Below are 55525 nucleotides of genomic sequence, written 5' to 3'. Positions count from 1 at the left end.
GAGCACTTCGGTCGAGATCATTAACCATCAGGGCTCGCGTGCCGAACTGCGAGGCTGGTCGGTCGGCATCATGATCCGAATGTAGTGTCGGGGTCCAGATCGCCCCTAGCCTCCTCGATGAAGCCCTTCATCGTCTTCGTGACCGGCGCGCCGGCTGCCGGCAAGTCGACGGTCTGCAAGGCCATTCTCGAACGCCTCGATCGAGGGGTCCATATCCCGGTTGACGACCTGAGGACTTGGGTTGCCGCCGGCCTTGCCGATTCGGTTCCATGGACCGAGGAAACGGAGCGCCAATTCCAGATCGCCGAAGCCGCCGCCAGCGACGTCGCGAAGCGCTATTGGTCGGCTGGGTTCACCGTGGCCGTCGACCATTGCCGCAACTTGCCGCGCCTCGACGCGGTGATCGCCGAGCATCTTGACGAGCTTCCCGTGTTGAAAGTGTGCCTCACGTGCGACCTCGAGTCCAACCTTCGGCGAAACCGGGAACGGACCCATAAGGACTTCCACCATAGCCTGCTCACCGAAACGATCGAGTACCTGAACCCGCGCATGGCCGAGGACCCGCCCGCGGGCTGGATGGTCGTCGACAACCGGGACGTCCTTCCGGAAGAGGTTGCAGCGCGGGTGTTGGCGCTGGCGGGAGAGTTCGGAACTAGTTGACGCTGGTGACCGGAATGCTGAACCTCTTCAGCCCCTTCCCTTCTTTGAACTGAACACGAACAACCTTGCCGTTCTGCGCCGCCCACCAACCGGGACCGAGCTTTCTGCTCAGCGTGTAACCCTCAGGAACGTATACGTAAAGGCTCCATTCCTTTCCAGGTTCGAGCCGCATCGCGCCGCTCAACTTCCCATCTCTCCAGCCAACCTGCTCCAGTTCGACATAGCCCTGAGCGAGGTGGCGATCCGTCCCCAGGACCTGAGGAAAGCCCGTCCTTTTTCTGAACCCAACAACCGTACATTGCCCCTGTTCCAGTGCGGGGAACTTAAGCACTCCGCGCGCTTCACCCAGAAACTTCGAGTTCCAGAAATCGAATGCCAAGTAAGTCTCAACGGGGCTCAAGCCGAGCTTCGCAAGGCTCACCTTGGAAGTCGGCAGCGCCTTCCAGGCGAAACGCCCCACCACATCCCAACTCTCGCCGCCTTTCAAGACCTGGAGGCTCCAGAGTTCTTTACCTTCCTTTTGCGGACTCAGCACCTTGGGCCGTGAAACCATGGGTGGCCCAACACGCCGCAAGATGTCCAGGCGCTCGGCGTCATAGGTCTCGATCGGGTCGCTCACCATGAGCTGCACCCCCGCGAGCGAGAGCAGCGACGCCCAAAACCGGCAATGATCGAGCGACGCCCGGAAGCACATGTAATCCGGGTCGTTTCTCCAGACCACGTTGTTCAAATATTGGAACTGGGAGACGTACCTTCCCACCAGTTCAATGGACCGCCAGTTCGGTCCAACGTCCTCGCCGATGCGGCACCCGTCGGGAATCCCAGCGAGTTCGGGAATCGTTCCCCAGCAGGCCAAGAAATAGGTGTTGGCGCCGACCGCCTTTTTGAAATCCCCAATGAGCTGCCGAAACACCTCGTTCGCGTCCCGCCCCCTCGAGCCAAAATGGTCGGGGCAAATCCGGTAGTTGTCGTAAAGGATGTGGCGCAGGGTGTCGAGCTTGAAGTAGTCCCAACCTAGCTTCTTGAGGTCCTTGATGGAATCCAGATAAGCGGACTTCACGCCAAGGCCGTGGGGGAACTTCTCGGGGATCGCTTTGGACCAAAGGTCCGCGATCCGCTCGTCGGTGCGCGGGCCTTGATCTCCCATCTGGGGGACCCGTTGAAAGCCGTCGTCCATCTGGATGACCGAATAGCCATAGTCCCTCAGGTTGGCGCCGAAAAACCGCGCGGCGTGGACCATCTGGTCTTCAGTGATCCCTTGCCCGTAGGCCGCCCAGGAGCACCATCCCGCGACCGGCTTAGGCCATAGACGGCTCTTCGGAGAGTATTGAAAATAGCCCAAGTGGTCGCGATAGTAGTGGTGCAGAACGGTGGCTCGGACCTTGGCGCCGGTGGCGGAGATCCTCCATCCGCTCGCGACTCGTTCGATCTGGATCGAGTCTGCCTGGCCGATTCTCAGGAGACGATCGGAAGCGCGGTCATAGACCGCGCGATCCAGGGGGTTGGGCGCATCGCTGAGCGAGGCCCGCATGACGGCGGACTCGCCCGTATCGCACGCGAACGCGTCGTCAGAGGTCTGGAAGTCGAATGAGATCGTCTTTGCGCCGTCCGATTCGATTAGGCAGAACTCCCCCAGAGCCCGCCGGTCCTTGGGCACGTATTCGGCCATCTTGGGGCCGTGGGGATAGCCGAGGAACACCGGCTCGCCGGGGCGGTCGATAGCTTCTCGGACGACCTTCACGGATCGAGCGTCCGAGGTCTTGGCCTTCACCACGGCCAGCCCGTCGGCCATCACCATCCAGATGAGATCCGGCTGCTCCATCATTGCCACCGAAGTCAAGGCCGCAGAGATCGCAAAGCACCACATAAGCCTGTTCTCATCTTGACGGAAGTCGCGGCAAGCGCGCAGGCAGCCAAGCACATGGAATAGGTTCTTTGTATCTGCGAGTGGGAATTCATGGACGGCTTCTGGGGAGCATTGGTGGATTTGGTGGCAACCGTGGGCGTCCTTGCGCTGCTTCGGTGGGCCAAGAATTTGAGGGATTGAGCTAACGCCGCTTCGAGTGTCCATAGAGCGACGTTTCAGGCCTTGAGGTATCCCAGGCAACGGGTTCCAGGGCTTCGAACACCCCAAGCACCACAAAAGGCCCTCGGCGTTCTCTGCCCTTCCCTGCGTGCTCTGGCAGAAGGTCTCAGGCATGAATCCTCTCTGCGTTCTCAGTGTGAAAGCACGAAGCTCCCCAAAGAACCCAGAGTGCAGATGCCCGATCGGCCACGCCACCAAGACCCGCAACAGCCACGAGCATTCCGGCTTTCGCGTGGTGTAGTCTCGCACCCACCCCGTGAAACGCAGGCTCAAGAAAGCACTCTATGTCGGATTGTCGCGATTCGCGACGCGTGTCAAGGCCGGCCCCCTGGAAGGCTGTCGCTGGACATTGTTCAGCGGCATTCGGTTCGTGCGGGGCGATTTTGAGCCCAGGAAGACGGCCGCGGTTGTCGGCAACCTCCATCCCGGCGACGTGTTTTGGGACATCGGAGGCAACGTGGGCTATTTCACGGTGATCGCCTCCAAAGCCGTCGGGGACAAGGGCAAAGTGGTAACGCTCGAGCCAAGCCCGGTTAACCTGGCCTTCCTTCGAAGAAACCTCAAGCTCAATCGCTGCAGGAATGTGGACCTTCTTCCGATGGCGGCAGGCCCAAAGCAAGACCGCCTGCGCTTGGACACCAGCACCGGCCGCGGGACCCATCACATCACGGAGGAGGGCGACACGGTGGTGGCCGTGGACTCCGTGGACGGCCTGATCGCCAAGGGCAAGCCCGCGCCCAGCTTCATCAAGATTGACGTCGAGGGATTTGAAGAGAGCGTATTGGACGGCATGACGGACACGCTATCGAAGCGCAAGCCCCTGCTGTTGCTCGCCGTCCATAGCCCCGAAATAGAGGCCCGGACGCGAGAGAAGCTCGCCACCTTCGGATACTCGCTCTCGGAGAGGCTCTCTGAATCCAAAGGGGATGAAGAGCTGCTCTACGCCCCACACACAAGCGCCTGAGGACGGCCAGGGCCCAAAGTCCCTGGCCCGAAACCAAGTCACGCCACGCCCCATAGAACCGCTTTAGGAGGCGTATGATGTTCAACGTCGTTTTTGGAGCCGCAGGGCTCCTCCTCTGCACTCAATCGCAACTCCCGGCGACCCGATTCGAGCAAGACACGGGTGGCTGGATGTCCATCGCGGGCGCCGGCAAGGTCAGCGTCACCCACGACGTCGTGTTCGGCAAGAGCGTCGGCTCCATGCTCTACGAATACTCTGTGGCCAAAGGCGCCATGGACGCCCTGATCTTGCCGCTCGCCGAGGGCAGCCTGGAAAAGATGAAGTCCGTGAGCTTCTCCTTGAGGTCTGACTACAACACAACGATCGGCGTGGTGCTCGAAGAGAAGGAAGGAGGCCGCTATATCGCGCTGGTTGCCGCCAAGAAAGACACTTGGCAGATGGCAACGCTGACACCCCAGGACTTCATCCTTACCGAGGGTCCAAACGATCCGAAAGATTCCAACGGCAAACTCGACCTGCAGAAGGTCGCCGGTATCGGCATTTCCGACTTCAAGCAGTTCATCGCCCAAGCCGACGAGGGGCTCATCGCGCTCTTCGGGGTCCAGACGGGGCCACACAAACTCTATGTCGGACCCTTTGTGGCGGCGGAAACAGCCATCGAAATGCCCAAGCCTCCGGCAGGCGCCAAGCTTCTGGATGCGTTTGGCAGGGGCTATGTCTCTTGGCTGTGCGTGGGCAACGGCTCGGTCCAGGTGAGCGCATCGAATCCGGTTCGCTCCAACGCGCTGCAGATGGACTACTCGGTCTCGCCGAAGACCCTCGCCGGCATCTTTCGAGCAATCCCGGCGGGGCTGCTAGCTTCCTCCAAGGGGCTGTCGTTCCAGTGCGCCACCACCATTCCCACGAAGATCGTGTTCCAGCTTGAGGAACGGGGAGGCGGCAAGTACAACACCGTCATCGAGCTTGCAGGCGGATCGGCGGCCAAAGAGGTCGCTCTGGACTACTCCACGTTCCAGGAAGCCCAGGACTCGCGCGACGACAACGGCAAGCTCGACCTCGCCGACGTTAAGCAGGTGATCCTGCTCGACATCAGCGGCCTTCTCGAAGCGAAGGAGCAGACCAACACCCTTTGGGTGGGCCCCATTACCGTGCGGTAAGGCGCATACTAAAGGCGATGGCGAGTCTCCTTCTGGCTGTACTTGCATTGGCCTCGATGCCCGTCGGCTCCAGAACGGAAGTCACGTTCAAGGGCGCCGACGGGCTTGTCCTGCAAGGCACGCTACTTCGGCCTGAAAACAAGAAGGGCTCGACCCCTGCTGTGCTTCTCCTCCCTGGATCGGGCCCGACCGATCGCGACGGCAATCAGTTGCCGACGGTGGCGACGAACCTGCTCAAGGAGTTCGCCGAAACCCTTGCGTCGAACGGCTTTGCCACTATTCGGTTTGACAAGCGAGCCACCAAAGCCTATGCGGCATTCTTCCCGAAGGACGTCAAGGCACAGAACGACTTCTTTGCCTGGGACAAGTTCGTTGGTGATGCGAAAGGCGCGCTGAGGTTCCTTTCGGCTCAGAAGGGCGTCGATCCCAAAAGGCTGTTCATCATCGGCCACAGCGAGGGCAGCATGATCGCGGGGCAGATCGGCCACGATTTGAACGGCAAATCCGGCTGCCCCGCAGGGCTTGTCCTGATGGGCGCTCCGGGCAGGCCGCTGGGGCCCGTCATTCGCGAGCAGGTTCTGGCGAGTTTGAACCGGGCCAAGATGTCAGCCGAGGCTCAAAAACCCTATGTGAGCTTCCTGGATGAGGCGATCACACTCGTCAGCCAGGGAAAGAACCCGCCGCCGAACCCGCCGCTCGGCATGGCCGCGCTCTTTCCTCCCAGCGCGATCAAGCTCATGCAGTCGTACTTCACCAACGATCCCGCCATGATCGCGTCGGCTTTCAGCGGACCCGTATTGATCGTGCAGGGGCAGAAAGACATCCAGGTGCTTGCGAAAAAGGACACGCCGAGATTGCTGGCGGCGCTCAAGGCTCGAAAGAAGGGCCATGTCGAGGCGTTCGTTGTGCCGAGCGCAAGCCACAACCTGAAGCAAGTCAACAACGAAAACGTGGAGCCTGGGTTCACCGGGCCCGTCGCGCCGTTGGCCATCGAGAAGGTCGTGAGCTGGCTGAAGGCGCGCTCCAAGTAGCCTCCTTACCGCCTTGCGCCCCGCGGTTCAGGCGAACGGCAATGGGCATGGGCTCGCAAAGTGCGAGTTGTCGAAGTAGCGCACCCCCAACGCCTGCGCGTACCTCTGGCCCTTCTGCAGCAGCGGACCAGCGCTCGCGTTGATCGGCGCACCGGCGGGCAGCGTGTGCGCCTCCCGCTCCACGATGAGCAGCGGGTGCTGGTTCCCTTTCCAGTGCAGCACCAGACGGTACCGGACCGTTCTGCCCATGCTGAGCGGCAGAGAGTAGTCCTCAGTTACCAACACCAGGGCGTCCAGCTCTTCCAGTCTGCCCTGCACCAGGCGCTTTCTCAGGCCCTGGCCCTCCAGCCGGGTGTAGGTTCGAGTTGTTAGGTTGCAGGTCATCCGTTCGTTCGAGAGCGCCCCCCACAGGCCCGCGAAACCGAGCATTCCGCCCAAGAACATCCCGTACATCGGGTTTGGCGCGTACAGCACCGAAAGGAAACTGAGCGCGACGAGCAAGATGCCGCCAAAGAAGAGGGCGAACACGAGAACGTCGTACCAAAGCGGCGGCGCGAAGACCAGACGCTTCCCTTCTTTGCCGAAGCGTCCCTCCAGCGGCGTTTCGAGGCCCGCCTTGAACCTTGGCGCCAAGGCCGCTCGCGAACCCTCTTGCGCTCCAGACTCGATCATTGCCTGATGCTACCGGCTTTGATGAGTCCCGGCTCAAGAGGGTCCCGGAGGACTTCCCTCCAAGCACTCAACCTGATCACCCGTGGTACCGTAGACCTCTATATGGCGACGTTGACGTGGCTGCGGCTCTCGCGCAAAGTGCCGGGGATGCAGAAGGGGCAGGAGCTTCCCAATCTTGAAGCTCTAATCGAGGCAGAGGGACAGAAACCGGGCGACGACCTCCAGCTCGCCAGTTGGCTGACGCCCCTAATCTTGGCTGGGATAGGAGTCTGCGTATTCGTCCCGCTCGGGCTGTTCGTGCTTCCTGCGTTCTATTACGGAACCCTTGGACTTGCGAGCGTGGGCCTCGTTGTCGGACTCGTGCTTCGCAAAATCGTGAAGTCGATTTCGCCCTCCCAAGTGCTGCTTCGGCGGAGATCGCGCAAGCTCCTTGAGCGGATGTCCGGGCTCAAGTCCATTTTGGGCGTCGAACCGGCGCTCTCCAAACCGGTCGGTTCGGTATTGGAGGAGGCGGCGCGCATCTATATGAAGGCCTCAGCGGGGCGTGAAAAGGTGGTCCAATCGGGCCTTTGGGCAGAGGCGCAGGGCCGTGCCGTGCACGCCATGGAGGACGCGATGGCCCAAATGCTCGAACTCAGCGAGCCCGAAACGCCTCAAGGTCAGGAGCTGCTCCTATCAAAGGCGTGGGTTCGAAAGCTCCTTCAAGAGATGGTTGAGCTGGATCGGGCGCTGGAGCAGCATGCCGAGAACGCGCGGCTCGCCGCGCTGACGGGCTCGGAGCACGACGCCCTGTCCGGCCTGAGAAACGCCCGTGAGGAGCTTGAGCGTATCGAAACCGCGACTGAAGAGCTGGAACTGAATGACCGATGATACGGTGGGGCGCCCGTACTTGCAGGATGGGAATGCCGTGGTGCTTCGAACAACGGCAATCCCCCGTAGAAATCCCTGGAGCCACGGGCTAGAATGGACAACTTGAGCACAAAGCGCATCGCCATTCCGGAGTGGTTTCCTTACGTGTTGCCCATGGGGCTTTTCTTGGGCATCACGTTTCTCGAAGGCTCGTTTGAGAAGGACTACGTCACGGTCTATTTCATCAAGATGGCCCTTGTGGTCCTGGCATTGATCTACGCCAAGGCCACCTGGAAGGACATCCGCTGGGATCCCAAAGTGCTGCCCGTGGCCATCGTTACCGGCCTGGTGATGTTCGGTATGTGGGTTGGCATCGAGAACACGGTCAACTACTCCCATATGGGCGAGCGCACCGGTTACAACCCCTGGGAGAAGATCGAGGATGACGGGCTCCGGTCGGCGTTCTTTGCGGTTCGCTTCTTCGGCCTGGTTCTGCTGGTCCCCTTTATGGAGGAGCTCTTCTGGCGGTCGTTCGGCCTTCGCTATGCCAGCGTTCCCGATTGGCAGAACCAGCCTGTCGGATTTTTCAACCAGACCGGCGCCGTGATGACCTGCGGCATCTTTGCCCTCGCACACCCCGAATGGCTCGTGGCGCTCATCTTCTCGATCGCCATGACGGTGCTGATCCATAGGACCAAGAGCGTATTCGCCTGTTTCGTCGCGCATCTTGTGACGAACTTGGCGCTGGGAATCTATGTGGTCACCCAGCACGCCTGGCACTTTTGGTAGGCCGGAGGAGCCGCTCACAACCTCGCTCGGCTGAAGGGCATTCGTCCCCTTGTTCCATGGTGCCTTTGTTCCTTCGGTCCTCTGTCGCTCCGTCCCCATTGTGGTATAGTTTCGTCTACCATAAGGAGGATTCCCAGATGTCAAACCCTTTTACCGCGTTCATGGCCCGCGCGACATCCAAAGCCGCAGATGATCTCATCGCCGCGTTCGAGCGCATTCCAGAAGAAAAGCGAACTTGGAGCCCGATGGGCGATGCTCGCACGGCGCTTGATCAAGTGGCTGAGTGCGCCATGCTCAACGGTTCGACGGCCGACCTGATGCGATCGAGGACTTGGCCCGAGGATTTCGACATGAGCGAGTATTTCGAGGCCAAAGCCAACGTGGTTGCCATAGGTTGGCCCGGAATCTGCGAAATGCTGAAGGAGAACACGGCCAAAGCCATCGCCGCCGTAAACGAGCTTCATGCCGAGGACCTCGGCCAAGCCGTCAACATGCCCTGGGGGCCGATGACCGTGGAGCAGATCGCTTCCTATCCCTACTGGAACATGTGCTACCACGAGGGGCAGATCAACTACATCGCCTCGATGCTGGGCTGCCTCGAGTAAGGCGCCTTTGCGGGCCCGAACCCGTTTATGGTTCGGGCCCGCGAATTGTGAGGACCTAGAATCCCTTGTTCTGCTTTAGGTCCCAACCGGCACGGTGGACTTCCGTCTGGCCGTCCGGCTTCTGATAGAAGTACTTCATCTCGATCTTCGCGAAGTTCATCGAGATGGACTCTGTGGGGATGCTATGCGCATCGCCGCCCTCTTGGAAACCGGTGATCATGACGTCTTCCATCGTGATGCGCAGGTACTCCACGGGCCTTTCGCCGGCCTTCCTGCACGACAACACGGCATTCTTGATGTGCTTTCCCGAACAGCAGTGCAGGAACAGCTTCGGCGAGGCCTTGCTGACTGTGGACATGATGCTCAGGTCGGAGAAGCTCGCTTTGCCTGCGCCGCCACCGCCTCCTCCGCCGCTAGATCCTGCGTTGCTCACACCCCAGCTAAAGGACATGACGTCGATCGCCCCTGGCATCACGGGATCCATGACTTCGCCGTCAATTCCGTCGTATTTCATATAAATCGGCATCGTTGCACTTAACTCCTATTCGTCCAGTTGCGCGCCGAGCATGAAGGTCTCGACACCGGACATCATCCCTTGGGCGCTTCCGCCCATCACAAAGATCGAGTAGCCGTCGGTTTCGGCCATGTGGTCGTATCGCGGGAGCGCCATCTCGCCGCCGCCTGTCCAGGTTCCGGCCGCAGGATCGAAGACCTCGACCGACGCCGTGGGGCGCGTGTGGACGCCGCCAAGAACAGCAACTCTGCCATCCGCAAGAGTCACTGCCGCATGGCGCGCCCTAGGGACCTTCATTGGCTCCACAGAGCTCCATGTGCCGCTTCCTGGATCGTAGATCACTGCAGAGGCCAAGGGCGTCGGCGAAGCTTCAGCGGTCCAAGGGCGATCATAGCCCCCGATCACCATGATCCTCCCGTCACCCAACACGGCGGAGGCCGCCATGTAGCGAACGATGGGAGTCGAAGTTGGCATGGACCTCGTCGACCGTTGACGAGGCACAACGGACGAAGATGCGACCGCACTCGGTATTCGGCTTGCTATCACCGCTACCGCTGCCCCAGCGAGCATCTGTCTGCGAGAAAGGGAGCCGCCTGGAGCTTTGCCCAGTGGCCCGTCCTTGTTCTTTTGCATAGAGTGTTCCTCCGCTATTGGTATATCACGCCTTTTCCGATTTCCCAAGCCATTTCGCTAGGGGGCGTTGGGGGTAAGACGCCCGGGTGTGGACATTTGATCCCGACGAGGCCCGATGGCTCCGGGTCGTCGCCGATTGCGATGGCCACGCCCGCATCTTGACCCCCAAAGGCTGGGCCGAGGCCGAGAGAGAGCTGAGACGCGCCTATATGCGGTCCCCCAATGAACCCCTGCAGGCAAACTCGGACCCCTCAGGCATGTGAACGGGAGGATAGGGCGGCGCTAGAGGAGTTTAGGAGGTTCGCTTAAGAGGTCACGGGGTTCACAACGATGCAGTAAGATCAATACATGCCAGCAGCCGATGATCCAAGGCGAGGATTGATCGCGAATATTCAATCTCTGATAGAGTCGTCAAGGAAGTTTGATAGAGATCACGTAGCTAGAAAAGACCTCGGAATCCACTTGGATTTCGAGCCTATAATGCCAGTCTTTGAACGTGTACATACCCTGGTTCTTCGGGTCGATAAGCTATCGCTTGAGAATACACCCGATCGGGATCTCAGGGAGATTGAACAAGGGATAAGTGACTTGGCGAATTGTCATCAGGAAATAGCTGCGTTTGATATCAATCAGCAAAACCCCGCGCAAGATCGACAGAACCGAATCAACACCCTGACTACTCGACTTCAGACGATCGAATCGAGCCTCGCCCGGCTCATTGCAACAACTCTTGCGCTAGAGTCACCATTCGCTGAAGATACGTCCAATCCAGAGTCAGAGGCACGAACGCAAATGGAGATTGCGACGGCCGTCGAGAAGGTGAGAGCCGAGATTGATGCGGATTATCGGGCCTCTCTCGAAGAGATTCAGAGGATCGCAACCGGGCATGTGAATGCGGCATCTGAAGCGGCTGGAAAGGCGGACGCTGCATCGAAAGCTGCTGCTGACGCGGCAAAGAAGGCAGGCGTCATTAGCGAGGCCAAGCATTTCAAGGATCTGGCTGATTCGAACGCTCGTCGAAGCTATGTTCTCTTAGGTTGTGCCATCGTCGCGGCTATTGTGTTTACGTCTCTGCTTAGCAATAGCCACTTCGAGAACCCAAAAGAGGACGCGACGTTTCTCTCTTATCTGCCGAGCTTGCTGCCAAGTCTTGCTTGGCCGGTCTTCGCTCTATTCCTGATGATCATAAGTATTCGGCTCTTTTCTTCAGAGAGACATAACTACGTCGTAAATCGGCATCGGCAGGCGGCGCTCTCCACGTTCAACACACTGCTGGAAGGCGCAACTCAAGAGACTGCCAAGAACGCCCTCCTCGTGCAGGCTGGGACCGCTATCTTCACGCCACAACCTTCCGGCTACAGCAAGGCCCCCATCGAAGTTCACCAATTAGCCACAGGTTTGCTCGGCAATGCAAGCAAGGTTGACGGCGCTTCGTAGGGACTGGAGTTTCCGTTGCACTTGCCCCTTCCGGGCGATGTATGGTCCTTATCGTCGTCTCCAGAGACGCTTTCGTCGCATAGAGAGCTTCTTCAGCCCCTCGGTGAGTTTCTTTAGACCGCTGGAGAGCTTCTTTGTGCAGTTGGAGAGGTGCTCTGAGGGATGGGAGCGTGCCTTCAAGGTCTGGCTTGGGTAACCTCGGCTCGATGGGGAGAAAACTCATGCCAGCTTCAAGAGTCAGCAGTAATCCGGCGGCGTATGCCTCCGAAGCCACCTGGAAGGTGAACAACCAGACCCGGAACTCGGGGCGCAATGAGGGCGAGCCGCTGATGAATAAGGTGAGCGAGGCTGTGGACCTGCTCTATGGCGTCGGCGCGGCGCCGGCGGCGGCTTTCGGACTGGCCCCAAAGGGCGCGGACAGCGCCGCGATCCACAAGCTGATCGAGATCGTACTGCGCGACGGGTCCGTGCCCGGCTCGCTGTTTTTCGATTGGGAGAGCGTCGAGGGGGCTTCGCATGAGGTGCAGTGGTCCGCGACCTCCAATTCTGCGACGGTGCTGGGCTCGATGACGACCGCCGGGGTGTCGGAATTCATCATCGGGGGCCTAACGCCCAGGACGCAGTATGGGGCAAGAGTTCGCCCTTACCGCGGCAGCCAAACGGCGGAATGGTCCGACCCTGCGACGCGCGTAGCTCCGGTGTAGCCCTTAAATGGTATGCGTATTGCGACGGTAATCACGATCTTTGGCTTCATCGGGTGCATAGCCCTTGTCCTCGCCGGGTTTGTCCTTCTAGGAACTCTGATCTTTGTTGGTTGTGGCATCTTGTCGGTTGTGATTGACGAGCGGCGAAGCTTCGACCTGAAGCCGATGTGGATGTCCAGCCGATCAATTGCTCGATGGATTCCCATGTTTGTGCTTTGGCCCCTGTGCGCGCTGATAAGGCTCAAGATTGAATGGGAGATTTTCAATGATGCGAAGAGGTTCACCGTAGGAATCGGGCCTAGCGAAGAAGCGTACTCGACACTAGAACTGGCCGTCTCACGAGCCACAGAAATCGCCAAGGGCAAGACAGACGCAATAGAGATCTGGGACAGAGCGACGAAGAGGGAGTATTTAGTTGATGCTGAGGGCGAGGTCACGGACATTTCGGTAGCAACCTGGGATAAAGAAAAACGTGATCTCTTGCCAGATGAAGTTCGCCGAGGGCTGGGTTTGTAGGTTCTCGGCCGTGGAGTCGAATCTTGAGTCGGTCGTACGTTATCGCGAGTCTATTGCAATCATGGATAAAGTTCGCATCAAGCTAAAACGCCTTGTTGCCTCGCCCAATGTAGAGACTCGCGCCGTCAATCCCCGAGTTTTCGACCCACCCCTACCCTGTGCTTTCAGCTGGTTGGTCCTTCCGGGACATGTAACGACAGCCCGGGAAGTGGAGGGAGGATACGAGTTCACTAGAGACGGGCGAGTATTCCACGCGAAGTATCAAGACGCTGAGCTCCTTTCTCCGAACCCTTCAGTTTGAGAAATGGCTGGGCGGTATCCCCCTGCTACCCCAGGCTCTCCAGAGCGCTTCTGAACTGCTCCTCGTAGATATCCCGGCACGAGCCCGGCGTGGGGGACAAATGGATGCGCTCTAGTCTGAGCCGTAAGCCGCCGCGTAGGCCGCATTTGGGTCGAACAACTCTTCGATCGGACCCAGTTCGGCCTCAAACCTCCCCGAAGGCTCGAACCGATCCAGGTCCTCCCCGTCGGCAAAGCCCCGAAGCAGTTCCGCCATGTAGAGGAAGTTCCTGATCGGCACGTCTGGCGGAACGCCGTGGTCCACCATCGGCACGTAGTTGGAATACCGCCTGGCGAGCCGGTACCGGCGCACCACCTCTTCCCTCACGCGCCTCTTGTCGTGCATCAGTTCCCGCTTGTCGATGCCGCCGAAAAGGGTGAGCTTGGGGGTCTTGGACAGATAGGCGCCTGGGTCGTTATAAGCGGCGATCTCCAGCGGCGCCGTGCCGTCGAACCCCGTCGGAAAGAACACGTCGATCACCTGCCCGCAATGGCCGTCGGTGTCCATCATCACGCTCCGAACGCCCAGCTCCCGGAACCGCGCCATCAACCGTTCGTAGTTGGGCAGCATGTAGGCGCGCATCATGTCGGGCGAGAGCATGGCAGCGGTCTTGTACGCCATATCCTCGTTCATCATGATGTGGTCCACCCGGATCGCCTTCAGCGGCTCATCGACCATCCTCAGAATGAAATCGGTCCAGAAGTCCATCATGTCGCGCACCAGTGCCGGCTCTTCGGCGCACATCATGCACAGCCCTTCGAAGCCGCACCAGTCTCTCAACGTCCACCAGAGCCCTGGAATCGTCAAGCTGACAGGTACTTCGCCCTGGTTGCAGGTTGCCACGCGATCCTTCCACGCGACTGTGGAGTGGAACACGCGATAGCCGTCGGGATTGGCGGTATCGCGCTCGTTCTCGCCCGGCATCGGGGTCGTGCGTTCGGGCGAAGCTGGATTGTAGCGCTCCGCATAGGCCTCAAAGCTGGCCCGATCTTTGACCGGAAACTCCAGATATCTTCGCGTCGCGAAACCGGCGGTCGGCTGGTGGATGGCATCGACCCGCTTGACCCCGTAATGGTCGATCCAGGTTCGCTCGTTCCCATGCTCCTCCAGGATCACCTCTTCGAACCTGGGCCACGGCTCAAAGCTCAGCTTGCCGATGCCCGTGAAGCCCTCTTCGCCGAGCCAGCGGGACCACGCATTCTGCTGATCCTCGGAGAGCCCTTGTCGTCGCCACGCCGCGAAGGTGGAGGTGCGCGGGCCCCCAAACCAGTACGGCATTCGATCCGGCGACTTGCCCTGGATCAGGGTGAGAAACCGCTCGCGCTGGGTCATTCTCTGATTCTATCAATTGGGCCGCTGAGATTGCGCTTCAGGAGCCGATTCGCTTGTTCTCCGCGCGATACGTTGCGGTTAATCCCGGCGCCAAAGGGACGTCTGTGAACACCATACTCATCTCCATCGGCAGGCCGTCCTTCAGGTTCACCCAAACCTCCATAGTCCCTGTGGCCGGCTTCAGGCCGGACCTCTCCTTGCCGGTCAGCCGGATCCGAGCGCAGCCGGCTCCGCCTCTCGTTTCAAAAGCCACGCACTCCACTTTGCCATCGTAGCCGATGTTCCCGTTTACCGTCGAAGGCTCTTGGGACCAAGTCCAAATGTCGCCGACTTTCACGGGCTTGTCGCTAACGATGATCTGCATCAGGCGGCTGAACCGTGCCTGCTCAGGGCTGGCATAGGGAGGATCGACGGAGACAATCTCGCCGTTTGGCTTGAGGATCGAGGTCGTCGCAGACTCAGGGAGCTTCCGAACTTGTCCGCCCTGGCTGATCTCGCCGCCGACCTGCTTGTTCTTGAAGGTCAGCTCCCCATTGCGCGCGATGGCCCCGATCGCCATCTCAAACGATGCCGTATAGATGGACTCCTTGTCTGCGACCGCGTAGGTTCCCTTGAATTGGTACTTGAACACGTCGCCGACCCTCAGGTGGGGCAACAGGGAGTGGCGCTGCGCCACCGATGTGGCCGAGCCCATCGAGACGAGCGCAAGCACGGCGAAGACCAAGGAATTGGGTTTCATGTCGACACTTTGCCGCCAGAAGAGGGCCCCACGCAACAGGTCCTAGGATGTGCCGACGTGGTAGCTTGGACGCATGTCGGCCATTCAGCGCTATCGCGATTGGTTTGAGCAGGAGCGCGACTCGAACCAGAAGATGCTGTCGATGATCCGGTCGGTGCCGGTATCGGCGCGGTCCGACGCGAGGTTCTCCCAAGCGTTGCAGCTCGCGGGGCACCTTGCCGCATGTAGGGAGAACTGGCTGGACCGAATGTTAGGGGACGGCACGAACCAAGGAGATTGGTGGCCGGAGAGCGTGGACATTGAGAGCTTGCCCGGCCGTTTTGAGGTCCTTGAGGAAGCTTGGTCCATCTATTTGAAGGACCTGGCCGACGACCGATTGGACATGGACTTCGAATTTCCGGTGCAAGGCGGGGCGTACCGCTGGAATATCGAGGGCCAGATCATGCAGATGGTTGGGCACGGCTTCTACCACCGTGGCCAGATCGCGCTTCTTGTCCAGCAGCTCGGCGGCGAACCGGTAGACACAGACTATCTGTACTGGGCGTTCCAGCAGCAGCCAGACCGCTGGAAGCGGCTGCCCTAACCCCTATAGCCCCAAGACCTTGTAGCCCAGGCGTCTCACCCAAGCGGCCCCACCGACCTGAAGCATAATAGCCAAATGCTCACGAGGACCATCTCCTGGACCGCGCTGGCCGTCGCAAGCCTCTCTTTCACCACGATCAGCCAACCCCAGCAGGCTCAAAACCCGACAGCCGATCAAGTTTTCAAAGATATCGAGTCCTTTAAGGGCGTGCCCGCCAAGGACTTGATCCCGGCGATGCAGTTCATGGCGGCCTCGCTCAAGGTCAAGTGTACGTTCTGTCACGACCCCAAGGATTACGCTGCCCCGCACAAGAACAAAACCGTCACGCGGAAGATGATCACGATTCAGCGCGACATCAACGCCAAGTACTTCAACAACCGCCTCGAGGTGACGTGCAACAGCTGTCACGGCGGCGCGGAGCACCCGGCCGGCACCCCGATTCCGGCCCAGGTGAACATGCGACACCCCAGGCTGGAGAACCCTCCCGCACCGCAAGATGTCTTGCAGAAATACCTCAAAGCCGTCGGCAAAGCGCCACCCCTCTTGACCTTCACGGGCACTCAGACGGCGCCCTCAGAAGGCGAAAAGCCGACGACGGAGACCGTCGAGTACATCATGGCGGCGGACGGACGGTTCCGCGTGGCCTCGCCGAGCGCCAAATTCGGGTTCGACGGCAAACAGGTCTGGCGCGACGCCTACCCCCTGATGGACGAGCCCGCTGCCATCTACGCCCGGATTGGCCGCTCCTGGCGAGGAGACAACGCCTTCGCGGGGCTCGACCGCATCAGCGTCGCCGGCAAGGAGAAGCTCGGCAAGGCCGACACCATCGTGTTGCGCGGCCTGAGGACGGCAACGGGCTCGAACGAAGAGCTTTATTTCGACGCGAAGTCGGGCCTTCTATCCCGGTTCGTCAGCGTCACCAGAAGCACGATCGGGATGGTGATTTCGGTTTACGACTATTCGAACTACAAGACGGTCGGCGGCGCCAAGGTCCCCATGAACCTGAGCGTGACCTTTGCCGGGGGCGAGGTCTGGGAGATGAAATTCAAGTCGGGTAAGGCGTCCGAGACCGTGAACGACTCGGTTTTTGTGCTGCCAAGAGGTGAGTAGCGGCTGATTCGCTGTGCCTCCATCCTTGCCGACAGGCAGGGACGGAGGCGCAGTTCCATAATCGTCGTGTGGAACTCTCTGCGCTGCTCGCCGGCCACCGCTCGATCCGAAAGTACAAACCGACCCCCGTTCCGCCAGACTTGATCGAAAAGGTCTGCCATGAGGCGATCATCGGGGCATCGTCCTCGGGCAACCTGAACTCCGTCTCGATGGTTCTCACCACAGACGGGACGCGCAAGCAAAGGCTGTACGAACTTCATTCCGAGCAAGAGATGATCCGGCAGGCTCCGCTGCTAATCACCTTCTGCGCGGACTGGTGGCGGACCCGAGAGTGGCTGCGGTTGCGCGGCGCGAAGGACAACTTCAACAACTTCCTGGGCTACCACGTCGCAGCCTATGACGCCATGATCCTCGCGCAGAATGTGTGTCTGGGCTTTGAAAACGCTGGACTGGGAATCTGCTATATGGGCACGACCCTGTTCCATCTCAAGGACATTGGCGAGCTTCTGGAACTCCCCGAGACCGTCATCCCGGTAACGACAATTGTCGTGGGCCACCCGGACGAGGACCCGCCCAAACGTGACCGCCTACCCTTGCGCGCGTTCGTTCATCACGAAACCTACCGAAAGCCCGACACCGCCGAGATCGACGACGTCTACGCCGAGCGCGAGGTCAAAGGTTGGGAGCGCTATATGGCCTATCCTGAACTCGAGCGGATGGCGAAGGAGCTCGGCATCACGACGCTGGCCCAGTTCTACACCAGCGAGATCAAATACGACCCTGTCTACTTCCAGGAGTGCTCTGAGAGGATCCGCACGGAGCTGGAAGCGAAAGGGTTCCTACCCTGAGCCACTCTCCCCTCCTGCTTCACCGATGGAGGAGGGGGTGGAGATTCCGGAAGAAGCCGCAAGCACTCAAGAGAGCCGAAATCGGCCAGGCGTTGCAGATGCGCCTACCCCCCAACCCCCTCCAGCGCGCTCCGGAACTGCTCTTCGTAGATATCGCGATAGAGTCCGGGGCGGCTTACCAGCTCGGCATGAGTCCCGATATCCGCGATTCGCCCCTCGTCGAACACCACGATCCGATCGGCTTCCACCACGGACGAGAGCCGGTGCGAAATGATGAACGTGGTCCGCCCGCTCATCACCTGCTTGAGCGATTCCTGGACCCGCGCCTCGGTCTCACCATCGAGCGCGCTGGTCACGTCGTCGAGGATCAGCACCCGTGGGTTCGTCACCAGGGCGCGCGCAAGCGCCAGCCGCTGCTTCTGGCCGCCCGAAAGCTTGATTCCGTCCTCGCCGATCATCGTCTCGTAGCCGTCGGGCAGCTCCATCACAAATTCGTCGAGATCGGCGGCTTTGCAGGCGGCAATGGCCTCCGCGTCCCCGGCGTCCTTCTTGCCGTACTTGACGTTCTCCAGGATGCTGACCGAGAAGATCACCGACTCCTGGGCCACCATGCTCACCTGACGCCTGAGCGATTCCAACCGGATGTCCCTAAGGTCGTGGCCGTCCAACGTGATCCGGCCTCGCGTTGGGTCATAAAAGCGCATCAGCAGGTTCATGAGCGTGGTCTTTCCCGCTCCGCTGTGACCCACGAGGGCGATCGTCTCGCCGGCTCTCACTCGCAGCGTGAAGCCCTCCACGATGGGCTTCTCCTCCACATAGGCGAAGGAAACGTTTTCGAACACGACCTCGCGCTCGAAGGGCGGCAGGTCCGGCGCGCCGGGCTTGTCCTCAATCTCCGGCCTCGTGTCGAGCGTCTCGAAGACCCGGTCCATCGCGGCCACGGCCCACTGAAGCCCGTTGTTGAAGTCCACCACTCGAACCGCCGGGTTGAAGATATAGCCGATGTAGAAGGTGATCGCGACCAGCATGCCGGTGGTCAACTCGCCCACCTGCACCAGATGCCCGCCATAGGCATAGACCGCGCCTGTGCCGAGCGCGCTGATCGTGCCCGAGACGAGGCCCAAACGGCGGTTCAGATGGACCTGGCGCATGTCCACGTTGAACTTGGCGCGAACGCTGACCATGAAGTTCTCGGTTTCGGCCCGCTCTCGCACGAACGCCTTGACAACACCGATTCCGGCGATCTTCTCAGCGAGCTTGCCGAGCATTTCGTCCCAGAGCCGCCTCTGTTCCTGGCTCACCTCGCGGATGTGTTTGAGGAACATCAGGTAGGCAACGACATAGAACGGCACAAGACCGATGATGATCGCCGCCAGCCGCCATTCGATCGTGAACAACATGCCAAGAACGGCGGTGAGCGTGACCAAATCGCTCAAGAAGGTCACCAACTGGCCCTGGATCAGGTTCTGGATCATCTCGATGTCGCCCGTGACGCGCGACATGATCTTGCCGACCTGGGTTTGGTTGTGATAGGCCAGGGAGAGTCGATGGAGGTGCCGCCAAGTGGCGAACCGAAGGTCGAAACAGAAGCGATGGCCGATCCAGGTGAGCGATGTATGAAGGAAGAAGCTCAGTACGTTCCGCAGCACGATCACGACGGCGAGCCCGGCAGCAATCAGCAGAAGGATTCGGGGTGCGTCTTGATCGCGCGTCTTCTTGAGCGCCGGCTGCTGAGCTTCGCGCTGGACGGGGGTGATCTTCTCGGCCAGGACCTTCTTGTCGAGGTCGGCGAGCGCACGGTTGGCCCTGACGGCAGGAGCGATTGCCTGGTCGATCGCAAGCTGGAAGATTCGGGGAGGTAGGATCTGGAGTACGGTGACGCCAAGCGTCAGCAGCACCGCTACGATGACTCGAAGGCGGTACGGCTTCAGGAAATGGAGGGTGCGCTTGAACGAGCGCATCCCTCCATTTTGATCCCTACTCGGCCGTCTTCGCCGTCGCGTCTCTGAAGAGCCAAAAGGCTCCAAGAGCCGATGCGGCGCACAGCGCTATCGCAACGTACTGAAACATTAGAAGCAACTCCCCCTCATCGGGGCACGCTTGGCGTTCGCCCTGCTTGCCCGCTGATCTCTTGCCATGCTTTCCCCCATAGGAAACGGTCTGCGTTGCGGTTTTTGACGAAAACCGTCAGGGTTGCCGTTAGTAGGCTTGCTGATGGGGGAATTGCGGGGGAAAGGTCCGAGGTCCGAGGTCTGAGGTCTCAGGTCCGAGGCCTGAAGTAGGCCGATACGTCGCCCTTCGCACTTCGCCCTTCGCGGGTGGGTGCTGAGAAAACCACCTCGCCCCAACGGGGAGAGGTCGGTAAGCGTAGCGAACCGGGTGAGGGGGCGAATGGGGGGGCGGAAGTGTGGACCGTTCACCATCTGTCATCCCGGCCCTACCAGCGGCCCCTTCCCTTGCATAATCAACCAATGTCTCCCGAACAAGCGCTCCAGGAACTGCTCGACGGCAACCTGCGTTTCCGCACGGGCCAGAGCCATGCCTGGGAGTACCGTCCGGAAGACCTGCTCGAGCTCTCCAAAGCCCAGAAGCCCTTGGCTGCCGTCATCGCCTGTTCTGATAGTCGGTGCGCTCCTGAGATCGTATTCGACCAACCGCTTGGCACCATTTTTGCCTGTCGGGTGCCCGGCAACGTGGCCTCAGAAAGCTCGACTTGGGTGGTCGATATGGCGGTCTCAGAATTCAAAGTGCCCCTGGTGGTCGTGATGGGGCATACCGGCTGTCTTGCCGTCAGCCGCGTGCTTCAAGGTGGCGGCTGGGGGTTGTCAGGGATGCTCCGGATGGAGCTCCAGGCGGGACTCTCCGAGTTTCGCTCGACTGACCTAATGGCGAATCCGGTCCTTGCGATCGAAGCCAACTCCAAGCACGCTTGCGGCCAATTGAAGCGCGCCACCCCGTCGCTCGAGCAAGCGGTCAACTCCGGCAAGACGCACTTGATGGCCGCGGTCTATGAGATGGAGACAGGGAACGTGCGGGTGTTGGAATAAAGGGGCTCAGGTCCCTTTGTCCCTTTGTCCCCTTGTTCCCTCGTCCCTCAGTCCCCTGTTCCGGAGGCCAATCATCGCCTCATCTCGACTCGATGCGGGCTCCCTGTCGGGCCAGGCAAGGATGCTTGCGCTCCGTCCCTTGGTCCCTCTCCCTAGTGTTTCAGCCAGCCGTCCGGGATCGGCTTTAGCTTTTCGCCGAGGCGAGCCACACCCACGCTCAACTCCGCGCCACCTGTCTTGTTGAACCAACCGACCACGATTTGATGGTGGCCCGCCGCCAAGGGGACCGCTCCGGACTTAGCGAAGGAGGAGTGGAGCCCATCGTTGTCCACAACCACCTTGCCGTCGATCCAGAGCTTCGAGCCGTCGTCTGAGGTCACCCCGAACAGGTACATGTCGTCCGCCGGGACATTTATCCAGCCCATGAAGAACCTGGCGCAATTCTCTTTCTTGGGGTCATCGGCGATCGAGAAGTTCGGCATGACCTTGAGCTGGCCGCCAACGCCTGCCGGAATCGGCGGCAGCTTGTCCATGCTCCCCTCCAAGAACATCACCTCGACTCCCGCCTTGGGCGCAACCACACCCGTGTTCTTGGCGGGCCAAGGCTTGACCTTCTCGAAACGCCGCTCCACGACACCGCTCACGGGCTTGCCGTTGTGGAAGGTCCGGGCGCGGATCCTAGTGGTTTCAGAGAGAACCAAATCGGACTTGTAGGTCCTATTGGACTTATTGGCGGGAAGGGGCTCCGAACCATCCGTCGTGTACACCACTGCTTGCCCCTCACCAGCCTTCAGCGTCACCTTGATCGAGGAAACGAACTCCCCTGCATCGGCGAGGATCTCCGGCGCCTCATAGACGATCGGTGCGCCGCGAACCGTCAGCGCGACCACGGTGTCGATATCGTTGGTGGGTTTGGCGGGGAGCCCGATCACGAGGTCGCTGCCCACTCGCTCGACCTTCAGCGCCGCAGCCTTGCCCTTCATCCCGACCGCTTCCGCGCCCAGCGGGAAGTTGCCCAAGCCCGGCACCACCAGCTTGCCGCCCGAGGGCCAATCGAACACGTGAAGGTAGATTCGGGTGTTGTTCCCAAGTTTCTTGGTGGTGGCACGTCCCCAGGGAAGCTTTTTGAACGGGCTCGCCGAGGAGCCATAAATCGATTCGCCGTTCTGCCGCATCCAGACTCCGATCTCTTTCAGCCGCTGAATGGACTCATCTGGGAAGGTGCCGTCCGCTTTGGGGCCGATGTTCATCAGGTAGTTGCCGCCCTTGCTGGCGATGTCCACCAGCATCTGAACCATCGACTTTGTGCTTTTGAAGTTCTTGTCTGCGGCGTTGTAGCCCCAGTTGCCGTTCATCGTCATGCACGTTTCCCAGTCCACGCCTGGCATACCGGTAGCTGGAATTGTCTGCTCGGGAGTGCCGAAGTCGCCCGCCGACTTGTTGTCCTGGCTCATGCCCTCCATTCCGCCTCGGCTCACGTCCACCCGATTGTTGACGATGATGCTCGGCTTGGCCGCCAGGCAGAGGTCATAGAGCGGCTGGCCATAGCCGTGGTTCCAGGTGCTCTCCCACTCGCCGTCAAACCAGAGGACCCCGGGATCATAGGCCTGGATGATGTGGCGTACCTCGTTTTGCAGGTACTTGTTGAAGCGGTCGAAGTCCGGCTTGAAGCCCGTCGGAATCTTTTCGATGGTCGAGTTCCGCCAAGTCTCGCCCTCCCAACTCCGCTTGGGCAGGTAGTCCGGGTGATGCCAATCCATAATGGAGTGGTACATGCAGAACACGATGCCCTGGCGCTTGCAGGCGGCCGAGAGCTCCTTCATGATGTCGCGCTTGAAGGGGGTGTTCATCACGTCCCAATCGGTGTAGGGCGAATCGAAAAGGTTGAAGCCGTCGTGGTGCTTGCTGGTGATGACCAGGTACTTCATCCCCGCGTCTTTGGCCATCTTCGCCCAAGCGTCGGCGTCAAACTTGACCGGGTTGAACTGCCCGAGCAGCTTTTCATATTCGTTGATCGGGATGTGCGCGGTCTCGCGGATCCACTCCGCGTGGCCCTTGGAGCCGTTCCACTCGCCAGCAAGCACCGAATAGAGGCCCCAATGGATGAACATCCCGAATCTTGCCTCGCGCCACCAATCCATCCGGCCCGGTTTTCGGCTCTGCCCCCTGGAAGTCGGGCTTGTGGTGGCCGGTCTGAGATTTGAGTTTTCAGATTTGAGATTGGGCTGCGGCATGTTCGGGTGGTTGGGATGAAGGGTCGATGTGAGTGCGATCGCAGCAAGGAATGTGACCATGTGCTCTTCCGATTCGATTCCCAAACGCTCTTTCCCTTCCCAATGTCAAGTGCAATTCCCGAGCTTGCCCCTTGCGGCGAGCGCAACTCATGGGTGTTTCCCTCTGCAAGATCATGTGGATAACCGCAGCGGGCGAAAATGGTCCCAGCGAAACGCCTTGGTTGCGCCTGCCGGAGTAATCTCGGCGCATGTCAGATCAAGCGAATCATTTCGCACTCGCCGCCGGCAGGGCCTTTCCTTGGCACGAGCTCTATGTGCCCGATGTCGACGCCGCGCTCGCCTTCTACACAGGGACACTTGGCTTCGGCACGGACTCTATGCCCATGGGCGACGGAGGCACCTACCATATGCTGACCCGGGATGGAACGCCCGTCGCAGGCCTCATGTCCACCAGTTCGGAGCAGATGCAGGGAGTACCCACGCACTGGGCCTGCTACACATCCGTCCCGAACCTCGACGAGAGTCTGGCCGCGGTTCAGGCCAAAGGCGCCACCATGGTCGTCGGGATCATCACCGTGCCCAACGTTGGCCGCATGGCGCTGATCTCCGACCCCCAGGGCGCCCATATCTGGCTCTTCGAACCTCAAAAGTAGGGAGGCCCGTTTCAATCCGGCTCGCGGCGCCGTGGGCCTGAAGGGATGATGACCTCAGGCCCTCGGTAGCCGCTTGAACACCAGAATCGGGCAAGTGTCGGCCCAGGGTTCGTCGGCCCTATGAACCGAATCGAGCGTGAAGGCCGCGGACATAGCGTCGACCACTCGGTCGATGGACGGGAAGTAGTACCGATTCTGAGCGCCCTTGTAGGTGTTGATCGCCGCAAGGTGAGAGGGCTCCCACCCGATCCTTAGGGCAAGGTCGTCCAGATCGGGAAACGCCTCGTTGAGCGCATCCCAAACGTCGGCGACGCAGACGCCCTCGTCCTCGCGGCGATGAAGCGCCGTCCAGAGCCGAAGCTTGAGGTGGCTCAAGTCGCGGATGCGCCCATCGAGCAGTTCATCCCAAACTTCCTCGGGGCTCAGGGGGTCCCTGGGCAGCACGTAAAGCCGTAGAATCGCGAGGCCGCCATCTTTCAAGACGTCGCCGATCGAGGCAGCGAAGCGGCCCACTTCGCCCGGATACTCGAGGGTGCTGATACCGCCGTCGGTCATCGCCACATCGAAGCTGTTCGGCTGAAGCGGGGCGCTCAGCCAGTTGCCTTTGATCTGCGATCCGGGCGGCCCGGGCCAAAGCGCGACAAGCATCGCCTCGTTCATGTCGAGCGCGAACACCTGTGACGCCGCCGGCCAGGCAAGCCGATAGAACTCCTGGGTTGAGCCTAGAACGATCCCGCGAAGCGCGCAACCACACTCCACGGCATAACCGCGAATCAAGTCTTCATGGATGTCGAGTTCCTCGCGGGAGGGCCGCAGCGGTGGAGAAATCTCGCTCCACAGCCTTGCGATCTCGTACCAATGATCCTGTGCCCTGTTCATCCCCGACCTTTGGGCAAGAAGCTCCAGATTCCCTCGGCGTACTTGCGAACCCGGGGTAGGAACTGCTCCGGCGTGAACGCGCCGACACTTGGAGTGCGGTTTACGTCAAAGAGCACCACTTCCCCATTGTGAAGTACGTAATCGAATTTCCCGAAGTCGAACCCGAGTTCCTCCCGCTTCGCACGCAGTTCTTCGGGAATCTCGTTGTCGATCGGCACCCTTCTGAGCACGTTGGCCGACTTGATGATGGGCTCTACGGCAAAGGAGAGGGAGTTCGTTTCCCCGTCGCCCAAGAAGACCCAGGTGCGTAGGCAGTATTGGCCGTCACTCATCTCTGGAAGGAACTCCTCGACCACCCAGTCCGGGCTGGTCCAGCCTATCGCGGGTACCTCGCTTACGGAAGGATAGATCATGTATTGGCCGTTGGGTGGTACTGCCGTTTTCGCTCTGAGGGCCCTTTCCTCGTGTTCCTTCAGCCCACCGCAATTCAGGTTCGACTTGACGATGACTGGGCCTTTATAGGATCCCGTTCTGGAGACCAGGTGCCGGCTGATGACGCGCTTGGAGATGTCTGCGGTGTAGAGGTTCAGGCAGCGGGGGAACTGGCGGCCCCAGGCCAAATACTCGGATGGCACCACCGTGCGATCCACATGGAGAATGGCAAGATCGGCGGCGATCGGGGTGCACGGCGCTTTAGGCACAAGGACCTCGATCCCCATTTCCAGCCAGACCTTCCCAATCTCGCGGAGGAAATACGGGATTTGTTCGAAGGCGTCGGTTCTGTGGGTCAGGATGGCGATGCGTGCCACGAACGGGGTCCTCTTTCTTCTCATTCTGAGCGATAGGGACTCGAATTGCTTTCTAGATACGCGGCCAAGACCCGTTTCCCGCTTTAGCCCGGCTACATCACAACGCAAGTCCCTTGCATACGCTAACGCATCTCCCCCAAAGGACAAGCAGCCCCAGCCGGATCAACCGCCAGGGGCTGCGACTTTACGCCAATGGGGACTATTCGAGGCGAGTCACCACGGTCTTGGAGTTCGCAAACATCCCCGGCTGAAACTCCACGTCCACCGCGGTGTATTCGGCTTTGACTAGCTCACCAGTGCCCACTTCAACCCAGACGTAGCCCGAGTTCGCCATGGGTCGCTGGCCGACAAGCTCCCTGAACGCCACGCGGATCTTGTGGCAGTCCCACTTGCCGACCTTCTCGGCGCCCTCATAGGTGAAGGTGGTCGTGGAGTCGACCGTCCCCTTCTTCTCGTCGCCCTTGCCGCTCCGCTTCCAAGTGTCGCCGACGTTCAACTCGGCCGTTGGGAAGATGAATTTGTTCGACTCGTCGATTCGAGGCATCGGCTGGGTCTCGGGACCCTTCTTCACCTCGCCGTTTGCGGCATACACGATCACCTGTTTGCCCTGGCTACCCAGCTCGGCTGGCGGGTCCATCTCCTGCCCGTTGAACGACATCTTGGTGCTGAGGATCGACTCCTCCATCGTGATCTCGCCGTTTTCCACCTTGAGGCACTTGCCCGAGACCTCGATGGCGATCTTGATCTCCATGCCCGGAACGTCCGGCGCGATGTCGACGCGATGCTTGGTGACACCACCAACCTTCGGAGCCCAAGCGATCTTGACGCTGTCGACCGAGGCCGAAGCCAGTGTGCACAGGGCGATCGCGCTCAAAAGAAGGAACTTCTTGCTCTTCATGTCCGCGTTTTACCAGGCAGCAAGGCACCTATGCCCACAAGTGGGACATTCGGCGCATCGGCGGAGGGTTCAAGGGCAAAGGACTACCGCTTCTTCCCGCCTTTCTTTCGCTTCACGACCTCGACGGACGCATCTATCCATTCGCCAAGCGTCTCGGAAGACTCCCAGACATTGTTTGGCACTTCGCGGTAGGGCATCGTGGCGCCCTTCGAGGGGTCGTAGACGAACAGGTCCATTCCCGCCTCGACATACCTTCCTTCGTTAACGTCGTCCACCTTGAAGTAGACACGATCGTCATCGAGCACGGCAAACATGAAGCCGTCGAGATACACCCCCGCGCCACCAAACATCTTGCGGTAGGTCACCGGTCGGGCGGCGCCGAGCTTGGCCAACGTCGCTTCGAGAAACGCCTGGGTAATGGGCATTCAGCCAGTGTAGCGCACTATTCAGGGAGGCCGATCCCGCGCTAGAATCCACCGTGCGCTTCTCCATTCGTCCAGCCACCAATGCAGACGGGCCCGGGATCGTCTGCGTGATCCGGGCGGTGTTCGAGGAGTACGGATTCACCTGGGAGGAGGACGGCTATCACGCGGACCTTTACGACGTCGAGGGGCACTACTCCGCCCACGGGCACACTTTCTATGTCGCCGAATCGGAGGATGGAGCGATCGTGGGAACTGTGGCCCTTAAGGTCTTTTCACATGTGCAAGGGGCGGGGCGGGCCGCCGAAGACTCACGAGGCAAGCTGCGGCTCGTCGGCTGTGATTGCTCGCTCGACCGGCTCTATGTGTTGCCGTCCGCGCGGAGGAACGGCATTGGCCGCGCGCTCGCTGGCCGCGTGCTGATGGATGCGCGGGGGCAGGGCCGCACGCGAATGGAGATTTGGAGCGACAAGCGCTTTGAAGATGCGCACCGGCTCTATGGCAAGCTTGGCGCCAGAGCCGTTGCCGACCGTATTCTCGACGATCCGGACCAAAGCCCCGAATGGGGGCTCGTGATCGATCTCTGAGCGGAACGGGTCTCTCGCGGCGACGTTGAGGATCAACCTCCGGCAAGCCGTTGCATGGGTGTTGCGCGATTGCATCTTCTCGGATTCGGACACTCCTCTCTGGCTCCGCGTGAACCAACGCACGGCGAGGGTGGCCACGTTGCCCATCGGCTGGAAGCCGTGCTAAGTCATCGTGCAACGCTCGCCAGTGGCGTCGCTAAAGACAGAAAAGGGCCGGGAGAGTGGGGGTCCCGGCCCTGCTGAGGACCTGGAGGTACAGGTTGCAGCGTCAAACGAGCGATAGGTTGTCGGACTGCCTTGGTGGGGCCTGGCGCGTCCGACACCAGCCCAAACGCCATACGGAGCAGGTGGTTCATCGATGTGGGACTTTAGGCCCTGCGCGGGGCGAACACGCGCCCGCTCCGCGCCCGCTGCGGGAGAGCCCCCGGCGCAGGAAAACAGACTGGCCGCCACGGACCACAACCCACGCAACTTCGCTAGAGGCTCTCTGCGCGCGACTTGGACACCAACTCCGCTACCGCCGGGTAGTCCGAAGCCTTGAACGCGCTCGGCGGCCCGTCGAACCGGATCTTCCCGCCCTCCAAAAACACCACCCGATCGGCGACCCGCATCACCGACGTGACGTCGTGGCTGACCACCAAGCTTGTGACCTCAAAGCGCCGGTTCACCTCAGCGATCAGGCTGTCGATGGTGTAAGCGGTAACCGGGTCAAGGCCCGTGGTCGGCTCATCGTAGAGCATGACCTCTGGCTTCAGCGCGATGGCACGCGCGATGCCCACGCGCTTCTTCATGCCTCCGCTAAGCTCGCTCGGCATGAGCTCGGCGCTGTCCGCCATGCCGACCGCGTCGAGCGTCTCCGTCAGCAGCTCCTCCTCTTGCCCTCGCGTCAGCTTCATCCAGCGGCGCGGACCGAAGAGCACGTTGTCGCGCACGTTCATGAAGTCAAAGAGCGCCGCCGACTGAAACACGAGGCCCATCTTGTGGCGCGCCGCCTCGCCGCTATCGAGTACCGAGACCCCCGCCACTTCGATGGTCCCCGAGGAGGGCGGAATGAGCCCGGTGATGCACTTGAGCAACGTGGTCTTGCCGCCGCCGCTCGACCCCATCAGCGCGACGATCTCGCCCTTCTCAACGTGGAGGTCGATGTCTTCCAGAACCACCTTCTCCCCGAACCTCTTGGTGAGCTGGCGGACGACGATCATGGGCCCAGTATAGCGTCCCGCTAACCGATCAGCGGCTCAATCGCAACGCGCTTGCCCTCTCGGCTGCTCTCAATGGCCCCAAACACCATCGCCAGGCTCATGATGTTGTCGTGGCACTCACCCATGGGTGTGCGGCCGGTCTGGACCGCATCGAGGAACTCGCGGAGGGCGCCCTCGATCCCGTGAGGTCCTTCACCCGGTGCTGCCGAAGCCGGCTCAACCTCGCTAAAGAAGCCGCCGGCGCTCTTCACGGTCTCAGCTCGGATCGACCGGTGCCCATCCCAGAGCGCGGTCCCCTTCGGCCCGACAGCCCGCCATTCGGATTCCCAAGAAGTCGGCAGCCCCTCGCTGCACCAGCTCCCCCGGTAGGTGAATCGGAGCCCGTCCGACATGTGGAATAGGGCTGTGGCCGATACGTCGCCCTTGTACCAGCTCCAGCCGGGGTTGAACTCCTCGCAATAGACGCTCACCGGATTGGCACCCGAGAGAAACCGGGCCTGGTCGAACGTGTGGATCGCCATGTCAAGCACCAAGGGGCTCGGCATCTCGTCCCGGAAGCCGCCGAAATGGGGGCCAATGAAGAAGTCCGCATTCAGGATCCCGAGCGGGCCCAATTCCTCGATCAGGCCGCGATAAGCGGCAAGACGCGAATCGTACCTTCGGCTCTGGCTGACCATGTAAAGCTTGCCGGACTCCTCGCTGGCCCGAACCATCTTGCGCGCCTGCTCCATGCTCGCCGCCATCGGCTTCTCCCCAAGCACGGGGAGTCCCGCCTTCAAGGAGGCAAGCGTGACCTCGCAGTGAGCTTCCGGCACGGTCACGTCGATGACGAAATCGGCCCCACTCACTGCGATGGCCTTGGCAAGGTCATCGCCAACATGGACCGGCCGAACACCAAGTTCGATCTGTGCCTGCTCCAACCTGGCAAGGTCCAGGTCCACCCACGCCGCGTGCTCCGCGAGCCCGGTATCTCGCAGGAGCTTGGCCCAGGTCTGCCCCATGCCGCCCGCCCCAACGAGGATTGCGCGCGGAGGATCGGAACCCATGAGACTCACTCTTCTCCTTGCCTGGCTCGGCGCAAGCTGGAGGGGTTCACCGAGAAGCGCTGCGAAAACGCCCTGCTGAAGTGCGGCAGCCCCGAGAAGCCCACGGCGTCGGCGACCTCGGAGACGGGCAGATCCTCGTTGACGAGCATCTGTCGCGCGCGCTCAAGCCTCAGGCCGATCACGTACTTGTGAAAGGGCAGGCCCGTGGCTTTTCGGAACAGGAACCGAAAGTGCGAGGTGCTCAGGCCCAATTGCTCCGCGACCGTCGTATCGGTTAGGTTCTGCGCAAAGTGCCGGTCCACCAGCGTCAGCGCGCGGTCGATAATCGGGTCGTTTGGCCCCTCTTCCGTCGGGAGCAAGGAACTTGCCGTGTCTTCGACGATTAGGAGCGCCTCCTTCGCGATGGCCTCCCGGTCGGTCAGGGAATCCAGTTTGCGTGCCGCTTCGAGCTGAACGCGGTGCATGCGTCGCGATCCGCCCATCTCAAGCGTAGCGGCGGTCACAATGGCGATGAAGGTGAGCGCTTCGCCGCGCGCCTCGTCGAGGTCCTCCGTGGCGGCAATGGCCTTCTCAAGCTGTGAAATCGCCGCGTGAAGCCGGACCCGGTCCCCCACGCGCACGATCGAGGCCAGTTCGCTGAGCGGAACGCCGCCACCGCTCGCATGAAACGGGCAGCCCTTGGCAAGCTCATAGACCCAGTTCACGTCGAACACCACAAACGAGGCCGGGGTGTTCAGGTCATGAAAGAGCAGCTTCTTGGGCCGTGTTGCCGAGCCCACACCTATGGATAGACTGTCCACTCGGAACACGGATCCGCCCTGCCTGGCGACACCCATGGACTTGAGCAGCGTGCCGTCGCCGTTAGGAGTGAGCTTGGCGTCCATCAGGGCGGCATCCATGTAGTGACGGCCGTTGTGAAGGTCCACTTTGGTGTCGAACCGATGACTGTCTCCCAGAAACACGCTCGCACCGTGAACGCCAACCGGCTCATGCTCGGCGTGCATCGCGAAGATCCCGATCAGCTCCACCTCCTTCAGCCGCCCGGGCGCCTCGGGCACGTCGAGATGAAGGGTGTACGGGCACGACCTTAGCGGGTGCCCGTCGTAATCCCCGCCGTTGCTCTGCCAAGCACCAGACTCAACCGGACGCTCCCCAGCGCCGTAGGAAACGCTCCACGGTCTGGCACCCTGCACCTTCGGAAGCTCGCCCGGGACCCTAAGGACGCCCTGCCGCTTCACGCCAAACCCCCTTGTTTGCCAATCACGGCACACACGCCGAAACCCGCGGGCTTCAGAGTCCGCCCTCCAGATACACGGTCGTGTGAGGCAAGTGTCCAAATAGCGATTCCCGAAGCCCTTTGACCCTGGGCCGAATCAGCTCCGCGTCTCGCTGGAAGTAGATGGGAATGAAGGGCGCATCCTTCAGGACGATGTCCTCGGCCTGGGCATAGAGCTGCCTTCGCTTGGCTTCGTCCATCTCCGAGTCCGCTTGCGAGCAGAGGGCGTCGTATTGCGGGTTGCGATAATTGACGTGGTTCTCAGGCCCGTATCCCGCCAGCAGGAAGCTGAGGAAGTTCTCCGGGTCCAGATAGTCTGCGGCCCAGCGCATGTGGAAGAACGGCACGCCGTCGGCGTTGTGCTTTTCCAGGTAAGCCCTCCACTCCATCGTTTGGAGCTTGACGTGGATGCCGAGGTTTTGGGCCAGTTGCCCTGCCACCTCTTCCGCGACGATCTGAATGTCCGGACGCGCCTCCCTGAACCTCATCGTCAGCTCCGGAAAGCCCTTTCCGTCGGGATAGCCCGCCTCGGCAAGCAGCTTCTTGGCGCCGGCGAGGTCGAAGGGAAGGAATCTCGCTTCAGGCCGGTACCCCAACACCCCCGGCGGCACGATGCTCTCCGCAATCGGGTTGATGTCGTCGAGCACCTGCTTGCAGATCTTCTGTCGGTCGATCGCCATGGCAATGGCCTGCCGGACTCGAACGTCCTTGAACTGGCTGTAGCCCTTCGGGGGGTCGGTCACATTGAGGCCGATGTACCAGAGTGACGGCCGGTCGAAGAACTTCAGGTGGTCCTTAAGCGTGGGCTCCTTTTGAAGCGACAGCACGTCCTGCCGCTCGAGCATCACGAGGTCTAGCTCTCCGGCTTTGTACTTGTTCAGCCGGGTCACGGCGTCCTTGATCACGGGCCGCTCGATTGTCTCGATTTTGGGCGCCCCGCCGTGATACTCCTTGTTCGCCTTCAGGATGGCGATCTGGTCCGGTTCATAGCGGTCGCATTTGAACGGGCCCGTGCCCACCATCTGGTCTGCCGACTTGATCTCCGGCCAATCCCAGGTGCCATCCTTGCGCTTAGCCTTTTGGGGAACCTTATCCATGTCCACCACGGCGCCCACGATGTAGGTCAGCTTGCCAAGAAAATAGGGCCTCGGCTTGTCGACGGTGATCTGGACAGTGTAATCGTCTATCGCCTGGTAGCCGGTGACCTCCTTGGCTGCACCGGTAACCTTTTCGTTCACCCCGACAATCTCGCCCAGATAGGTCTTGGCGGTCGGAGACTTGAAAGCCGGATCGGTGTTGCGCTCGATCGTCCATTTGAAGTCCTGGGCCTTGACTTCCCTGCCGCTGTGGAACTTCACGCCGTGCTTGAGGTGGAAGGTATAAACCTTGCCGTCGGGGCTGATCTCCCACTTCTCCGCTATCAGGCCGACAGGGCGGTTTTCAGGGCTCCAGGTCACCAGGCCCTCATAGACCTGCTGCAAGAGGTCGATCGTGTCGCCGTCCTGAACGATGCCAGGATCTAGGCTGGTCGGAGAGGTCACGATCGGGTAGCGGAAGACCGACTCCTTGCCTGCTTTCACGCGCTCGGAGAAGCCGCCTTTTCCACAGCCTGCGGCCATCAATGCTGCAAAGACGGCGAGGACGCCGAAGGTGAGCGAGGTCCTGGGGTTCATCATTCCTGGCAAGTTACCCCATGGAGGATTCTCGCGTGCGCGGGCGCGAGGGAGTCTTTCCAACTGTCTCCGATTTTGAGGCTAGTGCGTGGCGGCTTGCCTTGCCGGAAGGGCCCGCTCGACCACATGCAGCCAGAACGGCAGCAGCGCCCGATAGGCCTCGCCTCCGAAGCGAAAGTGCTCGGGCGGGGCGTCGAGCTCGCCAATCCTCTCCAGCCCGATCGCGGCCTCGGCCCGGACACGAAACGTGTCGTGGTGCCCTTCCTCGTGCTCTGGGCAGACCAGGCCGCCCGCTTTCGGGCTCAGCACTCCCTCGACCCCAGACAGTTGCCGTCCACAAGCGACGCAACTTACGAACTGGGGCCCGAACCCGGCGAGTTCGAGCATCCGTACTTCCGCCCACACCGCCGCAGCCAGCGGCTCCGGGTGGACCTCAAGGTATTTCACCGACTCGACAAAGAACCGGAAGGCCTCTGGCGCGGGCTGCTCGTGCGGAAAGATCCAGGAAGCGATCTCGCAGAGCGCAAGGGCGAAGCTGAGCCGTTCATAGTCCAGCCTCAGGCCCGGATAAGAGGTGATGGCCTGGGCCTGGGTCACGTACCATTGCCTCTTGCCGATGGCCAGGTGCAGGGCGCTCACGGAAAGGGGTTCGGAAGCTCCGGCCAGCCTCGACCCGCCCTTTCGGGCGCCCTTGGCGATGGCATCAAAGACGCCAAGCTCCTCGGTCAGGAGCGTCAGCCTGCGGTCCGACTCGCCAAGGTCATGGCGGCGAAGCACGACGGCATGGACGGTGATGGCCCGGGTGGACACGGATTAAGGGTAGCACGGGGGAAGAGGTGTTACGGTCTTCGGGTTGTCAGGTGTTCAGGTGATCAGGTGTTCAGGTGATCAGGTGTTCAGGATCTCTGGGAAATGCGCTGAAACACAGCAGGTCCAACCTCGACTTAGCCGCCCTTCGCTTTGGCAAAGGAAACCCGAACACCTGAACACCTGAGAACCGGAAAACCCGTCTCTCCTGCCCTCCCCTCACATATGCAGAATCTGCCCCTTGAACCACTCAATCCAAACGAAGTACATGCGGTCGATGAGGAGCGCGAAGCGAGTCATTACCGTTGAGCCGAAAATCGCGCCAAAGCCGATCATCAGTGCCCATCTTCCTGTGGTGGCCATGCCCTTCACGAACCGGCTCTTGAAGTCCACGCTGAAGATGAAGTAGGTCAGCACGCAGAGCAGCACAGACACGAAGATGATGTTGTTCACAGCCTGCGAGATGTACACGCTCCGGCCCAATTCGAGCTTGGCTTCATCCGACATTCCGCCCGTTCCGGGCACAAACGGCGACCAATGCGTTGGGAGAATGGGGCGAATCGAGTCCTTGATCGGGTCTCCATACCGGTTCCACCAAACCTGGACCTGTTGGCCGCCCCAAAGGCCGAGCATCGCGCCGATCGGGACGCGTGCCATCCAGCCGTGCTTCTCGTGGTACACCAGGTAGGCCATTGCCGAAAGTGGGAAAAGGATGACCCATACCCAGTAGCCAGGCTGCGCGGGATCGGTGCCCTTGGCCTGAGCGCCCATCATTGGGGTCCACCACTGCGGATGCAAGGTTTCCGTCCACATGACGGCCATGCCATAGCCGGCTGCGAGGCCCAGGAAGAGGTGCTCAAAGAGCCGATAGAACCGGGTTTCGCGGTAGAGCATGCTATAGAGGCCAAAGGTGCAGAGTACACCGATGGTCAGCTTCCAGAACGTGTAGCTCATTGAGTCTTCTTCCTCCGGCCCATGAACATGCCGATGTTTCCAAGCGCGACGGCAAGCACAAGGAGCACAAGGCCCGCGTGGAGCGCCATGTAGTAGTTCATCCCGCGCGCGAGGTTCTTCTGGCCCTTGAAGCCTTCAATCGCTTTGAAGCCGGGCGCCGGCACCTTGCCCTCGTCGATGGCCTTGAACTCATCGGGTTCGATCCCGTTCTCCATCATCGTTTCAAAACCCACGACCCCGTCCAGGCCGACGCAGACTCCTTTGAGCTGCCCTGCGGCGAAGTAGTTGAGGGTTTCGGGCCCCATAACGCCGGTACACATCGATGCCAGCGGGACCTTGCCGTTCAGCCGCTCGATCATCTTGTAAGCCACGTCGGAGGCATGAACGTCGATTACCAGCGCCGCGTTTTCGATTTTCTTGACGTTCCTCAGAACCGGCGACTCGAAGATGTTCGTGGGTCCGCTTCCCGGCTTTATGTCGGTCTTGCCGGCCCAGGCCGTTTGCAGGTTCGACGACATCGCGTTGAGCGTGCCTTCGACGTTGGCGAAGAACCCTGCCTCTACATAGTCCTCCCATTTCCGGTAGGGCTGCTCGCCGTTCTTCTGCCTCTCTTCGTTGATGCGCCGGATCGTGTCCTTGGCCACCTGCGGGGCACGCGCGTCACCGATCGAGGCGACGGCGAACTTGATTTTCCTTCGCATCAGGAGCCGCAGCAGAGCCTCCATTTGGCCCGCGTTCTCTCCCCGCGTGGAGTTCGTCCAATCGGAGTGGATCAGGACTGTGCTGCCCTCAGGGATGGACATCAGCGTCGTGAAAAGCGCGATGTTGGGCTTCTTTGGGGCGTTCTTGAGCTTGGCCGTTGGAAGCAGCGCAAGGCTCAAAGTCGCCATCAGGATCAGATACAACCAGAAGCTGGGCAGCTTGTTCAGCTTTTCCCAGAAGTCCGGCTTCACGGTGGGTTCATTGGTAGCCATTAGCTGTTTCCGACCCCCTTCTCAAGACTGAGCCACAGGCGAAGACCCATCGCAAGGACGCCGACTCCCAGACCCAGGTCAACCGCCCGGATGCCTGGGGTCTGCAGGTTCGACGTGAGCCAGTCGGTCCACGACTTTGGCTTCAAGTTGGAGACAAAACCCGTTGGATCGAGGCCGTGGTCGCGGGCATAGAGCATCACCTGATCGCCGCCAAAGGCCCACAGGTGGCCCATCAGGCTGAAGATCATGATGACTGCCGCTGTCAGCAGGATCGTTGCTTCGATCGAGCGCAGCCGGAAGGCTCTGTACGCCGCGCTCAAGATGAAGAACGCGATCATGGAGAACATCGCCGCCTCCATGACTTGGTTCATCCCGTCGAAGAGCAAGTCCTTGGCGTATTGCCAGAACCCCCAGTTCGCCACGTCGCCGAGCAGGTTCTGCTCATCCTCGAACTTGCGGATCTTCCAATCCCAGGTGTGGACGATGAACATCGCGAGCGCCGAAACAAGCAACACCACGCTGAACACCCGGTCCTTGTGCCCGCCGCCAATCCGCTTGAGGTGGATGCGGACCAAAGAGTAGGTTCCCAGACCCAGCAGGAAGCCAGAAATGATGTTCGCGAAGTTGCTGAACTTCGGGATGGCGTCCTGAATCCAGAACCCCACCCCTTCGACGAGCCCACTAGGAACGTCGTTGGGGCCGCGAAAGGCCGGTTCGGGCCAGTACGCGCGCAAAACCCAGAAGGCCCCACCGACAAACGTCACGCTGGCAATAATCCACTTTCGCGAGCGGACCGGCGCCTGCATGCAGAAGAAGAGAAACGCGATGCCGAGAATGAATCCAACGGCAATCCAGATCTTTAGCTCCAGGGAGCCGACCGGTTTGGACCAAAACGGGGAAGCTTGAGCCAAGAACATTAGTTTCCACCTCCCGCGGCGGGTTTCTCTTCAGGCTTCTGGGTTCGCGAGCGATAGGTACGTGTCAGCTTGGTCTCTTGTTCGCCCGAAACCACGAAGTCCTCGATGAAGTAGTCCTTCTGATCTTTCGTGAGGTCCCACTTGTACCATTGGCCGTCTTCCCCGCCAATGGTGGCGTTCTCACCGGGGGTCGGGTCCTGGCTCGATCCAAGCTCAGCTTTGCGCGCCGAAGTGTAAGCCTCGATGTTCGCAAACGTCCCTTGAGCCGGTTCCCCTTTCACCAGGGTGGTTGGGTTCAACAACAGCCCGATCGTGGTTTCCTCGAACGCTCGCGGAACCGTTTGTGTGGCCTCACCAACCTTGATGTCCATCCAGGTGCCGTCTGCAAGCCGCTCCTTGGTGGTCTTGTTGAAGCTCATCTGGAAAGAGGAGAGCAGCAGGCCGACGAATATCGTAAACCCGATGAGCATCTTGCCCCAGTCCTGAGCAACCAAGCTCCCTACGTGAACTGGCTGACGGCTGAGATAGGCGCTCGCGGCATAGAACTCGTCGCCGATCAGAACGTAGTCGCAGGCCGCGATGAAGAAGGGGGTCTGCGTGTTCTGGGTCGAGCCCGCGATCTGGATAGCGCCGACCGAGTTGGCCGTTTCGGCGAAGATCAGCGACTCCGCGTAGAAGGGTCCCATGAGGAAGCAGGCGGCCGTTCGGTCGCGGTGGATGATGCCCGCCACGCCCGCCGCAAACGGAAACTGCTGGTCCGTAAGGAACTGGACAGAGTCCGGATCGAAGCGGTCGAGCACCCCTTCGGCCTGGTAGCTGTCCCGAATGATCTCCTGGGCCAGCGTGTAGGTGGCGGGTTGCGCCACGCAGAGCCGCATGGGGCTGGCGAACTTCGCGACCGTGCGCGAAATATAGCCAAAAATGGTGAGGGCCTGCGCCTGCACGCCGACGGTCTCAACGTCACCAATGCCGGGCACCATCAAAACGGGTTTTCCCATTTCGGTGGCACGCCCGATCGCTTCATCGATCGCGTTCAGGCCTGGAATTCTCCTTAGGAAGAGCTCCTTGGCGCCTTTCGCGCGAGCGATGTTCAGGATGACGAAGGTCGCCAACAACAGGACAAAGACCAGGGGGAACCAACCGGTGTCATGCCACTGCATCTAATTGTCCGCCTTCGAGCCAGGCTCGATTTCCAAACTGTTCTGCGCTGCCGAGTCCTGTTCCTTCTTTTCACCGTCAGAACCTGCCTGAACGGACTCAGGACCTTCGTCAGGCTGCGCGTCTTGCTCTAAGAGACGGATGAACCGCTCGAAGTTTTCACGCTTTGAGAACAGTCGGCTGTAATCGTCCACGTTCTCGAATCCGAAAAACGGGACCAAAATCGGGGAGAGCATCACCGCCGCCTGGCTGCCGATGCCCGCCAGCGGCTTGTGCATCTCCGCCATCAAGATGGCCGGGCTCTCCAGCTTTCGCCTCTTGATCTCCGACGCCGCCTTCTTCAGGAGCCTGTCGGTCTCCTCTTCAGTCAGCTCGGAACTCCACAACTCTCGCATCTTCAGGCAGGTGCTCCTTCACATAGGCCAAGACCTCTTCCGCGTTCCCGGCATACCTTAGCGTGACCCCGCGAAACGCGCTCAGTCTGCCGGTTTCCTTCAGAGGTGAGAGCTTGACGGCTTCTGGGGCGCAAATCGCTCGCTTGATCTCCGACCATTCGATAGCTGTTACGCTGAATCCCGCCTTCACCGACGCCCGCTTTTCGTTCATTTGGTATTTCAGGGGCATCCAGAACTCCGCCGTCGAGGCCAGGATCGCGATGAACCCGAAGACCGCGAAGAACGGGTGAGGGACCATGGCATAGCCAAGGGCTCCGGCGGCCACCGCGAATAAGAGGATGACGTATCGCTTCCATGGCGCCGATTCGTAAAGGCGGACGGTCCAATTCATCGTTCGGCGTCAGCGCCAGGAGTTGAACAGGCTGCTGACCGAGCGGTTGGTGTGGATGCGACGGATCGCCTCGGCGACCAGTGGCGCAATTGGCAGCACCGTGAGTTTCGGGAACATCTTCTCGCTGGGGATCGGCAGCGTGTCCATGGTGATGACGCGCGAAATCACGCTGTCTTGCAGCCTCTGGCTCGCATTGCCCGAGAGGACCGGGTGGGTGCAGCTCACGATGACGTCGGTCGCTCCGCGCTTGAGCAAGGCCTCCGCGCCCTGGATGACCGAGCCGCCGGTGTCAATCATGTCGTCAATCATGATGCACTTCTTGCCCGCCACGTCGCCGACGATTTCCATGATGTCGACCTTGTTCGGCTCGGGGCGGCGTTTGGCGACGATCGCCAGGGGCGCTTTGAGCATTTCGGCAAGGGCCCGCGCTCGGGTCACGCCGGCAACGTCCGGGCTGACGACGGCCACGTCGTCCTCGCCCATGCCGTGATCCAGCATGTAGCGCCCGATGATCGGCCCGGCATAGAGGTGGTCGACCGGAATGTCGAAGAAGCCCATGATCTGCTCGGCGTGCAGGTCCACACACACCACGCGATGGGCGCCGGCAACCTGGATCAAGTCCGCCACGAGCCGTGCGGTGATAGGTTCGCGCGGCTTGGTCTTCTTGTCCTGACGGGCATAGCCGAAGTAGGGGATGACCACGGTGATGCGCCGCGCGGAGGCTCGACGAAAGGCGTCCAAAAGAATCAGGAGCTCCATCAGAGAGTCGTTCACCGGGTTGCAGGTGGGCTGCAGGAGAAACACGTCGTTGCCGCGCGCGCTCTCATCGACCAGCACGCGGATCTCGCCGTCGCTGAACCGTGTGGCGGTCATCGCGCCGACGTCGATGCCGAGATACTCGGCCACTCGGACGCCCAATTCGCGATGCGCGTTGCCTGCGAAGAGCTTCATGTCATGAAGCTCGCTCACACCTTCCATCAAGTTGACTCCACCTGTTTCCGCTGACGCCATTTCTTGGCCCACCCCTCTTTCGTTTCTTGTCTAGAACGCCCAAACGCTCCGGCATCGGCCGGGACGTCGTGGGTCACCACACTTCCAGCCGCAACCAGCGCGCCATCGCCGATGGTCACCGGTGCGATCAATGTCGAATTGGAGCCAACGAATGCGTTGTCCCCGATTTCCGTTCGGTTCTTGTGAACCCCGTCGTAGTTGCAGAAGATCACGCCCGCGCCGATGTTGGTCTCGTCGCCGACGGTTCCATCGCCTATATAGGCCAGGTGCGAAACGCTGGCCTTTTTGCCAAGGGAAGCGTTCTTCACCTCGACAAAGTTTCCGACCTTCGCGCCCTCGCCGATGACGGCTCCGGGCCGAAGGTTGGCAAACGGGCCGACCCTGGCCCCCTTCTTAACCGTCGCGCCGCTCACCTGGCTCATGAACACGGATGCGCCGTCCTCGATTACCGATTGTGAGACGAACGACTGCGGGCCGACGTGGCAGCTTGCGCCCACTTTTGTGCCGGCCAGGATCGAGGTCATGGGCTCGATGCGCGTTCCAGAGCCGATTTCGACGTCGTGGCAGATGAAGGTTGTGTCCAAGTCTGTAATGAGCACGCCCTGGCCGCAATGCTTCTTCAAGATGCGCTGGCGGAGCACACCGGTGAGAACCGCAAGGTCCCAGAGGCCCTTTGCACGCTGGAACGTCCCGGAATCGTCGAAGACGTGCGTCTCGATCGTCCCCCCGGCCTCATAAATGAGTTCGAAAATATCGGCCAGAGGCGTAGGTGCGGCGCCGCGCTCGGCAATCAGCCGTGGGAGCATGGCGAACAGCACCTGCGCATCGAAACAGTAGACCTCAGCGCAGATCTCTTGGATGGCGCGCACTCGAGGGTTGGCGTCCTGCTCCTGAACGACCCGCGCAACCTTGCCATGAGGGTCTCGGACGACGCGCCCATGCCCTGAGGGTTCCTGAAGCCGCATGGTCGCAATCGTGGCGGCGGCGCGGGCGTCGGCGTGCTGAACCAGAAGGGCCCGCAACTCTGCGGAGGTCAGCAAGCCGGTGGTCGCGCACGCGACGAGGACAGGTCCGCGCGCCTCCTCAAACAGGCTGCTTGCAGCATTGAGGGCGGCGGCATCGGCAAGGGGCCTGTCCGCCCAAGCTATCTGGACGCCCGTTCCCAACGCCTCACGTATCGCCTGTCCCGATGGCTCCTCGACCACGACGGTCGGCGTCGCAACGCCGACGCCCCGAAAGGCCGAAACCACCAGTTCGACCAACGGCGTGCCGCAGGCATTCAGCAACGGTGGGGCGATGCCACCGGTGGCGGCTTCGGCTTGACCCGTTGCCAAAATGATCCCGTGGGCGTTCGCGGTTAACATGGCTGCAGACCTCCAAGCAGGCGGACGGGCCGTCCCAAAGGCTCACCCTATTTGTAGCACGTTCACCCTATCTTAAGGAAGGGGTCTGTGGAAAAGCCTTGGCGCATTTGCGATTGTGTGCCGGCAAAGGCAAAGAGCCTGCAAACAGGGCACAATCAATCCATGTCGCTCCTCGTGCTCGACCACCCTCTGGCGAACCATTTGCTCGCCGGTCTTCGCGACAAGAAAACGCCACCGGAGAAGTTCAGGACCCTCTGCGCCAACCTCACGCGGCTTCTGGTGATCGAGGCGACTCGTGCGATGCCAAGGACTGCAGGATCGGTCGAAACGCCGCTCGAAACGGCCGAGGCGTCCACATTGGGAGCCGGGTTGGCGGTAGTTCCAGTCCTTCGCGCGGGGCTAGGGATGCTCGACCCAATCGTCGAGATGTTCCCCGACGTTTCGATTGGCTACATCGGGCTTGAGCGCCACGAAGACACGGCGATCGCGCATAGCTACTACTGCAAGCTTCCGAAGTTGGCGGGACGCTACACGCTCTGCGTGGACCCAATGCTTGCCACCGGGGGCTCAGCCTCCCAGGCGATTTCCCTGCTGAAGGCCAATGGGGCCGCGTCCGTGACCATGGTCAGCGTGGTTTCAGCGCCCGAAGGCGTCGCCAAGCTCAATGCCGACCACCCAGATGTGGATATCGTTACGGCGGCGCTCGACCGTGGCCTCAACGACCGGAAGTACATCCTCCCCGGCCTCGGGGATTTCGGCGACCGGCTCTATGGGACGATGTAGGGTGAATCGGATTTGGGGTCTGGGGTCCGGGGCTTAGGGTCGAGGGTCTGGCGCCGTAGCGAAAACAACACCTTGCCCCCATGGGGAGAGGGACCGTGAGCGAAGCGAACAGGGGTGAGAGGCAGAAGTCCAGGGCTACCCGCCCACAGCAATCCTCAGCCCGAACTTGTCGTCGCAGCGCTCCGTGTTTTCGTGAGCGACGAACGTACAGAGAACGGTGCTCTTGTCCATGCACCACGGCCCGCCGCGCAAGTGGCCTTCCGCAGACCACTCCCAGATGTTTCCAGCCATATCGAGCACGCCTTCGGGCGTCGCGCCCCTGGGAAAGCTGCCGACCGGCGCGGACTCCATGTAGCCATCCACTTTGCCCTCATCGCCCCAGTTGCAGCGCTTGGGATCCCAAGCGTTGCCCCAGGGGTAGGTTCTGCCCTGCACGCCCGAGGCTGCCAGCGTCCATTGGGCATCCGTCGGGAGGTGAACGTTCAGGCCCGACTTCATCGAAAGCCAAACGCAGAAGGCTTTGGCGTGGTGCCAGTTCACATAGCACACCGGGTAGCGGTCCTTTCCGACAGGAGGTTTCCCGGCACTCCATCCCAACAGGAACGGCTCGGAGGACTTGCTGCTCGGATGCGCCCTACCGTCGTAACCTGCGTCCCTCACGAAGGCCTCGAACTGCTTCATCGTGACCTCGAATCTGCCGATCTTGAAGTCTTTGACAGCCCCGTGCCCTTTGATCGACACCAGGTCAATCGACGGCGAAACCGCCGAGATGCGGTCTTGCGCGCCAACCAGAAATGCCAGCGAAAGGAGAAAGCCCATCTTCGTGATGGTTGATACGCCCATGGCCCGCCGGGAGGTTTCCGACTGGGTTGTGCAAGGCTCGATGGGATAGACTCCCACCCATGCCCGCGACCGTTCGCTCGCTTTCTGAGCTCCCCGAGGACAATCCGATCGTCAACCTTTTCCGTCGCAAGATCCAAGGAGAGAACATGCTCTGGGCCTGCGTGGAGCTAAAAGAGGGGTGCGTGGTTGAGCCGCACCGGCACGAGAGCGAGCAAATCGCCTTCGTGATCTCGGGACGAGTGCTTTGGCAGCTCGGCGAGCTGGGAAGCGGGGACTATGAAGAGCGGGAAGTGGGGGGCCACACGGTGATCGTATTGCCCCCCAACTTTCAGCATGGGGTCCGAGCGATTGAGGACACGCTCATCCTGGACGTTCTGTCACCGGTTGGGATGATGGGCGTCGACAGGCAGGGTTGACTGTTTCAAGAAGACACGCAGGCACGGAACCTGCGGCTACGGTTCATCTGGTAGAAGACACGCAGGCTCGGAACCTGCGGCTACGGTTCATCTGGTAGAAGAGACGCAGGCACAGAACCTGCGGCTACGGTTCATCTGGTAGAAGAGACGCAGGCACGGAACCTGCGGCTACGGTTCATCTGGTAGAAGGTACGCAGGCGCGGAACCTGCGGCTACGGTTCATCTGTCCCTTTGTCCTATTCCTTCTTCGCCCCTGCTTTGATCCAGGCCTCGACCTTGGCGATCTTCTCTTCAGGGAGCGGCTCCGCCATCATCGGCATCTGCTTGGCGCCTTTGCCCCGAAGCGCCATCGAAAGCTTGCTCTTCTCGACGTCGCCCGCCGTCACGATGGCCCCGTCCTCTCCGCCCTTCATTACCCCGTCGTAGGTCGAGAGGTCGATGGCGCCCTTTGCGCCCGGCCCGGAGTGGCACTTAACGCAGGACTCATTGAAGATGGCTGCCACCTCAGCGAAGGAGGATTCACCGCCTCCTGCTGCTGCCTCAGCCCCTCCGCTCGTCCCTTCATCGGGCTTCGGCGTCGCACCCTCTCCCGATTGGGAGACGGGCTTTTCGTCTTGGGCTTCAGACGTGGCACCGCCCGAGCAGCCGACACAAAGAACCGCCAGGCAGGCGGCAAACAAGAAGAATCTAGTCATCTGAACAAGTCTCCGATCTCGGGTTCACGCCCCGCGGGCGATGAACCCAGAGCCGATACTTTAGCCCATTTCGCCGCCCGAAACAAACCCACGGGCTTCTGGAACCACGGCACCGTCGGAGGACTCTCAGTTCAGATGGACGGCCCACTTTTGGCTATTCCAAGTCCCATACACGAACTTCTTGAACTTCGCGTCTGCGGGGACCTCGAATAACACGCGGAAAGTGTATTGGTCGCCCTTTCTGAACTCATGCTCAGGTTCCTCATCCGCCTTGGCCTTACGGTAGCCGAGCGGCTTGTATCGCTCGCCGTCGGCGTCGCTGAGCTCAAAACTGGGTTGATCTCCCCCAGTGACCTCGTACATCGTTAAGTTCTGGGTCACGAGCCCAGTCACAACAAAAGTGGCCACCCAGAACTTCTTCCCCTCCGCGGGAGGCTCACCGTTGAACTTCGCGGCATCGGAGGCCGCAAGCGATTCAAGCTTGAGCCCAAACGCACCGCTGGGAACGCTCACCCCGATTGCGCCCTTCCCTTCTGCCATTGCGATGGCGCCCCAGGCGTCGCCGCTCTCTCGGACGCCGTCTGGGAGGGCGGCAATGAAGTTCTTGGGCTTGGTGGTGGCGTCCGGTTTGGGCGGCTCCGACATCATGAACCGAACCACCTGCTCGTTCGTGTTCAGCCTGCCCTGGTTGATCATGATCTTGTTGATCACGGCCTTGGCATCCACCGGGAAAGCCACCCTAAACGGATCCTTGAGCTCCTTTTGCCCGAGGCCTTGGCCAGGCCTGAGGGTTGTGTCGGGAGCTTCGGCGCCCTTGCTCTCCAACCGGTAGTTCGTGCTGTCGTAGATCTTCCCCGTCGTGTCGATCACCTTGATGAACCCGGAAGTATCCAGGAAGTTGTCCTCCGGTTTGGCGTTCTTGACGGCAATGTCGAGGACGACGAACTTTTGGTCGCCCTGAAGGACCGGCAACGCGTAGCAGTCGAACGGCTCGACGGTGTACCTTGCGCTCAAGATGGCCACGTTGAAGCCGTTTTTGAGGCTGTAGATCGCGCCAAAGTCCCCGTTGATCCCTACGAGCTGGCCCTGGCCCTTCACGTCGTTGCCTTGCGTCGGGGTTGGGACGGGGCCGCCAAGCGGCTGAAGAGCGATTGCGCACAAGAGGGTCGTGAACATGGTTCTATCCTGAGGTTCGGCAAGCGGTCAGATGGGCCCTTGGAAATGAGCTCAACCTGGCCGCCAAGTCGTATTTTAGCCGAGCCCTCCAAACGTAACGAATCTCGCCTCAGATTCGTACTAACTGGCAGAAGCGCCCGCGTTGGGCGCGCCCCAAGAGGTGACACCATGAGACCGCTTTCTAAACTGCTTTCGCTCGCAATTCTCGCTGCCGCGATTTCCTCGTCCGTGCTCGCCGGCGACCTCGGCGTGGGATCGTCTGCGCCGGCCCTCAAGGTGGCCAAGTGGATCAAGGGTGGCCCCGTGAGCCTGGCCGACGGGAAGGTCCACGTCGTCGAATTCTGGGCCACATGGTGCGGCCCATGCAAGGAAAGCATCCCCCACCTGACCGAGCTTGCCCACAAGTACAAGGGCAAGGTGGACTTCGTGGGCGTCAGTGTCTGGGAGGAGCAGAAGCTCAAGAGCAACTCCCACCTTTCCAAAGTCGCCAAGTTCGTCAAGGAGTTTGGCGCAAAGATGGACTACAACGTCGCCGCCGATGGCTTCGAGGGCACGATGGCCAAGACCTGGATGGCCGCCGCCAATCAGAACGGCATCCCTGCGGCCTTCGTCGTGGACAAGAACCAGAAGATCGTGTGGATCGGCCACCCGATGGACGGACTCGACAAGGTGCTCGACAAAGTACTCGCAGGCAAGTACGACATGGCTGCTGCCAAGCAGGCTGAGGCGGACAAGCAGCGCGCCATGAAGAAGCAGATGGCGCTCAGCAATTCGCTAAGCGATGCGCTCCAGAAGAAGGACTATCGAGGAGCCGTCTCCATACTGGACAAGGCACTGGCGGACGATCCCGCAATGGAGGAGCAGCTAGGCATGGCCAAGTTTTCGTACATGCTCCGCTACGACGAAGCCGCCGCCCAAGCCTATGGCGAGAAGCTCTCCAACGGGGCCTACAAGGAGAACGGCGTGGCGCTCAACAGCATTGCCTGGAGCATCGTCGACCCCGATGCCCCCCTAAAGAAGCCGGACTACGCGCTGGCAGCGCGGATCGCCCAAAAAGCCGTGGCCGAGATGGGTGGCAACGACGCTTATTCGCTCGATACGCTCGCGCTAGCCCAATTCAAGTCCGGCAACAAGCAGGCCGCAATCGCGAGCGGCACCAAAGCCGTCGCCGCAGCCAAGGCAACCAAAGGCTTCGAAGCCTCCGTGCTCAAAGAGCTGACCGACCGGCTGGCGATGTACAAGAAGTAAGCGGGCTCTGCGGGACCCGGAGTGTCCTGGCAGAAAGTGAGTGAACCATGACACGAACCGCGTCCATTGTCGCCTCGATCTTCGTTGCCGCTACCGCCCCTGCCCAGTGGTCCGACATCAAGAAACTTGGGCAGGGGGGCGAGTCCTTCGTCTCGACCGACGGCAGGGGAAACGTCTACGCCACGGCCCACCAGCCCTGCAAACTCTACGTCAGCGGAGATTTCGGCGCGACTTTCGGTATGAGCCACGACCTGCCAGACTCTTTCTGCGACGTCACCTCGGCGATCGGCCCCGACGGGAAGCTCTACATCACCTACCTGGTGCCGGGGGTCAAGGGCATTCAGGTGGTGAGGTCGTCCGACTATGGGAAAACCATCCGCAAGGTCGGGAGGATCGACGGGCCCTATGACCGGGAGTGGATCGTCGTGAACCCAATCACCGGCGAGATCGGGTTTAACTACTCGGACGGCTACATCGGCGGGCCGAAGTCCAAAGGCATCTTCTACGCCTCGTCAAGCAACCAAGGCGAATCATTCAAGACCATCGCGCGCGTGGACAAGGGTTCCGAGGGCGAATACGCGGTGGATCCCTACCTGACGGTGGGGACTGGAGGGCGAATCTACGCGGCTTGGGCTGTGAGCTTCGATTACGAGCACATCGACAAGTACATGTTCGCCTCGAGCGACGATGGCGGCAAGACCTGGGGCAACCACGCCATGATCGGCGCGACCCATCCTTCGCTCGGGGACACTCAAGAGCGTTGGATGCTGGGCAGCGTGGTGGCGGTGGGCAAGGACACCGTCATGGCGATCTATCAGGACTATGCCGAGGTCGAAGTGGACGGGGCCACAGAACACCCTCTTCTGGCCTATTTCAGGGTCAGCAAAGACGGCGGCAAGACCTGGGGGGAGAGCAAGCCGTGCCTTTCCGGCAAGGAGCTCGAATCGGCCATCCGGTCCTTTCGGATGAGCCGGGACCGGAACTCGACGGTCTCCAACTACGTTCAGACCCTTCCTTGGGTTTCCGCCGACCCCAAAGGGCGGGTCCACCTGGCGTTTATCGATAACCGAAGTGGGCAGAAGAACACCAACAACAAGCGCGTCGGTCTCTGGCAAACGCGCTACGCCTCTTGGACTGTTTCCGATGCTTCGTTTTCGGCAAGCGAGAGGGTGAGCCACGATTGGGCCTGCGAAAGACCGCCGCTCGACTTCATCGGATGCTGTTCCGATGGCAACAGCGTCTGGATCACCTGGACCGAAAACCCCGGCCAAACCGAGGGCTGGGGGTTCTCAGGGGAGCTATTTGTCGGGAAGAAGAGTTTGGCTGGGAAGTGAGAGGAAGAAGGCAAGTGGTCCGTGGTTCGTGGTCTGGCGAACCACCTCACAACCCGTGGGCAAGGTCTGTGAAAGCAGTGAACCGGGTGAAGGGGCCGCAGGCTCCGTGTGGGCCACTTTTGGCATCCCACAGGGGCCTTTCCATTCGTCATCACAAATCACGTGCCTAGGCGTGGGACGATGACGAGAGGCTTTTGGGGCTTGGCATCCCACATGGGCCTTTCCATTCGTCATCACAAATCACGTGCCTAGGCGTGGGACGATGACGAGAGGCTTTTGGGGCGCAGTTCCATGACGCCGCAGACTAGAGACCACGGACTACGCACCACGCACCCTCCCCTAGAACGGCCGCATCTTCATCGGCTTGAACTGCCACGCCCGACTGAGCGGCGCCTGATCTTTGCTGTGCGGACCCGATTCGGCGACGCCTGGAGGAAGCACGTTCCTGCCCCGGACCGTCGCCCGCAGCTCCACCACCTGAATATACGACCCCCTATTGTTGTAGGGGATGGGCGGCTCGCCAGGCACCGGAATCGACCCCGGGCGGAATCGCCAAAGCGCCGCATCGGCGCCGAGCCTCTGTTCGAGTGTCGACGCCGCCTTCGTCGCGGCGGCCTTGAACACCTCGGCGACGGACCTACCCTTCAGGTATTTGACTTCAGTGTTGCCCTGCAGCGCGTTCAAAATCACGCTCGGTTGGGCGGCGAGACGGAACACGCCGGGCGAAAGGAAATTGCCGGTCGTGCCAAGGAAGACCTCATTGCGAAGGGCGTCGATGAAGGCGTCGAATACGGTCGCCGAAACGCTCCCTTCAAACTGCCTGCCATCAAATGCACGCAGGTACTGGATCGCGTCCCCTACAGCGCCCTCCCCGTCCGATTCCTTGAGTTGCTGCTTGATGAGCGGCATGAAGGCATAGGCCGTCGCCTCGGTCCGCGCGATGGTCCAGATCGCCGATTCGAGGTCCTGAAGGGAGAGCTTTGGCTTGTCGAGCGCCTGGTTCAGGGCGTCCACCCGGAACAGCCTGCCCCAAGCCGGCGAATCGAAGTTTGGGAACCAGCTTGCCGGCTTGTTGTTCCAGTTGGTGATCAGGCCGCCCTTGGGGTTGTCCACCCTTGGCATCTGCGCCGAGGAGATAAACCCTTTCCAAGCGCTCTCCGGACTCCCCATCACCGGCAGCCGGGGGTCCCAACCCTCCGCCCTATCTGGAATGAGGCCCAAATAGCGATACCCGATCGGGCCGCCGTGGAAGGCGAAGAAGAAGTTGAAGTTCATCGTCGCGTGCGAGAGCGCCCCATCGAGGTCCTTCGGCTCACGCGCATCGAGGAGTCCATAGATGGACTGGATTGAGTCCAACTCGCGCATCCAGGAGGCCGAGCGGTTCGAAAACAAGAAGCCTTTGGCGGTGTGGATGACCGGTCCAACGTCCGTCCTCTTCTGCTCCACGGTTTCATCCGGCTGGCCCTTGATCTTGAGCGTTCGGCGAACCACCGTGAGCTTCTTCGTCTGCTCCCCGTCCAGGTACCCATCCGCTCCAGAGGCCTTGAAAAGGAACACGTCGTCGGTGTCCGCCACCCCGGACGTCAGCCCCCAGGCCAGCTCCGCGGTGTGCCCAATGGCCACGCCTGGCGCCCCGGGAACGTCCATCCCCACGACGTTCAGCCCCGGTCCCGCCATCGACAACTCGTGAACGATCGCCGGGTTGAAAAAGCCCATCTGCGGCCCGTTCAAGAGCATCGGCCAACCGGTCGCAGAGCGCTCCTTGCCCACCACGATCGCGTAGCTTCCGGCCTTAAAGGGCGCGCCGAGTTTTTGCGCGACCAGCGTGCTGGTCCTCTCGGCCTGCGCCAGCTTGAGCGCGGGAAGCAGGTCGAAGAGCCCCACCTTTGGCAGCGCCGTCAAGTGCTTTTCCGTGATTGCCCGAGTCAGCTTGGGGAACCGGGGCCGTGCATCTGCCCCGAGGTCGTCCTCCGGAAGCACCGTCGTCGGCGAGGCGGGGTCGTTCTGCCAAAGGAAGTCGTCGAAGGCGTCCAGCGCTTGCTCCTTGACCGGTTGGGAGCTCAAGTAGGTGAGCAGTGCCCAGTTGCGAATCTCTCCGGCATCCCGCCGCCCGAAGAGCTGAAACAGACGGATCGTGATGGCGGCAGAATCGAGTACTGTCCACTTCTCAGGCCTGAACCCAGCAGCGGCATAGCCTGGGGGCAGCGAGCCTTTCTTTGTCGCCGCGTCTATATAGGCGTTTACCCCCTTGGCATAGGAATCGAACGCGAGTTTGGCCCTTGGCGCGAGCTTGTCGAACTGCTGCTGAAGCTCCTGGTCGGTGTAGGCGGTCTTCAGAATGTCGCGGTCGGAGGCCGCAAAGTCCTTGCCAAACACCTCGGCGAGCTTGCCCCGCGCCAGCCTGCGGCTCTGCTCCATCTGCCAGAGGCGGTCCTCCGCCACCGCGTATCCGGCATGATAGAACCCATCCTCCCAGGAGTTGGCGAAGATGTGCGGGACCCCGAACTCATCCCGCTCGATCGGGGCTGGGGCTTGTGTCTGCTGACTAAGCAGCGTTGCAACGGCAAGGGCTAAGGTCGCGAGCATCGCGGCCCTATTCTGACCCGCCAGCCCGGCAATTATCTTGAGTAGACGACCGGATTCAGATCGCTTGCGGCAAAGTCCCCCGGCGCGAGCCCAGGGAACCAGGTCTTCAGGTCGTTCTCTCTGTTCGGATGGTCGGGCGTAATGACCTTGGCCCCATCCTCGAAGTAGATGATCGTCATCGCCTCGCGGGCTCGGTCCGAGGTGTTGGGTCCGGCGGCGTGAAGCACCCAGCCATCGTGAAACGTGGCATCCCCGGCCTTTAGCAGACCGCTCGGCTGTACCTGATAGCCCTTCGCATGGATGAAGTCCGCGAAGAACTGCTCCGACTCATCAGAAATCTTGAGCGCCTTCATATAGCCCTCGACCTGTGAACCGCTCGCGAAGCTCATCGTCCCCATCGCTGTGTCGGCGTCCACCAGGGGCATCCACATCGTGACCGCCTTGCATTCCAAGGGCCAATAGAACTGGTCCTGGTGCCAGGGTGTGTGGCCACCACCGGCCTCCTTGAACAGCGCCTGATCGTGGTAGAGCCGGACCGCCGGGACCCCCATCAACTCCGCCGCGACCTTGGCGAACCGCCGCGCAAGCGTGAACCGCGCCACGGCAGCATCGTCCCGCCAAAGGTTCATGGTCTGCAGAAACGCCTTGCCATAGGTGTCCCGCTCTGCAAGGGGCCTGCTCTCGCTGTTGAGTCGTCTGACTGCGCTCCGGATCGCCTCGGCATAGGGTGCGATCTCCCCTGGCGCGCAGAGTCCGCGCAGAGTGACGTGGCCTTCGCGGCGATAGGCTGCGACGGCGTCGGCAACGAGAACGTAATCGCCCGACAAATCGGGAAGGGTTGAGGGTTCCATGGCGGTTGGGACGTACTATAGCCGATCCTGCCGGACGGGTAGCATTCCCGAAGTTCCATGCGGTCCTTCACCCTCCACCGCCCTCTCAAGTTCCTCATCGCCATCCCGATGTTGCTCGCGATGGCCGCTGCTGCTTTGCCAACGCCAGAAGGCCCCAAAGAGCGCGCTCTGAGGGCCACGGTCAACAAGTTCATGAACGAATACATCGCCGCTTGGAAGAAGCTCGATGTCAACGCGGCGGCCAAGGTCTTTGAAACCTACACGCTCGCCACCTACACCGCCAAAGACTCCCGAGAAGACAAGCCGGTGAGCCGCAAGGACATCCTCGCCACCTATGCCCAGCAGGTTCGCTCAATCAGCAAACTCGTGGGCTTCAAGGCACAGATCACCAAGCTTTCGGTCTCCGGCGGGAAGGGCATGGTGCAGATTCGCTACATGATGAAGGCCACCGGGGGGTTCAACAACCCCGACGGCAAGGAGCACATGTTCGAATCGCTCAGGACCTCCGACTGGGTCTGGACCTCCACACCCAAGGGCTGGCGGGGTGTGTCGTCGGTCACCGCCGTGAACCAAATCCTGCTCGACGGCAAGCCGATCAAGGGCAACCCCTGATGTTTGAGAAGAGGCAACTGAGGGTTGCGGCGGCGCTGCTCTATGGCGGCACCTACGGCATCTTGTTGGGCGGTGTCCGGTTCAACCTGGTCTGGGCGGGGCGGACGGGGCTCAGCGAGCCGGACCAGGTCTGGATTCTCACGCTGCACCTGATGGCCGGGATGGCCTCGGGCGTCGTTTTTGGACTGATCTTTGGGTGGAAGCCAAGAAAACTCGCGGCGTGGGTCGGTTCGCTGCTGATGGGGGTTGTGGGGGTGTATGTCTCCCGCCCGGTGGTGATGGCGCTGACCCGTGACCCCGTGCTTGCCGACCGGGCGAGCATTGCGATCATCGAGGCCTTTCCCTATCTCGGCATGTGGCTTGGCCCCAAGGTCGGGGAATGGCTGGCGGAGAAAGAAAGCGGATAGGGGAATCTGGTCCGGCTATCCCTTATCCGTTATCCTCTATCCCTCCCCTTAGCGTCATCACAAATCACGTGCCTGGGGGTGGGACGATGACGAAGGGTTTGGTCCCCTCTTGCTTGCCTCAGCACCTTCGCCGTCGCTGGAAGTACACGGCCAGCCTCCAGATCAGGAAGATGGCGAAGGGGGCGCTGCAGATCGCCAGCCCAATAAGCCAGGCCGTTTTCCCGAACACTTCATAGACGATGAAGCTCAGGGTCACGAAGGCGAGGCAAAAGAGCATGCTCTTCATCCGCTGAAACTGATCGGGCTCAAGATAGCGTCCCACGGCCTTGCAACCATTATGCCCCTGGTTGTCGATCCTGCCGGGACTGGGTCCCAGGCATTGGGGTCCTAATCCCTATCCTTCCTCATCCCCTTTCCTCTCCCATCCTCTATCCCTCCCCTTAGCGTCATCCCGAATTACGTGCCTGGGGGTGGGACGATGACGAGAGGCTAAGAAGGGCCTAAGAAGTTTGAGAGCTCTCGGCTCCTAAGAGCCCGTGCAAAGGTTGTATCAAAGGCCTCCAGCTTTACAGGGGAGGACTTCCCGAAGGTATCCGGACAATATTGCGAGAATCGGTCGATGGTCTTTTGCGCCTCAGCAGAGTTCAAGCTGATAAAGAAAGCCCGCTCAAGCTGTTCGCACTCAGAAAACAAGCCCACAACATGGGGATCGAGCCCGCTGAAGCCAACGACGATCAGATGAGTGGCCTCTTTGAGTTGCCGCCTTGCGAGTGTTAGGTGAGTGTCCGGGCACCTAAAATCAGTCTTCCCTTGTACGGGCGGAGCGATTGCCGGGTAGCAGAAGCGAGAACCCTGTCTCCAGTACTTCCTGTCGCTGGGCGCAATACGCAAGAAACTTTGGTCAAACGCAAGGGGGACCTCAACCTTCTCAATGGCCTCCATAATGCTTCCGCCCCCTACTTGGTGTGCGAGCATTCGGGCCCAGGAAACCGAGCCATGGAGCTTTATCAATGGCTTGTTGCGGTTCGCGGTTAGGCAACTGTCAACAGTGGGAAAGTCAGTGCGGTACAGTCGACGATATGCGCGCTCTATGAGCTCGTCGTAATTCACGGTAAGCAATAGCGCATCAGATATGTTAGCTTCTTCTATCTGCACCAAGAGTTGGTCGTAACGGGTCGCCCCGTGAGCGACGAAGCTATTACTGACCTCCAAGAGAAGGTCGGAGAGATAGAAAGGGACCTCAATAAAGAGTCGCCTAATGATCTCGTTCTGATGAGTCGCGTACTTCGCGAAGAGCGCCTCAATGCCGATCGTATCTGACAGAGCGGCCCGAATGTCAGGGGCGAGCGCCTCAGCGCCGGGGTACTTCGCCAAGAGGCCTCCGAATTCCGGTGTATTGCCGAAGAGGCCTCCAACTAAGGGAGGTCGGAAGGCCTCCTTGACGTCGGCCATTCTATCGTCTGCGCAGTCGTGAGAGGCTCCAGCTCCAAACAACAAAACGAGTTTCATGATCTGCGTAAGTATGCCTCTACCTCTACCCCCTCATACTCCCAACACCACCTTCCTCAACCTCCTCCCAACCTCTCCCAACAGGAACCCGTGGATCGCGGGCATGGAGAGCATGTCGGCTTTGTGGTAGTCCAGCAGCGTTTGGCCGGGGTGGGGCGACGCGGAGTGAAGAGATGATGGGGTGAAGGGATGATGGGCGGAGGTAAGCCGGTCTTGATCACCTGAACCCCCGAAGACCTGAACACCTGAGCACCCGAATACCTGAGCACCCGGGTCATATCCTCTCCCCTCCAACTCCATCCAAGCCTCGAAGAGCCCTGGGGCGTCTTTGCCCGAGACCGCCTCGGCTGCCGCCTCCCGCCGGATGCCCAGCAGCGCCTCCATCGAGGCCTGGCTGCGCTTTAGGTCCACCTCGGCCGCCAGGCGATAAAGGTCCAGCGAATAGCGCGGGAACACCGCCCGGACCTCGGGGATCGCCAGCAGGAACGGGATATCGAAGCGGTCGCCGTTGAAGGTGATCAGCGTGGAGATGCCCTCCAGGTCGAAGCAGAGCTCCATCAGGTGGTCCGGCAGGATATAGCGGGAGAGGGAGCCGGGGGGATTGACGATTGAAGATTTACGATTTACGATTTGGGGAGGAACCCCCTCACCCGGTTCGCTACGCTTACCGTCCTCTCCCCGTTGGGGCGAGGTGGTGGATTCCCCCGTCGCGTATCGCACATCGCGTGTCGCGCCATCCTCCCCCTCACCCGGTTCACTGCGCTTACCGTCCTCTCCCCGTTGGGGCGAGGTGGTGGATTCCCCCTCACCCGGTCCGCTTCGCTTACCGACCTCTCCCCGTTGGGGCGAGGTGGAAATCACCCCCTCACCCGGTTCGCTTCGCTTACCGTCCTCTCCCCGTTGGGGCGAGGTGGGGGCTTCCCCCATCGCGTATCGCACATCGCGCAGCGCGTTCACTTCTCCCCTACTCTCCTTTCCCCAGCACAACTCTTTCCACTCCACCTCAAACATTACAGTTTATTCCCATTGACTTACCTCTTTCCGGCATCTCCATACTGCTCTTCAATGCCGGTCAGGACGCCGACGCCGCGTGCCAAAAGCGCCTGAGGGCGGCAATGGGAGGACCCTATGTTTCATCACCACAAGCTTCGAGCCCTATTCACGCTCGGCATCCTCGTTTGCATTGGCCACCAAACCGTCCCGGCGCAAGGTCCCGGACCCCTCGCCCTGGGCTTGAAAGACACATCGGCCCAAATCATGACCCTGTTCGTCAAGGCCTTCAGCTCGGACACGCTCACGGCCCTGGCAGACACTGGCGGCGCGGTTTCGCTCGAACAGACACGCGACCTCGGCGCGGGCCACAAGATCCAGGTGACGCTCAAGGTCTCCGTAAAGAAGGGTGCGAAGAACCTCGCGAGCCTGGACGCGTTCGACCGATTTGACGCCACATTCACAGAGACCGACGCCAAACAGAAGAAGGTCGCCGAGGGAGAACTGGCCGTCGTCGTCTCAAGCGCCCAGGCCTACGCCATCAACTCCAAGCAGGCAAACCTCGGCGAGGACGGAAAGCCCACGGCAACGTGGTCCGAACTGCGCAGAATCGCAGACGGGAAGAACCAGTACCGCAAGACCGTCGAGACCAAGAAGCTGCCCAACGGCCAAACCCTAACGACGACTTCGGAATACACCTTTGACAAGGACGGCAACCAGGTTCCACTTGGCGCTCCGAAGACCGAAATCAGCGGGCTTGAACCGGTCAAGAGCAGCAACGTCTCGATCTACACCCAGCTCGCCGCGGGCTTCGGTTGGAGCAGTCAAGCGCGGGCCGACTACTACACTTCGGCCAAGCTCGATGAGAACGGCAACCCCGTGGTCATCGACAACAAGCAGGTGTACGTCGTCGGCATCAAGAACGGCCAGCAGACCGTCAGCACCCAACTCTCAGGCATGATCAGCATCGCGATGCCGATCACAGGAGTTTTCAGAGACAAGATCAAGCCGATCAATGCTTGGGGGTTCACGCTCGGCGCAGGGTTCGGCAGTTCGACCTCAGGGACATTCAATCTCTCGCCTTACGCGGGCGTCTCGCTGTTCCTGGGGGATCAGGATTCTGTGGTGCTCACGGCCGGCCTATCCTGGATCCCGGTCATGCGGCTGAAGGGACTGAAGAAGGGGCAGGAGATTTTCACGGATCAACTCTCAACTTACGAGTCGTATGAGAGGCCCAAACTCTTCATCGGGCTGACCTACCGCATCGGCGGCAGCGGCAAGGGGGCCAGCAAGGAGTCCAAACCGGAAGTGTCCGAAACAGAGCCGAGCGGTGAAGAGATGAAGCGATGCTGGGTGTGCCCCTCCCCCGTTTTGGTTCGCAATTGGGGGAGGTCTGGGGTCTGGGGTCTGGGGTCGTGAAGCTTGGGCACTCCCCTCTCCTGCGTCCACCCAACCCCTGGCCACCCCAGACCTTCTCGACGCGGGGGAGGGTGGCCTTTAGGCCGGGTGGGGGTGCAGGGTGCGGGGTGAGGAGGCTCTCCCCTCTCCTGCGTCCACCCAACCCCCCAACCACCCCAGACCTTCTCGACGCGGGGGAGGGTGGCCTTTAGGCCGGGTGGGAGTGCAGGGCGAAGGGTGCAGGGCGCAGGGTGAAGGGCGAGAAGGCCGAAGAAGACTCCCCCACCCTGTCCCTCCCCCTCGCTACTCCAAACCAGAAAACACCCAAGCTCAGACCCCGCGAAGGAGAGGGAACCAAACCGGAGATTGGGAGTCACCCCCACCCTGTCCCTCCCCCTCGCTATTCCTAAC

The 55525-nt window shown here is 60.8% G+C and carries 57 protein-coding genes (1 of these 57 cut by a window edge); 24 read left to right on the top strand and 33 right to left on the bottom strand.

Annotated features, from left to right (window positions below; genetic code table 11):
* On the top strand, positions 1-85 hold the 3' end of the coding sequence (locus HZC36_12790; GenBank protein ID MBI5707854.1) for a hypothetical protein. Its footprint begins 443 nt before the window's first position; 85 of the gene's 528 nt are visible here — the last part of the coding sequence; the start codon falls outside the window, past its left edge; its stop codon occupies positions 83-85.
* A gap of 32 nt (positions 86-117) precedes the next feature.
* Positions 118-660 (top strand): AAA family ATPase, encoded by a 543-nt coding sequence (locus HZC36_12785; protein ID MBI5707853.1) that lies wholly within the window; start codon positions 118-120, stop codon positions 658-660.
* Here HZC36_12785 and HZC36_12780 read toward each other — a convergent pair.
* Entirely contained in the window at positions 653-2527 is a 1875-nt protein-coding gene (locus HZC36_12780; protein MBI5707852.1) for a hypothetical protein, read from the bottom strand. The genes HZC36_12785 and HZC36_12780 overlap by 8 nt on opposite strands.
* A gap of 475 nt (positions 2528-3002) precedes the next feature.
* Between HZC36_12780 and HZC36_12775 the strand changes: the two genes are divergently transcribed.
* From HZC36_12775 to HZC36_12765, 3 genes are all read left to right on the top strand, one after another.
* Positions 3003-3710, top strand: a complete 708-nt coding sequence (locus HZC36_12775; protein MBI5707851.1) for an FkbM family methyltransferase — start codon at positions 3003-3005, stop codon at positions 3708-3710.
* Positions 3711-3784: 74 nt separating this feature from the next.
* Entirely contained in the window at positions 3785-4867 is a 1083-nt protein-coding gene (locus HZC36_12770) for a hypothetical protein (protein ID MBI5707850.1), read from the top strand.
* 17 nt (positions 4868-4884) lie between these two features.
* Positions 4885-5898: an alpha/beta hydrolase gene (locus HZC36_12765; GenBank protein MBI5707849.1), complete on the top strand. Its 1014-nt coding sequence runs from the start codon at positions 4885-4887 to the stop codon at positions 5896-5898.
* Between the two features lie 27 nt (positions 5899-5925).
* Here HZC36_12765 and HZC36_12760 read toward each other — a convergent pair whose 3' ends face one another.
* Positions 5926-6570, bottom strand: a complete 645-nt coding sequence (locus HZC36_12760) for a hypothetical protein (GenBank protein ID MBI5707848.1) — start codon at positions 6568-6570, stop codon at positions 5926-5928.
* A gap of 102 nt (positions 6571-6672) precedes the next feature.
* On the opposite strand from HZC36_12760, the gene HZC36_12755 reads away from it, so the two are divergent.
* The 3 genes from HZC36_12755 (at position 6673) to HZC36_12745 (ending at position 8813) form a co-directional block, all read left to right on the top strand.
* Positions 6673-7440 carry a hypothetical protein gene (locus tag HZC36_12755; protein MBI5707847.1) on the top strand — a complete coding sequence of 256 codons (768 nt, stop codon included), beginning with the start codon at positions 6673-6675 and terminating at the stop codon, positions 7438-7440.
* Between the two features lie 102 nt (positions 7441-7542).
* Positions 7543-8208, top strand: a complete 666-nt coding sequence (locus tag HZC36_12750) for a CAAX prenyl protease-related protein (GenBank protein ID MBI5707846.1) — start codon at positions 7543-7545, stop codon at positions 8206-8208.
* A 137-nt stretch (positions 8209-8345) separates the two neighbouring features.
* A complete protein-coding gene (locus HZC36_12745; GenBank protein MBI5707845.1) occupies positions 8346-8813 on the top strand; it encodes a hypothetical protein in 468 nt (155 codons plus the stop codon).
* A gap of 55 nt (positions 8814-8868) precedes the next feature.
* Here the strand turns inward: HZC36_12745 and HZC36_12740 are convergent, their stop codons facing one another.
* Positions 8869-9339 (bottom strand): type VI secretion system tube protein Hcp, encoded by a 471-nt coding sequence (locus tag HZC36_12740; protein MBI5707844.1) that lies wholly within the window; start codon positions 9337-9339, stop codon positions 8869-8871.
* Positions 9340-9354: 15 nt separating this feature from the next.
* Positions 9355-9801, bottom strand: a complete 447-nt coding sequence (locus HZC36_12735) for a hypothetical protein (GenBank protein ID MBI5707843.1) — start codon at positions 9799-9801, stop codon at positions 9355-9357.
* 507 nt (positions 9802-10308) lie between these two features.
* Here HZC36_12735 and HZC36_12730 point away from each other — a divergent pair.
* The 3 genes from HZC36_12730 to HZC36_12720 all read left to right on the top strand — a co-directional run bounded on the left by HZC36_12730 (position 10309) and on the right by HZC36_12720 (position 12617).
* A complete protein-coding gene (locus HZC36_12730) occupies positions 10309-11397 on the top strand; it encodes a hypothetical protein (GenBank protein ID MBI5707842.1) in 1089 nt (362 codons plus the stop codon).
* 221 nt (positions 11398-11618) lie between these two features.
* Positions 11619-12101: a hypothetical protein gene (locus tag HZC36_12725; protein ID MBI5707841.1), complete on the top strand. Its 483-nt coding sequence runs from the start codon at positions 11619-11621 to the stop codon at positions 12099-12101.
* A 12-nt stretch (positions 12102-12113) separates the two neighbouring features.
* Positions 12114-12617, top strand: a complete 504-nt coding sequence (locus HZC36_12720) for a hypothetical protein (protein ID MBI5707840.1) — start codon at positions 12114-12116, stop codon at positions 12615-12617.
* Positions 12618-13029: 412 nt separating this feature from the next.
* Here HZC36_12720 and HZC36_12715 read toward each other — a convergent pair whose 3' ends face one another.
* The gene (locus HZC36_12715) at positions 13030-14289 is read right to left on the bottom strand and encodes a hypothetical protein (GenBank protein ID MBI5707839.1); all 1260 of its coding nucleotides are present in this window, start codon (positions 14287-14289) and stop codon (positions 13030-13032) included.
* A 37-nt stretch (positions 14290-14326) separates the two neighbouring features.
* A complete protein-coding gene (locus HZC36_12710; GenBank protein ID MBI5707838.1) occupies positions 14327-15028 on the bottom strand; it encodes a hypothetical protein in 702 nt (233 codons plus the stop codon).
* Positions 15029-15101: 73 nt separating this feature from the next.
* On the opposite strand from HZC36_12710, the gene HZC36_12705 reads away from it, so the two are divergent.
* The 3 genes from HZC36_12705 (at position 15102) to HZC36_12695 (ending at position 17569) form a co-directional block, all read left to right on the top strand.
* Positions 15102-15611 carry a DinB family protein gene (locus HZC36_12705; protein ID MBI5707837.1) on the top strand — a complete coding sequence of 170 codons (510 nt, stop codon included), beginning with the start codon at positions 15102-15104 and terminating at the stop codon, positions 15609-15611.
* Between the two features lie 75 nt (positions 15612-15686).
* Positions 15687-16721: a photosynthetic reaction center cytochrome c subunit gene (locus tag HZC36_12700; protein ID MBI5707836.1), complete on the top strand. Its 1035-nt coding sequence runs from the start codon at positions 15687-15689 to the stop codon at positions 16719-16721.
* Positions 16722-16789: 68 nt separating this feature from the next.
* Complete coding sequence (locus HZC36_12695; GenBank protein MBI5707835.1) at positions 16790-17569, top strand: nitroreductase family protein; 780 nt, start codon at positions 16790-16792, stop codon at positions 17567-17569.
* A gap of 104 nt (positions 17570-17673) precedes the next feature.
* Here HZC36_12695 and HZC36_12690 read toward each other — a convergent pair whose 3' ends face one another.
* On the bottom strand, positions 17674-19530 hold the full coding sequence (locus tag HZC36_12690) for an ABC transporter ATP-binding protein (GenBank protein MBI5707834.1): 1857 nt from the start codon (positions 19528-19530) through the stop codon (positions 17674-17676).
* Between the two features lie 510 nt (positions 19531-20040).
* On the opposite strand from HZC36_12690, the gene HZC36_12685 reads away from it, so the two are divergent.
* On the top strand, positions 20041-20616 hold the full coding sequence (locus tag HZC36_12685; protein MBI5707833.1) for a hypothetical protein: 576 nt from the start codon (positions 20041-20043) through the stop codon (positions 20614-20616).
* A 152-nt stretch (positions 20617-20768) separates the two neighbouring features.
* Here HZC36_12685 and HZC36_12680 read toward each other — a convergent pair whose 3' ends face one another.
* A complete protein-coding gene (locus tag HZC36_12680; protein ID MBI5707832.1) occupies positions 20769-22910 on the bottom strand; it encodes an alpha-L-fucosidase in 2142 nt (713 codons plus the stop codon).
* A gap of 188 nt (positions 22911-23098) precedes the next feature.
* Between HZC36_12680 and HZC36_12675 the strand changes: the two genes are divergently transcribed.
* Positions 23099-23503 carry a VOC family protein gene (locus HZC36_12675; GenBank protein ID MBI5707831.1) on the top strand — a complete coding sequence of 135 codons (405 nt, stop codon included), beginning with the start codon at positions 23099-23101 and terminating at the stop codon, positions 23501-23503.
* Positions 23504-23557: 54 nt separating this feature from the next.
* On the opposite strand, the gene HZC36_12670 is transcribed toward HZC36_12675, so the two are convergent.
* From HZC36_12670 to HZC36_12655, 4 genes are all read right to left on the bottom strand, one after another.
* Positions 23558-24382, bottom strand: a complete 825-nt coding sequence (locus HZC36_12670; GenBank protein ID MBI5707830.1) for a hypothetical protein — start codon at positions 24380-24382, stop codon at positions 23558-23560.
* A complete protein-coding gene (locus HZC36_12665) occupies positions 24379-25191 on the bottom strand; it encodes a hypothetical protein (GenBank protein MBI5707829.1) in 813 nt (270 codons plus the stop codon). Before HZC36_12665 ends, HZC36_12670 begins: the two co-directional genes overlap by 4 nt.
* 199 nt (positions 25192-25390) lie before the next feature.
* Positions 25391-26089, bottom strand: coding sequence for a hypothetical protein (locus HZC36_12660; protein MBI5707828.1), 699 nt, complete (start codon positions 26087-26089; stop codon positions 25391-25393).
* Positions 26090-26172: 83 nt separating this feature from the next.
* Positions 26173-26514 carry a TfoX/Sxy family protein gene (locus HZC36_12655; GenBank protein ID MBI5707827.1) on the bottom strand — a complete coding sequence of 114 codons (342 nt, stop codon included), beginning with the start codon at positions 26512-26514 and terminating at the stop codon, positions 26173-26175.
* A 53-nt stretch (positions 26515-26567) separates the two neighbouring features.
* Here HZC36_12655 and HZC36_12650 point away from each other — a divergent pair, with 53 nt between their 5' ends.
* Positions 26568-27098 (top strand): GNAT family N-acetyltransferase, encoded by a 531-nt coding sequence (locus tag HZC36_12650; GenBank protein ID MBI5707826.1) that lies wholly within the window; start codon positions 26568-26570, stop codon positions 27096-27098.
* 476 nt (positions 27099-27574) lie between these two features.
* On the opposite strand, the gene HZC36_12645 is transcribed toward HZC36_12650, so the two are convergent.
* The 13 genes from HZC36_12645 to glmU all read right to left on the bottom strand — a co-directional run bounded on the left by HZC36_12645 (position 27575) and on the right by glmU (position 40266).
* Entirely contained in the window at positions 27575-28300 is a 726-nt protein-coding gene (locus tag HZC36_12645; protein MBI5707825.1) for an ATP-binding cassette domain-containing protein, read from the bottom strand.
* A 20-nt stretch (positions 28301-28320) separates the two neighbouring features.
* The gene (locus HZC36_12640; protein ID MBI5707824.1) at positions 28321-29346 is read right to left on the bottom strand and encodes a Gfo/Idh/MocA family oxidoreductase; all 1026 of its coding nucleotides are present in this window, start codon (positions 29344-29346) and stop codon (positions 28321-28323) included.
* A 5-nt stretch (positions 29347-29351) separates the two neighbouring features.
* The gene (locus HZC36_12635; GenBank protein MBI5707823.1) at positions 29352-30584 is read right to left on the bottom strand and encodes a helix-turn-helix transcriptional regulator; all 1233 of its coding nucleotides are present in this window, start codon (positions 30582-30584) and stop codon (positions 29352-29354) included.
* A 52-nt stretch (positions 30585-30636) separates the two neighbouring features.
* Positions 30637-32298 carry a peptide ABC transporter substrate-binding protein gene (locus HZC36_12630; GenBank protein ID MBI5707822.1) on the bottom strand — a complete coding sequence of 554 codons (1662 nt, stop codon included), beginning with the start codon at positions 32296-32298 and terminating at the stop codon, positions 30637-30639.
* Positions 32299-32376: 78 nt separating this feature from the next.
* Positions 32377-33105, bottom strand: a complete 729-nt coding sequence (recO, locus tag HZC36_12625; protein ID MBI5707821.1) for a DNA repair protein RecO — start codon at positions 33103-33105, stop codon at positions 32377-32379.
* Between the two features lie 216 nt (positions 33106-33321).
* The gene (locus HZC36_12620; GenBank protein MBI5707820.1) at positions 33322-34056 is read right to left on the bottom strand and encodes a hypothetical protein; all 735 of its coding nucleotides are present in this window, start codon (positions 34054-34056) and stop codon (positions 33322-33324) included.
* Positions 34053-35030 (bottom strand): hypothetical protein, encoded by a 978-nt coding sequence (locus HZC36_12615; GenBank protein ID MBI5707819.1) that lies wholly within the window; start codon positions 35028-35030, stop codon positions 34053-34055. Before HZC36_12615 ends, HZC36_12620 begins: the two co-directional genes overlap by 4 nt.
* Positions 35030-35941, bottom strand: a complete 912-nt coding sequence (locus HZC36_12610; protein MBI5707818.1) for a hypothetical protein — start codon at positions 35939-35941, stop codon at positions 35030-35032. Before HZC36_12610 ends, HZC36_12615 begins: the two co-directional genes overlap by 1 nt.
* Positions 35942-35946: 5 nt before the next feature.
* Positions 35947-37107: a hypothetical protein gene (locus HZC36_12605; GenBank protein MBI5707817.1), complete on the bottom strand. Its 1161-nt coding sequence runs from the start codon at positions 37105-37107 to the stop codon at positions 35947-35949.
* Entirely contained in the window at positions 37108-37500 is a 393-nt protein-coding gene (locus HZC36_12600; protein ID MBI5707816.1) for a hypothetical protein, read from the bottom strand.
* Entirely contained in the window at positions 37469-37891 is a 423-nt protein-coding gene (locus HZC36_12595) for a hypothetical protein (protein MBI5707815.1), read from the bottom strand. The genes HZC36_12600 and HZC36_12595 overlap by 32 nt, the downstream gene beginning before the upstream one ends.
* Before the next feature lie 9 nt (positions 37892-37900).
* Positions 37901-38869: a ribose-phosphate pyrophosphokinase gene (locus tag HZC36_12590; protein ID MBI5707814.1), complete on the bottom strand. Its 969-nt coding sequence runs from the start codon at positions 38867-38869 to the stop codon at positions 37901-37903.
* Positions 38869-40266 (bottom strand): bifunctional UDP-N-acetylglucosamine diphosphorylase/glucosamine-1-phosphate N-acetyltransferase GlmU, encoded by a 1398-nt coding sequence (glmU, locus tag HZC36_12585; GenBank protein ID MBI5707813.1) that lies wholly within the window; start codon positions 40264-40266, stop codon positions 38869-38871. The genes HZC36_12590 and glmU overlap by 1 nt, the downstream gene beginning before the upstream one ends.
* Positions 40267-40428: 162 nt before the next feature.
* Here glmU and upp point away from each other — a divergent pair, with 162 nt between their 5' ends.
* Positions 40429-41049 (top strand): uracil phosphoribosyltransferase, encoded by a 621-nt coding sequence (gene upp, locus HZC36_12580; protein MBI5707812.1) that lies wholly within the window; start codon positions 40429-40431, stop codon positions 41047-41049.
* A 135-nt stretch (positions 41050-41184) separates the two neighbouring features.
* On the opposite strand, the gene HZC36_12575 is transcribed toward upp, so the two are convergent.
* Positions 41185-41892 (bottom strand): SUMF1/EgtB/PvdO family nonheme iron enzyme, encoded by a 708-nt coding sequence (locus HZC36_12575; GenBank protein ID MBI5707811.1) that lies wholly within the window; start codon positions 41890-41892, stop codon positions 41185-41187.
* A gap of 59 nt (positions 41893-41951) precedes the next feature.
* Here HZC36_12575 and HZC36_12570 point away from each other — a divergent pair, with 59 nt between their 5' ends.
* A complete protein-coding gene (locus HZC36_12570; GenBank protein ID MBI5707810.1) occupies positions 41952-42308 on the top strand; it encodes a cupin domain-containing protein in 357 nt (118 codons plus the stop codon).
* Between the two features lie 236 nt (positions 42309-42544).
* Here HZC36_12570 and HZC36_12565 read toward each other — a convergent pair whose 3' ends face one another.
* Complete coding sequence (locus tag HZC36_12565; GenBank protein MBI5707809.1) at positions 42545-43003, bottom strand: c-type cytochrome; 459 nt, start codon at positions 43001-43003, stop codon at positions 42545-42547.
* A gap of 126 nt (positions 43004-43129) precedes the next feature.
* Positions 43130-44179 carry a hypothetical protein gene (locus tag HZC36_12560; protein MBI5707808.1) on the bottom strand — a complete coding sequence of 350 codons (1050 nt, stop codon included), beginning with the start codon at positions 44177-44179 and terminating at the stop codon, positions 43130-43132.
* 168 nt (positions 44180-44347) lie between these two features.
* Between HZC36_12560 and HZC36_12555 the strand changes: the two genes are divergently transcribed.
* Positions 44348-45427, top strand: coding sequence for a redoxin family protein (locus HZC36_12555; protein ID MBI5707807.1), 1080 nt, complete (start codon positions 44348-44350; stop codon positions 45425-45427).
* A 47-nt stretch (positions 45428-45474) separates the two neighbouring features.
* On the top strand, positions 45475-46761 hold the full coding sequence (locus HZC36_12550) for an exo-alpha-sialidase (GenBank protein ID MBI5707806.1): 1287 nt from the start codon (positions 45475-45477) through the stop codon (positions 46759-46761).
* A 339-nt stretch (positions 46762-47100) separates the two neighbouring features.
* Here HZC36_12550 and HZC36_12545 read toward each other — a convergent pair whose 3' ends face one another.
* A complete protein-coding gene (locus HZC36_12545; protein MBI5707805.1) occupies positions 47101-49347 on the bottom strand; it encodes a penicillin acylase family protein in 2247 nt (748 codons plus the stop codon).
* A 32-nt stretch (positions 49348-49379) separates the two neighbouring features.
* Positions 49380-50198, bottom strand: coding sequence for a phytanoyl-CoA dioxygenase family protein (locus tag HZC36_12540; protein ID MBI5707804.1), 819 nt, complete (start codon positions 50196-50198; stop codon positions 49380-49382).
* Between the two features lie 57 nt (positions 50199-50255).
* Between HZC36_12540 and HZC36_12535 the strand changes: the two genes are divergently transcribed.
* On the top strand, positions 50256-50810 hold the full coding sequence (locus tag HZC36_12535; GenBank protein ID MBI5707803.1) for a hypothetical protein: 555 nt from the start codon (positions 50256-50258) through the stop codon (positions 50808-50810).
* Positions 50810-51217 carry a hypothetical protein gene (locus HZC36_12530; GenBank protein MBI5707802.1) on the top strand — a complete coding sequence of 136 codons (408 nt, stop codon included), beginning with the start codon at positions 50810-50812 and terminating at the stop codon, positions 51215-51217. Before HZC36_12535 ends, HZC36_12530 begins: the two co-directional genes overlap by 1 nt.
* Positions 51218-51335: 118 nt before the next feature.
* Here the strand turns inward: HZC36_12530 and HZC36_12525 are convergent, their stop codons facing one another.
* From HZC36_12525 to HZC36_12515, 3 genes are all read right to left on the bottom strand, one after another.
* On the bottom strand, positions 51336-51539 hold the full coding sequence (locus HZC36_12525) for a hypothetical protein (GenBank protein ID MBI5707801.1): 204 nt from the start codon (positions 51537-51539) through the stop codon (positions 51336-51338).
* A 167-nt stretch (positions 51540-51706) separates the two neighbouring features.
* A complete protein-coding gene (locus tag HZC36_12520; GenBank protein MBI5707800.1) occupies positions 51707-52726 on the bottom strand; it encodes an SIR2 family protein in 1020 nt (339 codons plus the stop codon).
* Positions 52727-52759: 33 nt separating this feature from the next.
* The gene (locus tag HZC36_12515; protein ID MBI5707799.1) at positions 52760-53284 is read right to left on the bottom strand and encodes a ribonuclease H-like domain-containing protein; all 525 of its coding nucleotides are present in this window, start codon (positions 53282-53284) and stop codon (positions 52760-52762) included.
* Positions 53285-53854: 570 nt separating this feature from the next.
* Here HZC36_12515 and HZC36_12510 point away from each other — a divergent pair.
* Positions 53855-55135, top strand: a complete 1281-nt coding sequence (locus tag HZC36_12510; GenBank protein ID MBI5707798.1) for a hypothetical protein — start codon at positions 53855-53857, stop codon at positions 55133-55135.
* Positions 55136-55525: the final 390 nt, after the last annotated feature.

This window comes from Armatimonadota bacterium (assembly GCA_016223145.1).
Classification (GTDB): Bacteria; Armatimonadota; Fimbriimonadia; order Fimbriimonadales; family Fimbriimonadaceae; genus Nitrosymbiomonas.
Note: the sequence above shows the minus strand (reverse complement) of the source record. Positions and strands in the feature narration are given on the sequence as shown.

Coding starts and splice junctions, on each gene's coding strand:
- HZC36_12760 (MBI5707848.1), bottom strand. CDS start 6,570: ATGATCGAGTCTGGAGCGCAAGAGGGTTCGCGAGCGGCCTTGGCGCCA.
- HZC36_12710 (MBI5707838.1), bottom strand. CDS start 15,028: ATGAAACCCAATTCCTTGGTCTTCGCCGTGCTTGCGCTCGTCTCGATG.
- HZC36_12640 (MBI5707824.1), bottom strand. CDS start 29,346: ATGGGTTCCGATCCTCCGCGCGCAATCCTCGTTGGGGCGGGCGGCATG.
- HZC36_12660 (MBI5707828.1), bottom strand. CDS start 26,089: ATGAAGAGCAAGAAGTTCCTTCTTTTGAGCGCGATCGCCCTGTGCACA.
- HZC36_12740 (MBI5707844.1), bottom strand. CDS start 9,339: ATGCCGATTTATATGAAATACGACGGAATTGACGGCGAAGTCATGGAT.
- HZC36_12620 (MBI5707820.1), bottom strand. CDS start 34,056: ATGAGCTACACGTTCTGGAAGCTGACCATCGGTGTACTCTGCACCTTT.
- HZC36_12590 (MBI5707814.1), bottom strand. CDS start 38,869: ATGGAAGGTGTGAGCGAGCTTCATGACATGAAGCTCTTCGCAGGCAAC.
- HZC36_12675 (MBI5707831.1), top strand. CDS start 23,099: ATGTCAGATCAAGCGAATCATTTCGCACTCGCCGCCGGCAGGGCCTTT.
- HZC36_12515 (MBI5707799.1), bottom strand. CDS start 53,284: ATGGAGCTCTGCTTCGACCTGGAGGGCATCTCCACGCTGATCACCTTC.
- glmU (MBI5707813.1), bottom strand. CDS start 40,266: ATGTTAACCGCGAACGCCCACGGGATCATTTTGGCAACGGGTCAAGCC.
- HZC36_12670 (MBI5707830.1), bottom strand. CDS start 24,382: ATGAACAGGGCACAGGATCATTGGTACGAGATCGCAAGGCTGTGGAGC.
- HZC36_12725 (MBI5707841.1), top strand. CDS start 11,619: ATGCCAGCTTCAAGAGTCAGCAGTAATCCGGCGGCGTATGCCTCCGAA.
- HZC36_12690 (MBI5707834.1), bottom strand. CDS start 19,530: ATGCGCTCGTTCAAGCGCACCCTCCATTTCCTGAAGCCGTACCGCCTT.
- HZC36_12570 (MBI5707810.1), top strand. CDS start 41,952: ATGCCCGCGACCGTTCGCTCGCTTTCTGAGCTCCCCGAGGACAATCCG.
- HZC36_12705 (MBI5707837.1), top strand. CDS start 15,102: ATGTCGGCCATTCAGCGCTATCGCGATTGGTTTGAGCAGGAGCGCGAC.
- HZC36_12560 (MBI5707808.1), bottom strand. CDS start 44,179: ATGTTCACGACCCTCTTGTGCGCAATCGCTCTTCAGCCGCTTGGCGGC.
- HZC36_12780 (MBI5707852.1), bottom strand. CDS start 2,527: ATGTGGTGCTTTGCGATCTCTGCGGCCTTGACTTCGGTGGCAATGATG.
- HZC36_12520 (MBI5707800.1), bottom strand. CDS start 52,726: ATGAAACTCGTTTTGTTGTTTGGAGCTGGAGCCTCTCACGACTGCGCA.
- HZC36_12510 (MBI5707798.1), top strand. CDS start 53,855: ATGTTTCATCACCACAAGCTTCGAGCCCTATTCACGCTCGGCATCCTC.
- upp (MBI5707812.1), top strand. CDS start 40,429: ATGTCGCTCCTCGTGCTCGACCACCCTCTGGCGAACCATTTGCTCGCC.
- HZC36_12755 (MBI5707847.1), top strand. CDS start 6,673: ATGGCGACGTTGACGTGGCTGCGGCTCTCGCGCAAAGTGCCGGGGATG.
- HZC36_12730 (MBI5707842.1), top strand. CDS start 10,309: ATGCCAGCAGCCGATGATCCAAGGCGAGGATTGATCGCGAATATTCAA.
- HZC36_12720 (MBI5707840.1), top strand. CDS start 12,114: ATGCGTATTGCGACGGTAATCACGATCTTTGGCTTCATCGGGTGCATA.
- HZC36_12605 (MBI5707817.1), bottom strand. CDS start 37,107: ATGCAGTGGCATGACACCGGTTGGTTCCCCCTGGTCTTTGTCCTGTTG.
- HZC36_12565 (MBI5707809.1), bottom strand. CDS start 43,003: ATGACTAGATTCTTCTTGTTTGCCGCCTGCCTGGCGGTTCTTTGTGTC.
- HZC36_12685 (MBI5707833.1), top strand. CDS start 20,041: ATGTCTCCCGAACAAGCGCTCCAGGAACTGCTCGACGGCAACCTGCGT.
- HZC36_12700 (MBI5707836.1), top strand. CDS start 15,687: ATGCTCACGAGGACCATCTCCTGGACCGCGCTGGCCGTCGCAAGCCTC.
- HZC36_12600 (MBI5707816.1), bottom strand. CDS start 37,500: ATGCGAGAGTTGTGGAGTTCCGAGCTGACTGAAGAGGAGACCGACAGG.
- HZC36_12630 (MBI5707822.1), bottom strand. CDS start 32,298: ATGATGAACCCCAGGACCTCGCTCACCTTCGGCGTCCTCGCCGTCTTT.
- HZC36_12655 (MBI5707827.1), bottom strand. CDS start 26,514: ATGCCCATTACCCAGGCGTTTCTCGAAGCGACGTTGGCCAAGCTCGGC.
- HZC36_12545 (MBI5707805.1), bottom strand. CDS start 49,347: ATGCTCGCGACCTTAGCCCTTGCCGTTGCAACGCTGCTTAGTCAGCAG.
- HZC36_12615 (MBI5707819.1), bottom strand. CDS start 35,030: ATGGCTACCAATGAACCCACCGTGAAGCCGGACTTCTGGGAAAAGCTG.
- HZC36_12595 (MBI5707815.1), bottom strand. CDS start 37,891: ATGAATTGGACCGTCCGCCTTTACGAATCGGCGCCATGGAAGCGATAC.
- HZC36_12530 (MBI5707802.1), top strand. CDS start 50,810: ATGTTTGAGAAGAGGCAACTGAGGGTTGCGGCGGCGCTGCTCTATGGC.
- HZC36_12735 (MBI5707843.1), bottom strand. CDS start 9,801: ATGCCAACTTCGACTCCCATCGTTCGCTACATGGCGGCCTCCGCCGTG.
- HZC36_12645 (MBI5707825.1), bottom strand. CDS start 28,300: ATGATCGTCGTCCGCCAGCTCACCAAGAGGTTCGGGGAGAAGGTGGTT.
- HZC36_12535 (MBI5707803.1), top strand. CDS start 50,256: ATGCGGTCCTTCACCCTCCACCGCCCTCTCAAGTTCCTCATCGCCATC.
- HZC36_12680 (MBI5707832.1), bottom strand. CDS start 22,910: ATGGTCACATTCCTTGCTGCGATCGCACTCACATCGACCCTTCATCCC.
- HZC36_12540 (MBI5707804.1), bottom strand. CDS start 50,198: ATGGAACCCTCAACCCTTCCCGATTTGTCGGGCGATTACGTTCTCGTT.
- HZC36_12745 (MBI5707845.1), top strand. CDS start 8,346: ATGTCAAACCCTTTTACCGCGTTCATGGCCCGCGCGACATCCAAAGCC.
- HZC36_12785 (MBI5707853.1), top strand. CDS start 118: ATGAAGCCCTTCATCGTCTTCGTGACCGGCGCGCCGGCTGCCGGCAAG.
- HZC36_12765 (MBI5707849.1), top strand. CDS start 4,885: ATGGCGAGTCTCCTTCTGGCTGTACTTGCATTGGCCTCGATGCCCGTC.
- HZC36_12555 (MBI5707807.1), top strand. CDS start 44,348: ATGAGACCGCTTTCTAAACTGCTTTCGCTCGCAATTCTCGCTGCCGCG.
- HZC36_12575 (MBI5707811.1), bottom strand. CDS start 41,892: ATGGGCGTATCAACCATCACGAAGATGGGCTTTCTCCTTTCGCTGGCA.
- HZC36_12770 (MBI5707850.1), top strand. CDS start 3,785: ATGATGTTCAACGTCGTTTTTGGAGCCGCAGGGCTCCTCCTCTGCACT.
- HZC36_12715 (MBI5707839.1), bottom strand. CDS start 14,289: ATGACCCAGCGCGAGCGGTTTCTCACCCTGATCCAGGGCAAGTCGCCG.
- HZC36_12550 (MBI5707806.1), top strand. CDS start 45,475: ATGACACGAACCGCGTCCATTGTCGCCTCGATCTTCGTTGCCGCTACC.